Annotated in this window: 53 protein-coding genes (2 of these 53 cut by a window edge); 20 read left to right on the forward strand and 33 right to left on the reverse strand. The window is 73.3% G+C overall.

The window, feature by feature from the left end:
• Both ACGFI1_RS03235 and ACGFI1_RS03240 read right to left on the reverse strand, forming a co-directional pair.
• A protein-coding gene (locus tag ACGFI1_RS03235) for a TerD family protein (RefSeq protein ID WP_138634847.1) crosses the window boundary here: on the reverse strand, positions 1–564 show its 5' portion. Its footprint begins 15 nt before the window's first position; only the first 564 of its 579 coding nucleotides appear in the window; it begins with the start codon at positions 562–564; the stop codon falls past the left edge of the window.
• A 128-nt stretch (positions 565–692) separates the two neighbouring features.
• Complete coding sequence (locus ACGFI1_RS03240; RefSeq protein WP_138634850.1) at positions 693–1,268, reverse strand: TerD family protein; 576 nt, start codon at positions 1,266–1,268, stop codon at positions 693–695.
• Positions 1,269–1,464: 196 nt separating this feature from the next.
• Here ACGFI1_RS03240 and ACGFI1_RS03245 point away from each other — a divergent pair, with 196 nt between their 5' ends.
• Positions 1,465–2,715: a molecular chaperone DnaJ gene (locus ACGFI1_RS03245; RefSeq protein ID WP_392782424.1), complete on the forward strand. Its 1,251-nt coding sequence runs from the start codon at positions 1,465–1,467 to the stop codon at positions 2,713–2,715.
• Positions 2,716–2,739: 24 nt separating this feature from the next.
• Here ACGFI1_RS03245 and efeB read toward each other — a convergent pair whose 3' ends face one another.
• The 5 genes from efeB to dnaG all read right to left on the reverse strand — a co-directional run bounded on the left by efeB (position 2,740) and on the right by dnaG (position 8,965).
• Positions 2,740–3,972: an iron uptake transporter deferrochelatase/peroxidase subunit gene (efeB, locus tag ACGFI1_RS03250; protein ID WP_392782427.1), complete on the reverse strand. Its 1,233-nt coding sequence runs from the start codon at positions 3,970–3,972 to the stop codon at positions 2,740–2,742.
• A 25-nt stretch (positions 3,973–3,997) separates the two neighbouring features.
• Positions 3,998–5,140 (reverse strand): iron uptake system protein EfeO, encoded by a 1,143-nt coding sequence (gene efeO, locus ACGFI1_RS03255; RefSeq protein WP_392782430.1) that lies wholly within the window; start codon positions 5,138–5,140, stop codon positions 3,998–4,000.
• A 111-nt stretch (positions 5,141–5,251) separates the two neighbouring features.
• Entirely contained in the window at positions 5,252–5,719 is a 468-nt protein-coding gene (locus tag ACGFI1_RS03260; RefSeq protein WP_301175422.1) for a YbjQ family protein, read from the reverse strand.
• Positions 5,720–5,816: 97 nt separating this feature from the next.
• Entirely contained in the window at positions 5,817–6,962 is a 1,146-nt protein-coding gene (rpoD, locus tag ACGFI1_RS03265; protein WP_138634938.1) for an RNA polymerase sigma factor RpoD, read from the reverse strand.
• 71 nt (positions 6,963–7,033) lie between these two features.
• A complete protein-coding gene (dnaG, locus tag ACGFI1_RS03270; protein ID WP_392782433.1) occupies positions 7,034–8,965 on the reverse strand; it encodes a DNA primase in 1,932 nt (643 codons plus the stop codon).
• 253 nt (positions 8,966–9,218) lie between these two features.
• On the opposite strand from dnaG, the gene ACGFI1_RS03275 reads away from it, so the two are divergent.
• The gene (locus ACGFI1_RS03275; protein ID WP_392782436.1) at positions 9,219–10,493 is read left to right on the forward strand and encodes an ABC transporter ATP-binding protein; all 1,275 of its coding nucleotides are present in this window, start codon (positions 9,219–9,221) and stop codon (positions 10,491–10,493) included.
• Positions 10,494–10,521: 28 nt separating this feature from the next.
• Here the strand turns inward: ACGFI1_RS03275 and pdxR are convergent, their stop codons facing one another.
• The gene (pdxR, locus tag ACGFI1_RS03280) at positions 10,522–11,934 is read right to left on the reverse strand and encodes a MocR-like pyridoxine biosynthesis transcription factor PdxR (protein WP_392782438.1); all 1,413 of its coding nucleotides are present in this window, start codon (positions 11,932–11,934) and stop codon (positions 10,522–10,524) included.
• 83 nt (positions 11,935–12,017) lie between these two features.
• Here pdxR and ACGFI1_RS03285 point away from each other — a divergent pair, with 83 nt between their 5' ends.
• The gene (locus tag ACGFI1_RS03285) at positions 12,018–12,617 is read left to right on the forward strand and encodes a TIGR03086 family metal-binding protein (protein WP_392782441.1); all 600 of its coding nucleotides are present in this window, start codon (positions 12,018–12,020) and stop codon (positions 12,615–12,617) included.
• A complete protein-coding gene (locus ACGFI1_RS03290) occupies positions 12,608–13,069 on the forward strand; it encodes a hypothetical protein (protein WP_392782444.1) in 462 nt (153 codons plus the stop codon). Before ACGFI1_RS03285 ends, ACGFI1_RS03290 begins: the two co-directional genes overlap by 10 nt.
• On the opposite strand, the gene ACGFI1_RS03295 is transcribed toward ACGFI1_RS03290, so the two are convergent.
• The gene (locus tag ACGFI1_RS03295) at positions 13,027–13,410 is read right to left on the reverse strand and encodes a MerR family transcriptional regulator (RefSeq protein ID WP_138634906.1); all 384 of its coding nucleotides are present in this window, start codon (positions 13,408–13,410) and stop codon (positions 13,027–13,029) included. The two genes, ACGFI1_RS03290 and ACGFI1_RS03295, sit on opposite strands and share 43 nt — an antisense overlap.
• A gap of 126 nt (positions 13,411–13,536) precedes the next feature.
• Here ACGFI1_RS03295 and ACGFI1_RS03300 point away from each other — a divergent pair, with 126 nt between their 5' ends.
• A complete protein-coding gene (locus ACGFI1_RS03300; protein WP_138634909.1) occupies positions 13,537–14,406 on the forward strand; it encodes an LLM class F420-dependent oxidoreductase in 870 nt (289 codons plus the stop codon).
• On the opposite strand, the gene sigJ is transcribed toward ACGFI1_RS03300, so the two are convergent.
• The 8 genes from sigJ to ACGFI1_RS03340 all read right to left on the reverse strand — a co-directional run bounded on the left by sigJ (position 14,387) and on the right by ACGFI1_RS03340 (position 23,941).
• The gene (sigJ, locus tag ACGFI1_RS03305) at positions 14,387–15,280 is read right to left on the reverse strand and encodes an RNA polymerase sigma factor SigJ (RefSeq protein ID WP_138634912.1); all 894 of its coding nucleotides are present in this window, start codon (positions 15,278–15,280) and stop codon (positions 14,387–14,389) included. The two genes, ACGFI1_RS03300 and sigJ, sit on opposite strands and share 20 nt — an antisense overlap.
• 1 nt (position 15,281) lies before the next feature.
• Positions 15,282–15,743, reverse strand: a complete 462-nt coding sequence (locus ACGFI1_RS03310; protein WP_392782448.1) for a GtrA family protein — start codon at positions 15,741–15,743, stop codon at positions 15,282–15,284.
• A 72-nt stretch (positions 15,744–15,815) separates the two neighbouring features.
• Positions 15,816–16,016, reverse strand: a complete 201-nt coding sequence (locus ACGFI1_RS03315; protein ID WP_386866948.1) for a hypothetical protein — start codon at positions 16,014–16,016, stop codon at positions 15,816–15,818.
• Positions 16,017–16,040: 24 nt separating this feature from the next.
• Entirely contained in the window at positions 16,041–17,267 is a 1,227-nt protein-coding gene (locus tag ACGFI1_RS03320; RefSeq protein WP_387067500.1) for an NAD(P)/FAD-dependent oxidoreductase, read from the reverse strand.
• A 120-nt stretch (positions 17,268–17,387) separates the two neighbouring features.
• Positions 17,388–18,680, reverse strand: coding sequence for a deoxyguanosinetriphosphate triphosphohydrolase (locus tag ACGFI1_RS03325; RefSeq protein ID WP_138634921.1), 1,293 nt, complete (start codon positions 18,678–18,680; stop codon positions 17,388–17,390).
• Positions 18,681–18,712: 32 nt separating this feature from the next.
• Positions 18,713–19,537 carry a YdcF family protein gene (locus tag ACGFI1_RS03330; protein WP_392782452.1) on the reverse strand — a complete coding sequence of 275 codons (825 nt, stop codon included), beginning with the start codon at positions 19,535–19,537 and terminating at the stop codon, positions 18,713–18,715.
• Positions 19,538–19,666: 129 nt separating this feature from the next.
• A complete protein-coding gene (gene ppdK, locus ACGFI1_RS03335) occupies positions 19,667–22,375 on the reverse strand; it encodes a pyruvate, phosphate dikinase (RefSeq protein WP_392782456.1) in 2,709 nt (902 codons plus the stop codon).
• Positions 22,376–22,732: 357 nt separating this feature from the next.
• Entirely contained in the window at positions 22,733–23,941 is a 1,209-nt protein-coding gene (locus ACGFI1_RS03340) for an RNA-guided endonuclease InsQ/TnpB family protein (RefSeq protein ID WP_392782459.1), read from the reverse strand.
• Positions 23,942–24,102: 161 nt separating this feature from the next.
• Here ACGFI1_RS03340 and ACGFI1_RS03345 point away from each other — a divergent pair, with 161 nt between their 5' ends.
• The 4 genes from ACGFI1_RS03345 (at position 24,103) to ACGFI1_RS03360 (ending at position 29,435) form a co-directional block, all read left to right on the forward strand.
• Positions 24,103–25,989, forward strand: coding sequence for a glycoside hydrolase family 15 protein (locus ACGFI1_RS03345; RefSeq protein ID WP_138634932.1), 1,887 nt, complete (start codon positions 24,103–24,105; stop codon positions 25,987–25,989).
• A gap of 110 nt (positions 25,990–26,099) precedes the next feature.
• Positions 26,100–27,251, forward strand: a complete 1,152-nt coding sequence (locus tag ACGFI1_RS03350) for a DUF4190 domain-containing protein (protein WP_392782462.1) — start codon at positions 26,100–26,102, stop codon at positions 27,249–27,251.
• Between the two features lie 56 nt (positions 27,252–27,307).
• Positions 27,308–28,252 (forward strand): septum formation family protein, encoded by a 945-nt coding sequence (locus ACGFI1_RS03355; RefSeq protein ID WP_392782464.1) that lies wholly within the window; start codon positions 27,308–27,310, stop codon positions 28,250–28,252.
• Between the two features lie 55 nt (positions 28,253–28,307).
• The gene (locus ACGFI1_RS03360) at positions 28,308–29,435 is read left to right on the forward strand and encodes a DUF4190 domain-containing protein (protein ID WP_392782467.1); all 1,128 of its coding nucleotides are present in this window, start codon (positions 28,308–28,310) and stop codon (positions 29,433–29,435) included.
• A 49-nt stretch (positions 29,436–29,484) separates the two neighbouring features.
• Here ACGFI1_RS03360 and secD read toward each other — a convergent pair whose 3' ends face one another.
• Complete coding sequence (gene secD, locus ACGFI1_RS03365) at positions 29,485–31,752, reverse strand: protein translocase subunit SecD (RefSeq protein ID WP_386866964.1); 2,268 nt, start codon at positions 31,750–31,752, stop codon at positions 29,485–29,487.
• Between the two features lie 64 nt (positions 31,753–31,816).
• Positions 31,817–32,284: a hypothetical protein gene (locus ACGFI1_RS03370; RefSeq protein ID WP_392782472.1), complete on the reverse strand. Its 468-nt coding sequence runs from the start codon at positions 32,282–32,284 to the stop codon at positions 31,817–31,819.
• 315 nt (positions 32,285–32,599) lie between these two features.
• Between ACGFI1_RS03370 and ACGFI1_RS03375 the strand changes: the two genes are divergently transcribed.
• Positions 32,600–33,274: a hypothetical protein gene (locus tag ACGFI1_RS03375; RefSeq protein WP_392782475.1), complete on the forward strand. Its 675-nt coding sequence runs from the start codon at positions 32,600–32,602 to the stop codon at positions 33,272–33,274.
• 156 nt (positions 33,275–33,430) lie between these two features.
• Here ACGFI1_RS03375 and ACGFI1_RS03380 read toward each other — a convergent pair whose 3' ends face one another.
• The 3 genes from ACGFI1_RS03380 to ACGFI1_RS03390 form a co-directional block, all read right to left on the reverse strand.
• Complete coding sequence (locus tag ACGFI1_RS03380) at positions 33,431–34,819, reverse strand: glycine--tRNA ligase (RefSeq protein WP_387067520.1); 1,389 nt, start codon at positions 34,817–34,819, stop codon at positions 33,431–33,433.
• Positions 34,820–34,983: 164 nt separating this feature from the next.
• Positions 34,984–36,375 (reverse strand): DUF1906 domain-containing protein, encoded by a 1,392-nt coding sequence (locus ACGFI1_RS03385; RefSeq protein ID WP_392782478.1) that lies wholly within the window; start codon positions 36,373–36,375, stop codon positions 34,984–34,986.
• 136 nt (positions 36,376–36,511) lie between these two features.
• Positions 36,512–36,796 carry an antibiotic biosynthesis monooxygenase family protein gene (locus tag ACGFI1_RS03390; RefSeq protein WP_386866974.1) on the reverse strand — a complete coding sequence of 95 codons (285 nt, stop codon included), beginning with the start codon at positions 36,794–36,796 and terminating at the stop codon, positions 36,512–36,514.
• A gap of 29 nt (positions 36,797–36,825) precedes the next feature.
• Here ACGFI1_RS03390 and ACGFI1_RS03395 point away from each other — a divergent pair, with 29 nt between their 5' ends.
• From ACGFI1_RS03395 to ACGFI1_RS03425, 7 genes are all read left to right on the forward strand, one after another.
• Positions 36,826–37,134, forward strand: coding sequence for a DUF6703 family protein (locus tag ACGFI1_RS03395; protein ID WP_301174322.1), 309 nt, complete (start codon positions 36,826–36,828; stop codon positions 37,132–37,134).
• A gap of 31 nt (positions 37,135–37,165) precedes the next feature.
• Positions 37,166–38,116 carry a metal ABC transporter substrate-binding protein gene (locus tag ACGFI1_RS03400; RefSeq protein ID WP_392782481.1) on the forward strand — a complete coding sequence of 317 codons (951 nt, stop codon included), beginning with the start codon at positions 37,166–37,168 and terminating at the stop codon, positions 38,114–38,116.
• On the forward strand, positions 38,113–38,853 hold the full coding sequence (locus tag ACGFI1_RS03405) for a metal ABC transporter ATP-binding protein (RefSeq protein ID WP_387067531.1): 741 nt from the start codon (positions 38,113–38,115) through the stop codon (positions 38,851–38,853). Before ACGFI1_RS03400 ends, ACGFI1_RS03405 begins: the two co-directional genes overlap by 4 nt.
• Complete coding sequence (locus ACGFI1_RS03410; protein WP_392782486.1) at positions 38,850–39,749, forward strand: metal ABC transporter permease; 900 nt, start codon at positions 38,850–38,852, stop codon at positions 39,747–39,749. The genes ACGFI1_RS03405 and ACGFI1_RS03410 overlap by 4 nt, the downstream gene beginning before the upstream one ends.
• On the forward strand, positions 39,746–40,132 hold the full coding sequence (locus ACGFI1_RS03415; protein ID WP_138636919.1) for a Fur family transcriptional regulator: 387 nt from the start codon (positions 39,746–39,748) through the stop codon (positions 40,130–40,132). Before ACGFI1_RS03410 ends, ACGFI1_RS03415 begins: the two co-directional genes overlap by 4 nt.
• 182 nt (positions 40,133–40,314) lie before the next feature.
• Positions 40,315–41,928, forward strand: coding sequence for a M4 family metallopeptidase (locus ACGFI1_RS03420; RefSeq protein WP_301174325.1), 1,614 nt, complete (start codon positions 40,315–40,317; stop codon positions 41,926–41,928).
• Positions 41,929–42,058: 130 nt separating this feature from the next.
• Positions 42,059–42,484 carry an OsmC family protein gene (locus ACGFI1_RS03425; protein ID WP_138636921.1) on the forward strand — a complete coding sequence of 142 codons (426 nt, stop codon included), beginning with the start codon at positions 42,059–42,061 and terminating at the stop codon, positions 42,482–42,484.
• Positions 42,485–42,508: 24 nt separating this feature from the next.
• Here the strand turns inward: ACGFI1_RS03425 and ACGFI1_RS03430 are convergent, their stop codons facing one another.
• Both ACGFI1_RS03430 and recO read right to left on the reverse strand, forming a co-directional pair.
• Positions 42,509–43,309, reverse strand: a complete 801-nt coding sequence (locus ACGFI1_RS03430) for an isoprenyl transferase (protein WP_138636922.1) — start codon at positions 43,307–43,309, stop codon at positions 42,509–42,511.
• The gene (gene recO, locus ACGFI1_RS03435) at positions 43,306–44,091 is read right to left on the reverse strand and encodes a DNA repair protein RecO (protein ID WP_138636923.1); all 786 of its coding nucleotides are present in this window, start codon (positions 44,089–44,091) and stop codon (positions 43,306–43,308) included. The genes ACGFI1_RS03430 and recO overlap by 4 nt, the downstream gene beginning before the upstream one ends.
• A 185-nt stretch (positions 44,092–44,276) precedes the next feature.
• Between recO and ACGFI1_RS03440 the strand changes: the two genes are divergently transcribed.
• Positions 44,277–45,317: a M4 family metallopeptidase gene (locus ACGFI1_RS03440; protein WP_138636924.1), complete on the forward strand. Its 1,041-nt coding sequence runs from the start codon at positions 44,277–44,279 to the stop codon at positions 45,315–45,317.
• Positions 45,318–45,321: 4 nt separating this feature from the next.
• On the forward strand, positions 45,322–45,576 hold the full coding sequence (locus ACGFI1_RS03445; protein ID WP_240807659.1) for a protealysin inhibitor emfourin: 255 nt from the start codon (positions 45,322–45,324) through the stop codon (positions 45,574–45,576).
• A gap of 26 nt (positions 45,577–45,602) precedes the next feature.
• Here the strand turns inward: ACGFI1_RS03445 and ACGFI1_RS03450 are convergent, their stop codons facing one another.
• The 6 genes from ACGFI1_RS03450 to ACGFI1_RS03475 all read right to left on the reverse strand — a co-directional run bounded on the left by ACGFI1_RS03450 (position 45,603) and on the right by ACGFI1_RS03475 (position 50,686).
• Positions 45,603–45,821, reverse strand: a complete 219-nt coding sequence (locus ACGFI1_RS03450; protein WP_392783215.1) for a hypothetical protein — start codon at positions 45,819–45,821, stop codon at positions 45,603–45,605.
• The gene (locus tag ACGFI1_RS03455) at positions 45,736–46,179 is read right to left on the reverse strand and encodes a hypothetical protein (RefSeq protein WP_392782489.1); all 444 of its coding nucleotides are present in this window, start codon (positions 46,177–46,179) and stop codon (positions 45,736–45,738) included. Before ACGFI1_RS03455 ends, ACGFI1_RS03450 begins: the two co-directional genes overlap by 86 nt.
• Positions 46,180–46,312: 133 nt before the next feature.
• Complete coding sequence (locus ACGFI1_RS03460; RefSeq protein ID WP_387067543.1) at positions 46,313–47,323, reverse strand: LacI family DNA-binding transcriptional regulator; 1,011 nt, start codon at positions 47,321–47,323, stop codon at positions 46,313–46,315.
• 33 nt (positions 47,324–47,356) lie between these two features.
• Positions 47,357–49,069, reverse strand: coding sequence for a 2-isopropylmalate synthase (leuA, locus tag ACGFI1_RS03465; protein ID WP_392782493.1), 1,713 nt, complete (start codon positions 49,067–49,069; stop codon positions 47,357–47,359).
• Between the two features lie 245 nt (positions 49,070–49,314).
• The gene (gene ddaH / locus ACGFI1_RS03470) at positions 49,315–50,073 is read right to left on the reverse strand and encodes a dimethylargininase (protein ID WP_138636932.1); all 759 of its coding nucleotides are present in this window, start codon (positions 50,071–50,073) and stop codon (positions 49,315–49,317) included.
• Between the two features lies 1 nt (position 50,074).
• Complete coding sequence (locus ACGFI1_RS03475) at positions 50,075–50,686, reverse strand: hypothetical protein (RefSeq protein ID WP_301174333.1); 612 nt, start codon at positions 50,684–50,686, stop codon at positions 50,075–50,077.
• Between the two features lie 100 nt (positions 50,687–50,786).
• Here ACGFI1_RS03475 and ACGFI1_RS03480 point away from each other — a divergent pair, with 100 nt between their 5' ends.
• Complete coding sequence (locus ACGFI1_RS03480; protein WP_392782498.1) at positions 50,787–51,626, forward strand: hypothetical protein; 840 nt, start codon at positions 50,787–50,789, stop codon at positions 51,624–51,626.
• A 42-nt stretch (positions 51,627–51,668) separates the two neighbouring features.
• Here the strand turns inward: ACGFI1_RS03480 and era are convergent, their stop codons facing one another.
• The 3 genes in view from era to ACGFI1_RS03495 are tightly spaced (at most 52 nt apart) and all read right to left on the reverse strand, a layout consistent with a single transcriptional unit that may run on beyond the window.
• A complete protein-coding gene (gene era / locus ACGFI1_RS03485) occupies positions 51,669–52,589 on the reverse strand; it encodes a GTPase Era (RefSeq protein WP_301174335.1) in 921 nt (306 codons plus the stop codon).
• 43 nt (positions 52,590–52,632) lie between these two features.
• Positions 52,633–55,965 carry a BTAD domain-containing putative transcriptional regulator gene (locus ACGFI1_RS03490; protein ID WP_392782504.1) on the reverse strand — a complete coding sequence of 1,111 codons (3,333 nt, stop codon included), beginning with the start codon at positions 55,963–55,965 and terminating at the stop codon, positions 52,633–52,635.
• A 52-nt stretch (positions 55,966–56,017) separates the two neighbouring features.
• Positions 56,018–56,519, reverse strand: the final stretch of a protein-coding gene (locus ACGFI1_RS03495; RefSeq protein ID WP_392782513.1) for an MMPL family transporter. 1,631 nt of this gene lie beyond the right edge of the window; 502 of the gene's 2,133 nt are visible here — the last part of the coding sequence; its start codon lies off the right edge, out of view; its stop codon occupies positions 56,018–56,020.

The following is a 56,519-nucleotide window of genomic DNA, read 5'->3' on the forward strand; positions in this document are numbered from 1 at the left end:
GCCGAAGTCCATCGCGATGCCGGCCAGACCCGAGGCGTACCCCTGCCCGACGGCCCTGAACTTCCATTCGCCGTTGTGGCGGTAGAGCTCGCCGAAGACCATCGCCGTCTCGGTGGAGGCGTCCTCGGTGAGGTCGAACCGGGCGAGCTCGTTGCCGTCGGTCCGGTTGACGATCCGGATGAAGGCGTTGCGCACCTGGCCGAAGCTCTGGTGCCGGTTGTCGGCGTCGTAGATCGACACCGGGAACACGATGCGCTCGCACTCGGCCGGCACCCCGGTGAGGTCGACGTTGATCGACTCGTCGTCGCCCTCGCCCTCGCCGGTCAGGTTGTCGCCGGTGTGCTCGACCGAGCCGTCCGGGCTCCGCAGGTTGTTGAAGAACACGAAGTGCTGGTCGGAGATGACCTTGCCGGTGCCCGCCAGCATCAGCGCGGACGCGTCCAGGTCGAAGTCGGCGCCGGTGGTGGCGCGGACGTCCCAGCCGAGGCCGACGGTGACCGCGGTGAGGTTGGGCGCGGCCTTCGTCAGCGAGACGTTGCCGCCCTTGGCGAGTGAGACTCCCATGTTCGGGCCGTTCCCTTCCTGAAGTTCCTGGTGTGGTGTGCTGCGCCGGCCGGGGGCGCCGGCGCGGTTCGGACGGGGTGCCGACCGGACGGCGGTTCCGGTCGGCGGTTCCGGTCGGCGGGGGCGGGTCAGAGGTTGACGCCGAAGTCCATCGCGATGCCGGCCAGCCCCGACGCGTAGCCCTGGCCGACCGCGCGGAACTTCCACTCCGTGCCGTTGCGGTACAGCTCGCCGAAGACCATCGCGGTCTCCATCGAGGCGTCCTCGGACAGGTCGTAGCGGGCCATCTCGGCGCCGTCGGCCTGGTTCAGCACCCGGATGTAGGCGTTGCGGACCTGCCCGAAGTTCTGCCCGCGGCTGTCGGCGTCGTAGACCGAGACCGCGAACGCCACCCGCTCGGCGGCGGCCGGCATCGCGCCGAAGTTGACCTTCAGCTGCTCGTCGTCGCCCTCGCCGGCGCCGGTGGTGTTGTCGCCGCTGTGCTCGACCGCGCCGTCGGGGGTGCGCAGGTTGTTGAAGAACACGAAGTGCTGGTCGGTGATGATCTTGCCGGAGCCGTCCAGCACCATGGCGGAGGCGTCGAGGTCGAAGTCCGTGCCGGTGGTGGTCCGCAGGTCCCAGCCGAGACCGACGATCACCGCGGTCAGTCCGGGCGCCTGCTTGGTGAGCGAGACATTGCCGCCTTTGCTCAGGCTGACGGGCACGATGGGCCTCCAAGATCGCATGCCGTATGGGGACGCCGACCCGGCGCCCAGCATTATCGACGTAGCAGCGATGCTATCCGTTCCATCCGTTGTCGACCTGTGACGCGGAACGCCCCGGGCGGCGGCCGGACGCCCACCCGGGGCGCGAAACACGCGCGGTCTGGGCCAGACTGGGCAGGGACGAGAGGAGGCAGCGTTGCGGGGACCGGGCGACCAGCGCCGCCGGGGCGGCAGGGGCGCGCAGGCGGCCGCTGCGGCAGTCGAGGCCAAGGAGGCGGCGGCGGCCGCCTTCTACGACATGGACCAGGCGCAGAAGTACCTCGGCGGCCGCGTCACCGTCTTCGAGGACCTGGACGCGGCCGCGGCGGCGCCCGTCCGGCGGGAGTTCGACGGGCTGTCGGAGGCCGCCGACGCCGCGTCCATCGCCTACATCTCCGTGCTGGACGCGCACGACGTCGATGACCAGGACCGGTCACCGGCCGAGTACGACGCGGCCCGCCGCGCGTTCGTGGCCTCCACCGAGCGGCTCCAGCAGGTCACCGGCAACCTGAACGGCTTCGCCGAGCGGCTCGCGCCGCGGATGGCCCGGCTGGAGGCCGCCCTCGACCAGCTCCCGCCGCGGCTGGCCGCCGCCCGCGAGGCGGTCGCCGCCGCCGACGCCGCCGTCACCGCCGCGCGGGAGGCGGGGATGGACGCCGCCGACCCGGAGGCTGAGCTCGCCCGCGCCCGGCAGGTCCTCGCCCAGCTCGGCTCGAAGGGGCTCGGCGGGCTCGGGCTGGACGGCGCCCTCCGCAAGGCCGAGGAGGTCCGGGAGATCGCCGAGCGGGCCCGGGAGGCCGCCGCGGAGCTGCCGCAGCTGGCGCAGAAGGTCCGCAACTCGCTCGCCTCCGTCCGGACGCGGGCGGACGCCGCCGCGAACCGCGTCGGGCCCGTCCGGGAGGCGATGCGGGTGCTGCTGCGCGGCTACTCGCAGGCCTGCTGGCAGGACCTCAAGGGCGCGCCGGAGTCCATCGAGGCCGCCGTCACCCGGGCCCGGGAGCGGCTGAACGAGGCGTCCGCGCACGTCGCCCGCACCGAGTGGAAGCAGGCGCAGCGGGCGCTCACGGCCGCGCGCACCGAGCTGAACGCCGCCGACCGCCGCGCCGGGCAGGTCACCGGCCGGGTGGAGGAGCTGAAGGCGGTCGCCGCCGACCCGGCCAAGCCCGCCGAGAGCGCCCAGTTCGCCGTGCGGGACGCGCAGCGGCTCGCCATGGCCCAGCCGGGCGGTCCCGCGCCGCAGCACGTCCGGGTGCTGGACGGGCTGGTCGAGCGGCTGGAGAACGCGCCGAAGCGGCTCGGCGGCGCCCATCCGGACTACTGGGCCTACCTCCGCGAGCTGGAGTCGATCAAGACCGCCGCCGGGGACGTCGTGACCCGCATCCGCTCGGAGCGGGCCGGGCAGGGTTAGCGCCAAGGCCCGCTCCTGCGCGTCCTAAGTGAACAGGGTGTCGCCCCAGAAGCCGCCTTCGCGGACGCCCGGCGGGCACGCGTAGACACCCGATCCGACGTGCTGGATGTACTCGTTCAGCGCGTCGGTCGCCAGCGACTGCTGGATCGGGATGAACCCGGTGCGCGGGTCGCGCTGGAACGCGATGAAGAACAGGCCCGCGTCCAGCCGGCCGAGGCCGTCGGACCCGTCGGTGAAGGAGTAGCCCCGCCGCAGGATCCGCGCCCCGCGGTTGGAGTCGGGGTGCGCCAGTCGGACGTGCGCGTCCGGCTTCATCCGGGACAGCACGGGCTTGTCGCGCTCCTTCGCCTCCCCCACGGGCGCGCCCTCGCCCTTGTTCCGGCCGAAGATGTCCTCCTGCTCGCGCAGGGACGTCCGGTCCCAGGTCTCGATGTGCATCCGGATGCGGCGGGCGACGAGGTAGGAGCCGCCCGCCATCCACGCCGCGCCGTCGCCCTTCCCCGCCCAGACGTGCTCGTCGAGCAGCGCCGTGTCGGTGGAGCCGATGTTCTCGGTGCCGTCCTTGAACCCGAACAGGTTGCGCGGGGTCTGCGCGTCCGGCGTGGTCGAGGACGTCTTGCCGAACCCGAGCTGCGACCAGCGGACCGAGACGGTGCCGAACCCGATCCGCGCGAGGTTCCGGATCGCGTGCACGGCGACCTGCGGGTCGTCCGCGCACGCCTGGACGGCGATGTCGCCGCCGCTGCGGTCGGGGTCGAGACTGTCGCCGGGAAAGTGCGGCAGGTCGACGAGGGCGGCCGGGCGGCGCGCCTTGAGGCCGAACCGGTCCTTCCCGTCCTTCTCGAACAGCGTGGGCCCGAACCCGATCGTCAGCGTGAGCCGGGACGGGGGCAGGCCGAGCGCCTCGCCGGTGTCGTCGGGCGGCGCGACCGCCGGCCCGCCGACCGCGCCGTCCCCGACCGGCCTCCCGGCGGTCATGGCGGCCGCCGCCTCCGTCCACTCCTTCAGCATCCGGACGAGCCGGTCGCGGTCGCCGGTCGTCACGTCGAACGCGGCGAAGTGCAGCCGGTCCTGGACGGGCGTGGCGATGCCCGCCTGGTGCGGGCCGCGGAACGCGACGGCCGCGCCGGCGTCCGCGTCCCCGTCGGCGAACGCCATCCGGTCGATGCCCGCGCCGGCGGCCGCGCCGACGAGCAGGCTCGCGCCGGAGAACCCCAGCATCCGGCGCCGGGACAGTCCCGGCCGCGCCTCGGTCATCTCGCCGCCGCCTCTCCGGTCCCGGTCACTTCGCGACGGCTTCGGCGAGCTTGGACAGCGGCTCGCCGAGGGCGTTCACCGCGTCCGCCAGCTGCTTGCGGTCGTCCTTGCCGACCTTGTCGTAGGAGACGTAGCCGTCGCCCTCCTCGTGCTTCTCCAGCAGCCCCTCGACCTTGGCGAAGTTGTCGTCGAGGTCGCCCGCGAGCTGCGCGTCCCGCTCCTGGACGACCGGCTTGAGCAGGTCGTAGATCTTCTTGGCGCCGTCGACGTTGGCCTTGAAGTCGACCAGGTCGGTGTGGCTGAACGCCTCCTCCTCGCCGGTGACCTTGCCGGTGGCGACCTCGTCCAGCAGCTCCTTGGCGCCGCCCGCCATGTCGTTGACGGGGTCGAGGGTGAGGCCGGGCAGCCGCGACTTCAGCGTCCCGAGGTCGGCGAGCAACTGGTCGCCGTACTTCTCCTTGCCCTTGACCGAACCGTCCTCCCAGAGGGCCTTCTCCAGCAGGTGCCAGCCGGACCAGTCCTTCTTCTCCTCCGGCTTGAGGTCGGCCTCGCGGGCGTCGACCTTCGGGTCGATGTCGCCGAACTTCTCCGCGACGGGCTCGATCGTCTCCCAGCCGACGCGGGACGGGGCGTACAGTCCCTTGGCCTTCGCGACGTCGCCGGCCTTGACGGCGTCCACGAACTGGCGGGTCTTGGCGATCGTGTCGTCGAGCTGGACGATCACGAACGCCTTGTAGTCGGCGGCGGCCTTGGTGAGCCGCGCGTCGGCGCCGCCGGCGGCCGCGCCGGTGACCGTGACGTTCTGGGACGGGCCCTTGCCGGTCTGCCCGGCGCTGCACAGCAGCTTGAACTGCCCGGCGGGCAGGTTCACGACGAAGTCGACGCTGGTCCCCGGGCCGATGTTCTCCCGCTCGGCGAGGATCTTGCCGTCCGGCTTGAGCACCTCGAACTCGTTGACCTTGGAGCCCTTGTTGGTGACCTTGAAGGTGGTCTTGCCCGCGGTGAGGTCGGTCTTGGCCACCTCGCACGCGTCGTCGGTGGCCGTCACCGGGATGGCGCCCGCGGCGCCCGCGGCGTCCGCCTCGTCCCCGTCACCGCCGCACCCCGTGAGCAGGGACATCGACACGGCGGCGGCGCCGGCGATCGCGAGGACGGACACAGGGCGCATCAGGGACTCCAGGGGGCGAAGCAGATGGTTAGGCTCACCTAAATTAGCGAAGCCTGTCCTCAGCCCGTCAAGAGGCCCCCGGGCGACGGGGCCGTGCCCCGGCGGGGCGGTTCAGCGCGGCCGGTCCTGGATTCCCATCGTGAGGTTGCGCGCGGCCATCGGCGGGCCGCCCGGCTGCGGGTCCCCGTACGGCGGGAGCTGGCCCTGCTGCGGGGCCTGCCGCTGCTGGTACTGCGGCGCCTGGTCGCGCTGCCGGCCCGCGGGCTCGGCCCAGACGGCCGTCCCGTACGCGCAGACCTCGAACCCGCCGCCCACGGCCGCGGTGTCGAAGCGCATCCCGACCACGGTGTTGGCGCCCCGGCGGCGCGCCTCCTCGCCGAGCCGGTCCACCGCCTCGCGGCGCGCGGCCGCGAGGCCGGCCGCCGGCCGCTCCCCCGTCACCCGGAACGTCGCGCTGCTGCCGGGCTGCGGCGCGGCGCCCTGGTCGCCCTGGCCGGCCTGGAGGGCCGTCGCGAGGACCTCCCCGAGCACGCTCCTGATCTCGTGCCCCGGCACCCCGTCAGTCGTCACGATCAGCATGTCACCACGGTAGATCACCGCTCGGACGAAAAGCGACAAAATGCCGGGACAGGCCCCGGGAGGACGGCCCGGCGGGCCGCCCTCCCCGGGCCGGCCGTCACTCCAGATACTCGCGGAGCATCTGCGCGCGGGACGGGTGGCGCAGCTTCGCCAGCGTCTTGGACTCGATCTGGCGGATCCGCTCCCGGGTCACGCCGAACTCGCGGCCCACCTCCTCCAGGGTGCGCGGATGGCCGTCCGCCAGGCCGAACCGCAGCTGGATGATGCGCTGCTCGCGGTCCGACAGGGTGCCGAGGATGTCCTCCAGCTGGTCCTGGAGCAGGATGAACGCCGCGGCCTCGATCGGCACGACGGCGTCCGCGTCCTCGATGAAGTCGCCGAGGTCGGAGTCCTCCTCGCCGATCGGCGACTGCAGCGAGACCGGCTCCTGGGCGATCCGCTGGATCTCCACCACCCGGACGGGCGACAGCCCCATCTCCAGGCCGATCTCCTCGGGCGTCGGCTCCCGGCCGAGGTCCTGGTGCATCTGCCGCTGCACCCGGACCAGTTTGTTGATCGTCTCCACCATGTGGACCGGGATGCGGATCGTCCGGGCCTGGTCGGCGATCGCCCGGGTGATCGCCTGCCGGATCCACCAGGTGGCGTAGGTCGAGAACTTGAACCCCTTGGTGTAGTCGAACTTCTCGACCGCACGGATGAGTCCGAGATTTCCCTCCTGGATCAGGTCGAGGAAGAGCATTCCCCGGCCGACGTACCGTTTCGCGATCGAGACCACCAGCCGCAGGTTGGCCTCGATCAGCCGTTGCTTCGCCCGCACGCCCTCGCGGGAGAGCATTTCGAGGTCGATCAGCTCGCCGCGGGCGAGGACGGCGGTACGCGCCATCTTCTCCTCGGCGAACAGTCCCGCCTCGATCGATTTCGCCAGTTCTACTTCTTCTTCTGCCGTGAGCAGCGGTACGCGACCGATCTCTCTCAGGTAGATCCGAACCAGGTCGCTCGTCGGCGCCCGCTTGCCGAGGTCTCCCTCATCCGCTCGCGTGACGTCCTCGGTCTCCTGCTGGGATTCGAGGACCTCCACCCCCTGCTCTGCGAGCATCCGGACGACCCGCTCCAGCGAGTCGTCCGGCAAGTCCGAGCGATCGAGCGCGGCAGCGACGTCCTCGACGGTCACACCGCCGCGCTCTCTGCCGCGTGCGACGAGGTCCGCCACCTGATCAACCGATGGCGCCTCGCTAGGCAGCACCGAAGGGCCCACGCAGACAGTCTGCGTCAAAGGAGGGCTAGATCACAGGACCCATTTTGCGGTCCCTTGACTTACTGTGATCCAAGCCCTCGCTCGCGCAACACCCGTCGCTGCTGCTCAAGCGCGACAAGATCGCCGAAGAGCTTGTGGTATTCCTCCTGCGCCTCGGCCGGATTCAGCCGCCCGAGTTTAGACTTCGCGTCCGCGATCATCCGGGTGAGCTGGCGCTCCTGTATCCGGGCCAGCAATTCCCCGGCATAGCGGTCATCCGAATCGTGGGCGGACCGCACCGGCTCCACGCCGAGCTTGGTGAGCAGATCCCTGACCTGGTCGTTCGGCGCGCTCTCCAGCAGCAGGGCGACCCACTCGGCGACCCCGCCGGCCGCGCCCACCCCGCCCGCCACCGCGATCACCGCGCGCACCGCCGCGTGCGGCGGCGCGATGAACGCCTCGGCCGGGACCTCGTCGAACGCCGGCCCGAGCAGCGCCGGGCGCTGCACCGCGAGCTTCAGCAGCTCCCGCTCGCGCTGCACCTCCGGGTCCGAGGGGTCGAACGCGGGCCGCTGCGGCGGCCACGCCTCGGCGCCGTTCCCTTTCCGCTCGTCGGCGCCCGGCCGGCCGTTCCGGCCGTTTCCGGCCGGGGCGCGCCCCGCCTGGGCGCGGGCGTGCCGGCGGTTCGCCAGCTCGCGGACGCGGCGCAGCACGAACTGCTCGTCCATGATGCCGAGCCAGCGGTCGAGGTTGACGGCGTACATGTGCCGGCGCGACCGGTCCTTGATGGCGGCGACGACCGGGGCCGCCGCGTCCAGCGCGGCGAGCCGCCCCTCGACGGTGTCGAGGTCGTGCTGCTCGATCGCGCTGCGCACCGCGAACTCGAACAGCGGCAGCCGGGAGGCGACCAGGTCGCGCACCGCCGCGTCGCCGTGCCGGATCCGCAGGTCGCAGGGGTCGAGCCCGTCCGGCTGGACGGCCACGAAGGTCTGCGAGACGAACTTCTGCTCGTCGTCGAACGCGCGCAGCGCCGCCTTCCGGCCGGCCGCGTCGCCGTCGAAGGTGAAGATCACCTCGCCGCGGAACTCGTCCTGGTCCATCAGCAGCCGGCGCAGCACCTTGATGTGGTCGTCGCCGAACGCCGTCCCGCACGTCGCGATCGCGGTCGGGACGCCCGCGAGGTGGCAGGCCATCACGTCGGTGTAGCCCTCGACCACGACGGCCTGCCTGCGCCGCGCGATCTCCTTCTTCGCCAGGTCGGCGCCGTACAGCACCGAGCCCTTGTGGAAGAGCGGCGACTCGGGGGTGTTCAGGTACTTGGGGCCGTCGTCGTCCTCGTAGAGGCGGCGCGCGCCGAACCCGATGACGTCGCCGGACAGGTCGCGGATGGGCCACATCAGCCGGCCGCGGAAGCGGTCCATCGGGCCGCGCCGGCCCTCCTTGGCGAGGCCGCCGGCGACGATGTCGCGGTCGGCGAACCCGCGGGCGCGCAGGTGCCGGACGAGCCCCTCCCACTCGCGGGGCGCGAACCCGACGCCGAACCGGGCGGCGTCGGCGGCCTCGAAGCCCCGCTCGGACAGGAACTTGCGCCCGATCGCCCCCTCCGGGGACTCCAGCTGCCCGGTGTAGTACTCGGCGGCGGCCTTGTGGGCCTCGATCAGGCGGGCGCGCTGGCCGCCGTCCTGCCGGGGGCCGCGCCCGCCGCCCTCCTCGTAGCGGAGCTGGATGCCGGCCTGGGCGGCGAGCCGCTCGACGGCCTCGGAGAACGACAGGTGCTCGATCTCCTGGACGAACTTGATGACGTCGCCGCCCGCCTCGCAGCCGAAGCAGAAGTACAGGCCGCGGGAGGGGGTCACGTTGAACGACGGGGACTTCTCGTCGTGGAACGGGCAGAGGCCCTTGAGGTTGCCACCGCCCGCGCTGCGCAGCTGCAGGTACTCGCCGATCACGGCGTCGATGGACGCGCGCTCCCGGACGAGTGCGATGTCCTCATTGCGAATCCGGCCTGCCACGACGAAGGAGTCTACGGCGGGCCCGCGACATCCGGCGCTTCCCCGTCCGAACCGGCCGCGCACCCGCCCCGGGGAGTCCGTCCGGGGACGCCCTCCGGAAAGCCTGGAACGTCCTAGCTTGGGGCAAATGCCATGGTCCATGGCCGGACTCGGCCGGAACGACCACCGCCAAGTACGGATTTAGTCTGGACAACCCGGACTGTCGCGCGATGTGATGGCGAACCGAGATTTTGCTCACACCCAGGCGGACGCGATGACGGATGTTGTGCTCGACGGCGTCGACAAGGTGTATCCGGGCGGGCACGCCGCCGTCCGGAACGTCCGCCTGCGCATCAACGACGGCGAGCTGTTCGTCCTGCTCGGGCCGTCCGGCTGCGGCAAGTCGACCATCCTGCGGATGATCGCCGGGCTGGAGGAGATCACCGGCGGCGACCTGTGGCTGAACGGCACCGTCGCCAACGACCTGCCGCCGCGCGAGCGCAACGTCGCCATGGTGTTCCAGGAGGGCGCGCTCTACCCGCACCGCACCGTCAAGGGGAACATGATGTTCCCCCTGGAGGTCTCGGGCGACGACCGCGCCGAGGCGAGCGCGAAGGTCGTCGAGCTGGCCCGCGCCCTCGGCCTCAACACGATGATCGACCGGCTGCCGCGCACGCTGTCCGGCGGCCAGCGGCAGCGCGCCGCGATCGGCCGGGCGCTCATCCGCGAGCCGTCGCTGTTCCTGATGGACGAGCCGCTGTCCAGCCTGGACGCGGGGCTGCGCACCGAGCTGCGGGTCGAGATCGCCGCGCTGGTCCGCTCCACCGGCACCACCACCGTGTACGTCACCCACGACCAGGTCGAGGCCATGACGATGGCCGACCGCATGGCGGTGCTGCGCGACGGCGTCCTGGAGGACGTCGGCACCCCCGAGCAGATCTACGAGGACCCGGCGACGGTGTTCGTGGCCGCGTTCCTCAGCTCCCCGCCGATCAACCTGCTGCAGGCCACCCTGTGGGCCATCGAGGGCGAGGGCCTGCTGCTGGACTTCGGGCCGCAGCGGCTGACCGTGCCATGGGACGACCCGCGCGCGTCCTCGCTGATCAGCCACCACGGCCAGGCGGTGATCGTCGGGATCCGGCCGGACACCCTGATGCCGATCGCGCCGGGCGCCCCCGCGCCGCCCGGGTCGGTGCTGTCCGGGCAGGTCAGGGCGCTGGAGTTCCACGGGCACGAGTGGCTCGCCTACGCCGAGGCGGGCATCCCCACGATCGACGCGTCCGAGGTCGGGCGCCCGCCGCGCGCCCCGTCCCACGAGGCGGAGCCCGCCGGCTGGCGGGACCGGCTGCGCGAGATGCTCGGCAAGCCGGCCCCCGACGAGGGCCTCGCCGAGGAGCACGCCGGCCACCACCGGCGCTCCGACCTGGTGTTCCGCATCGCGCCCGGCGACCGTCCCGACCGCGGCGCCCACGTGGCGCTGACCGTCGACTTCGACCGCGTGCTGTTCTTCGGCGCCGACGGCCGCCGCGTCACCCCCGTCCACCGCTAGCCGCCCGCGGCTCTGGTCGCCGGCCGCCCTAGTCGCCGGCCGCGGCGCGCAGCCTGCGCAGGCCCGCCTCGATCGCGGGCAGCTCCACCGCGCCGTACCCGAAGACCAGTCCGGGGACCGCCGGCCCCGTGACCGCGAACTCCGACAGCGGAAACAGCCCGACGCCCGCGCCGAGCGCCCGCGCGGCGATCGCGGCGTCGTCGGTCCCGGCCGGCAGGACGGCGCTCAGGTGCAGCCCCGCCTCCGCCGGGACGACGGCGAGCCGGTCGCCGAACAGCTCCGGGAGCAGCCCGGCGATCCGCTCGTGCCGGGCCCGGTACGCGCGGCGCGACCTGCGGATGTGCCGGGCGAGCAGGCCCTCGTCGATGAACCGGGCGAGCGCCGCCTGCGCCGGCAGCTCGGCGTGCCAGGACGAGACGTACCGCGCCATCCGGAACGCGCGGTGCAGGGACGGCGGCGCCACCAGGAACCCGAGCCGCAGCACCGGCCGCATGATCTTGGAGAAGGTGCCGGTGTAGAGCACGCGGCCGTCCTCGTCCAGGCTCTGCAGCGGCTCGATCGGCCGTCCCCCGTACCGGTACTCGGTGTCGTAGTCGTCCTCGACGATCACCACGTCGCGGCGGCGCGCCCAGTCCAGCAGGGCCCGGCGGCGCGGCAGCGACATCGGCATGCCCAGCGGGAACTGGTGGGACGGCGTGACGTACACGGCCCGCGCGTCACCGGGCAGCGCGTCCACGCGCAGCCCCTCCGCGTCGACCGGCACGCCCCGGACCCGCATCCCGGCGGCGGCCAGCAGCATCCGGACGGGCGGGTACCCCGGGTCCTCGACGGCGACCGTGTCGCCGGGTTCCAGGAGCACCCGGACGATCAGGTCGAGCGCCTGCTGCGTCCCCGAGGTGACCACGATGTCGCGGCCGGCCGCCCGCACCGACCGGGAGACCCCGACGTGCCGGGCGATGGCCTCGCGCAGCGCGGGCAGCCCCGCCGGGTCGCCCGCCGCGCCGGGGTCGCCGAGCGCCGAGGGGTGCAGCAGGCCCGCCATGATCCGCCGCCACGCCTCGTAGGGGAACAGCGCCGCGTCGGGCAGCCCGGCGCGGAAGTCCCACCGGATCCCGGGCATCGGCCGGGGCCACACGGCCACCTCGTCCCAGCGCGCCCGGGGCCGCAGCGGCGACGCCGCCGGGGCGCCCCGCGCGGCGGACCCGGTCTCCCGGACGAACGTCCCGGCGCCCACCCTGCTCTCCAGGAAGCCCTCGGCGGCGAGCCGGTCGTAGGCGGCCGCGACCGTGTTGCGGGAGATCGCGAGCCGCCGCGCCAGCTCCCGGGTCGGGGGCACCGCCTCGCCGGCACGCAGCCGCCCGTCCAGGATCGCGGCGCGCAGCTGCGCGTAGATCTGCCCGGCGAGGTCGCGGCGGCCCACCAGGCTCACGTGCAGGTCCATGAGGGCCCACCTTAAATCGGCTCAGTCATTTCACGCGTTTTTGGCCCTTTACCTGGGCCTCTGGACCTTCCTAGCGTGGCCGCATGGATCTGATGACCGAACTATCGACCACCGACTTCCGCCCGCTGGACCGCAGAGCGGCGGACCTCTACCTGTCGGCCGTCGCGCAGGTGAAGCCGGACGCGCTCGCCCTGCCCACGCCGTGCCCGGACTGGACCCTGCACGGCCTGCTGCGCCACCAGGTCGGCCAGGACGAGGGCTTCGCCGCGTCGGCCCGGGGCGGCGGCGACCGCCTGTCCGACTGGCGCGGCGGCGACCTCGGGGACGATCCGTACGCCGCTGCGGCGGCCAGTGCGGACCTCGTGGCCCGCGCCTTCGCCGACGTCGCCCTCGACGCCGAACTGGCCCTCCCCGAGCTGGGCGGGCGCTTCCCGGCCGCCCTCGCGATCGCCTTCCACCTCGTCGACCTGGTCGTCCACGCGTGGGACGTCGCCGCCGCGATCGGCGTCCCGTGGGAGCCGGCGGACGACCTCGTCGCCGCGTCGCTCAAGGTCGCCGCCCTCGTCCCCGCCGAGGGCCGGGGCCCCGCCGACTCGTTCGCCGCGGCCCTGCCCTCCCCCGCCGGCGCGGCCCCGCGCCGGCGGCTGCTCGCCCTGCTGGGACGGGACCCCTCATGGCACTGAAGAGCAGGGCACTGAACAGCAGGACGCTGAAGAGCGGGTCACTGAGAAGCCCCTGGCAGGCCGGTCCGGCCGCCGCCGCGGGGCCGGTCCTGGTGAGCGTCACCGACTTCACCTGCGCGCACACGCGCGACCTGCCGTCCGTCTTCCGGGCGGGCATGGCGCTCCGCCGGTCCTGGCCGGACCTGGAAGGCGCCGTCGGCCTGTGGCTGTGGTCGCGGCCCCGGCAGCGGCGGTGCGGATCGGTCTCCGTCTGGACGGACGAGGCCGCGCTGCGCCGCTTCGTCGGCTGGCCGCCGCACGTCGCGATCATGCGCCGGTTCCGGGACCGCGGCATGATCCGCGCCCATGCCTGGCGGGCGGACGCGTTCGACCCGGTGGAGGTGTGGGCGCGGGCCGAGGGCGTGCTGGTTCAGGCGGAGGCGGGGGCGGGCTCGCAGACCGCGTCGCGGTAGAGGCCGATCTTCATCTTGATCTGCGCCTGCTGCTCGCGCAGGGCGGCGATCTGCTCCTCCACCCGGCGGTCGTGCTCTTCGAGCAGGTCGAGGCGCTCCTGGAACGTCCCGGTGCCGCCGCGGGCCAGTTCGGAGTAGCGCAGCATCTCCGCGATCGGCATCCCGGTCCCGCGCAGGCAGCGCAGCATGTGGAGCCAGGCGAGGTCGTCGTCGCTGAACACCCGCCGGCCGGCGGCGTTCCGGGCGATGCCCGGCAGCAGGCCGATTTTCTCGTAGTAGCGCAGGGTGTCGATGCTGAAGCCGCTCTTGTCGGCGGTCTCCGCCGGAGAGTAGGAGCTCACGTCCCCCAGGATTCCACCTGGAGTGCGCTCCAGGTCAATGCGCGCCCGGCGAGGCCGCTTGACCTGGAGCGCGCTCCAGGTCGCACAGTGGAGGAAAGAGCGGACACACGACCACCAGGGACTGCCATGCGCATCGGACTACAGGTTCCCAGCTTCACCTTTCCCGGCGGGCCGGAGCAGATCGCCCCGACGTTCGGCCGGATGGCCCGCGAGGCCGACCAGGGCGGGCTGAGCTCGTTCTGGGTGATGGACCACTTCTTCCAGATCACCGGGGTGGGCCCGGCGGAGGAGCCCATGCTGGAGGGCTACTCCGCGCTCGCCTACGCGGCGGCGCTGACCGAGCGGATCACCCTCGGGACGATGGTCACCGGCGTCACCTACCGGCACCCCGGGATCCTGGTCAAGACCGTGACGACGCTGGACGTGCTGTCCGGCGGGCGCGCGTGGCTCGGCATCGGCGCGGCCTGGAACGAGGAGGAGTCGCGCGGCCTCGGCGTCCGGTTCCCGCCGACCGCCGAGCGGTTCGAGCGGCTGGAGGAGACGCTGCGGCTCGCCCATCAGATGTGGCAAGGCGACGAGTCGGCGTTCGAGGGCGAGCACTACCGGCTGGAGCGCCCGCTGAACTCGCCGCCCGCGCTGCGCCGCCCGCACCCGCCGGTCCTGGTCGGCGGCGGCGGGGAGAAGAAGACGCTGCGGTTCGTCGCCAAGTACGCCGACGCGTGCAACCTCTTCGACGGCGACGAGCTGCCCCGCAAGCTGGAGGTGCTGCGGGAGCACTGCGAGCGCGAGGGGCGCGACTACGCCGAGATCGAGAAGACGTCGCTGGCCCTGCTCCCCGGCTCGCCGTCGGTGGACGAGGTCGTCGACGTCGTCGGCCGCGCCGCCGAGCGCGGCGTCGACCAGGTGATCTTCTCCCAGGCCACCGGGCAGGACCTGGCCGGCGTGCTGGCCGAGGCCGCGGCCCGGACCGAGAAGGTCATTCCGGCGGGCCGCTGAGCCGCGGTCCCGCCGCCGCGCGCCGGACGGCGGCGAGCTTGTCGGGGTTGAGGACGCGGCGGACGGCGGTGACGCGGCCGTCCGCGACCTCCACGATGTCCACGGCGAACAGCCGGCCGTCCCTGATCGCCAGCAGCTCGCGCCGGCCGTTGATCTCCGCGAACTCCAGCCGCAGCGCGTTGCGGGCGGCGACGCGCAGCAGCGCGGTGGCGACCCGGCCCGCCCCGGCGATGACCTTGCGGGCGGCGAAGACGCGGCCGCCGCCGTCGGTGGTGTAGGCGGCGTCCGGGTCGAGCAGCGCCAGCAGCGCCGCCTCGTCGCCGCGCTCGTAGGCGTCCCGGAACGCCGCCAGCACCGCCGCGCGCTCCTTCGGGGACGCCGGGCGGGACGGCAGCGCCGCGGCGACCTTGCGGCGCGCCCGCGAGGCGAGCTGCCGGCACGCGGCGGCCGACTTCCCGAGCACCCCGGCGATCTGGTCGTAGGGCACCCCGAACGCCTGGTGCAGGACGAACGCGACCCGCTCGGGCGGCGACAGCTCCTCCATCACGACGAGCATCGCGGTGCCGGCGGTCTCGTCCAGCAGCACCGGCTCGGCGGCGTCCGGCCCGGTCGGCAGCGGTTCGGGCAGCCACGGCCCGACGTAGTCGACGCGGCGCGCGCGGGCGGAGCCGAGCACGTCGTAGGCGCGGCGCGCGGCCGCCGTGATCAGCCAGGCGCGCAGGTCGCGGACGTCGTCCAGCGTCCCGCGCGCCGACGCGCGCAGCCACACGTCCTGGACGATGTCCTCGGCGTCGGCGACGCTGCCGGTGATGCGGTAGGCGGCGCCGAACACGGCGGGGCGGTGCTCCGCCCACTCGTCGTCGAGCCGGGCCATGTCAGGCCGCCGCCGGTGTGAACACCCACTTCTTGTACGACCAGTAGCGGAACGCCGCGCCGAGCCCGACGCCGGCGAGCAGGCCGAGGTTGTAGGCGATGCCGCCGTGCAGGCCGAGGGTGTAGTAGGTGAAGCCGGTGCACAGCACCTGGATGAGCAGGCCGACGCCGTTCAGCGCGAAGAAGATCGCGACTTCGCGGCCGGAGCCGTCGCTGTCCCGGTGCCGGAACGTCCAGTGCCGGTTGAGCAGGTAGGACGTCAGCGTCGACACCACGGTCGGGACGACCACGCTGATGACCGGGCTGCCGCCGAGCCAGGCGCGCATCAGGTTGGCACCGAAGATCATGATGAGCGTGCCGACGCACCCCACGAAGCCGAAACTCAGCAATTCGCGGAGGAATGTCCGGTATGCCGGGGCGGACGAGACCAAATCGACCGGTCTCGACCGCTGCAAGGTGCTCACTTGCCCAGACCTTACCTGAGTAGGACATATCCGAAAGTCGGAACCCCACTAAAAGATCAAGGGGGCGCGCCGTCAGCCCTCCGCCGTGGCCGCCGCCGGGGCCAGCAGCACGATCAGCCCGACCAGCGCGACCGGCACGGCGAGCGCCCACGCCGGCCCCACCCCCTGCGCGACGAACCCGATCACCGGCGGGCCGCCGAGCAGCCCGGCGTAGCCGACCGCGGTCACCGCGAGCCGCGCCCGGCCGAGCGCCGCGATCTCCTCCGTCGCCATCCGGCCGACCGTCCGCGGCCGGGATCAGGCAAGATCGGCCAGCGGCACCGCGGGGTCGGCGAGGCGGGCGGCGTCCACCGGGCGCCGCGAGCGGATCAGCGCCTGGACGTCCCCGGTGACGTCCCACACGTTGACGTTCATCCCGGCGACCACCCGCCCGCCCGACAGCCAGAACGCGATGAACTCGCGGGCCGCGCGGTCGCCCCGGTACACGACCTCGTCGTACTCCCCCGGCGCCGCGACGCCCGACATCTCCATGCCGAGGTCGTACTGGTCGGTGAAGAAGTACGGGATCCGGTCGTAGACGACGTCCTGGCCGAGCATGGCGCGGGCGGCGGCCGGCCCGCCGTTCAGCGCGTTCGCCCAGTGCTCCACCCGGATCCGCCGGCCGAGCAGCGGATGGTAGGCGTTCGCGACGTCGCCGGCGGCGAAGATGTCGGGATCGGAGGTGCGCAGCGACTGGTCGACGAGGATCCCGTCGGACACCTCCAGGCCCGCCTCTTCCGCGAGCCGGGTGTTGGGCCGCACGCCGATGCCGACGACCACGACGTCCGCGGGCACCTCGGCGCCGCCGGAGGTGACCACGGCCGACACCTGCCCGGCGCCCCAGAACCCCGCGACGCCCTGGTCCAGCCGCAGGTCGACGCCGTGCTCGCGGTGCAGGTCGGCGAACATCCCGCCGAGCTCGGGCCCCATCGCGGCGTGCAGCGGCGCCGGCTCCGGCTCGATCACCGTCACCTCGTTGCCGTAGGAGCGGGCGGCGGCGGCCGTCTCCAGCCCGATCCAGCCCGCGCCCGCCACCACGACGCGCCGGCCGCCGTGCGCGAACGCCTGCTTGAGCGCCGCCGAGTCGGCCATCGTGCGCAGGTAGTGGATGCCCTGCAGCTTGGACCCGGGCACCTCCAGCCGGCGCACGGACGAGCCCGTCGCCAGCAGCAGCCGGTCGTAGCCCACCGGCTCCTTGGTGGACAGCCGCACCTGGTGCGCGGCCCGGTCGATGGACGCGACGGAGGTGCCGAGCCGCAGCTCCACGTCGTGCTTGTCGTACCAGTCCGCCTCGTGGACGTGCGCCTTGTCGCGCGGTTCCTTGTCCAGCAGGAAGCCCTTGGACAGCGGCGGCCGCTCGTAGGGCCGCTCGATCTCGTCCCCGATCAGCAGGACCCTGCCCTCGAAGCCCTCCGCGCGGAGCGTCTCCGCCGCCTTGGCGCCGGCCAGGCTCGCTCCGGCGATGACGAACGTCTCCTCGGGCATGGCGACCTCCTGTAGTTGACCTGTAGCTATAGCTACAGCGGCGCCATTGGGGAAACAAGGGCCGAAGGCGCGCGTCGGCGCGCGGGCGCGGGGCGGCGGCGGCCCCGGCGGGCCCGCCGATCAGCGCGGACGGCCGCCCAGCATGCGGTGCCGGGCGATCGCGGACAGGTCGGTCAGCGAGGCGATCTGGTCGATGACGGCGCGCAGCCGGGCCGCGTCGTCGGCGGCCTCGGTGAACGCGGCGCGGAACCCGGGGTCGAGCGTTTCGGGCGCGCCGGCCAGCATCAGCTCGGCCAGCTCGGTGATCAGCGTCCGCTGCCGGGCCCGGACCTCCTCGTGGCTGATCCACACGTAGTGCGCCGTGATCCCCTTGAGCAGGGCGTTCTCCAGCCGCTGCGCGCGCGGGACGATCAGCTCCGCCGCGTACCGGGTGAGCGGCCGGTCCCCGTAGGCGGCGCGGGTCGCCGACTCGGCGGCCAGGCAGAACCGGCCGATCAGCGTGCTGGTCAGGTTCTTCAGGGCGGCGAGGCTGCGCGGCGTCCCGTCGTAGCGGTCCGGCCAGTAGGGCTCGGCGAGCAGCGCGGTGAAGCGCTCCTCCAGCTCGGCGAGGTCGGCGTCCGGGCAGTACAGCTTGGCGGCGGTGGCGGCGACGAGGCGGCGCTCGGCCGGGTCGGCGAGCCGGGCGAAGTCGATGTGCCCGGCGACCAGCGCGTCCTCCAGATCGTGGACGGAGTAGGCGACGTCGTCGCTCCAGTCCATCACCTGGGCCTCGAAGCACGTCCGGCCCTCCGGCGCGCCCTCCCGGACCCAGGCGGCGACGTCCAGGTCGTCGGGGTAGACGCCGAACTTGCCGTTGACCGCCTCGGCCTGCGTCCACGGGTACTTCATCGCGGCGTCCAGCGCGGCGCGGGTCAGGTTCAGCCCGACGCTGCGGCCGTGCAGGGGCGGGCCGTCCGGCGCGAACGACTTCGGCTCCAGCCGGGTCAGCACGCGCAGGCTCTGCGCGTTGCCCTCGAAGCCGCCGCAGTCGCGGGCGACGACGTCGAGGGCGCTCTCGCCGTTGTGGCCGAACGGCGGGTGCCCGATGTCGTGCGACAGGCACGCCGCCTCGACCAGGTCGGGGTCGCAGCCGAGGGACTTGCCGAGCTCCCGGCCGACCTGCGCGCACTCCAGCGAGTGCGTCAGCCGGGTGCGCAGGCTCTGCACCGTGTCGGCCACCGCGTCGGCGCCGGGCGAGGCGACCTGGGTCTTGGCGGCCAGCCGCCGCAGCGCGGCGCTGTGCAGGACGCGGGCGCGGTCGCGCTCGAAGGCCGTCCGGTCGCGGCGCTTGGCCGGCTCCGGCGCCCAGCGCCGCCGGTCGCGGGCGCCGTAGCCCGCCGTGTCGCGGTAGCCCGCGGTGTCGTTGCTCGTCATGGCCCTATCCAGGGTAAGCGGGCGCGGCCGGTTCAGCGGCTCGGCGGCGCCGAGGACGGCGCGCCCGGCGTCCCGGAGGACGACGCCCCGGGCGTCGCGGAGGACGACGGGCCCGGCGTCCCGGACGGGTCGATGCGGATGCGCTTGATGGTCTCGTCCGGCACCTGGACGCTCTTGCCCAGCAGCACGTACGACAGGTAGCCGCCGGTCTCCCGGACGATGTAGTTGAACTGCGTGTCGCGGGTCTGCACGCTGGGGCCGCTCCGCGTCGGCGACGCGGCGGCCTCGATGCCCTGGTCCTCCGCCATCTTCTTGGACCGCAGCCCGTGCCAGGGGTCGGTGACGATCACGGCGGACGACCAGTGGTGCCGGTCGAACTCGGCGCCGACGGCCTTGAGGCTCTCCAGCGTGTCCCGGCCGACCGGCACCGAGAAGACCTTGGTCGCGGGCACCCCGCCCTGCTCGATCAGCCAGGCGCGCCCGGCGCCCGCCTCGGTGTAGTTGTCGCCGGGGGCCTTGCCGCCGACGGTGACGATGGCGGGCGCGACGCCGTCGCGGTAGAGCTCCAGGGCGTGCTGCAGCCGCCACTTCAGCGTCTCGGACGGCCGCCCGTTGTACTGCGCGGCGCCCAGCACGATGATCGCGTCGGAGCGGGGGCGCTCGTCCTGCCGGGCCTGGTACCAGATCCGGGTGCCGACGGTCAGCGGCGTCAGCACGGCGATCGCGAGCAGCCCGAGGACGATGCTCACCGGAACCGTGAACCAGGGCGAGCGGCGGCGGCGCCGGCGCGGGCCGTCCGGGGTCTCGGCGGCGGGCTCTTCGGGCTGGGGCTCCGGCAATTCCACTTCCAACGTCATCGCATCGGACACACTAGGTGAGATGGTCCGGCGCGCGCCCGAAGTTCGGGGGTACCGCGTGTTACCGACCCCACACGGCCTTCGGCGGCCGGTTCCCCGCCGGAGGGAACCGGCCGCCCGCCGGGTGCGTCAGCGGCTGTCGCTGCCGCCCTTCGCGCCGCCCGCGGCGTCCGCCGCCGCGATCGCCGCGCGGCCGGCCTCCAGCCGGGCGACGGGGACGCGGAACGGCGAGCAGGACACGTAGTCCAGCCCGACCTCGTGGCAGAAGTGCACCGAGTCGGGGTCGCCGCCGTGCTCGCCGCAGATGCCGAGCTTGAGGCCCGGACGGGCCCGGCGGCCCTCCTCGGCGGCGATCCGGACGAGCCGCCCGACGCCCTCCCGGTCGAGGGTCTCGAACGGCGACGCCCCGAAGATGCCGAGCTCCAGGTAGCGGGAGAAGAACGCCGCCTCGACGTCGTCGCGGGAGAAGCCCCACGTCGTCTGGGTGAGGTCGTTGGTGCCGAAGGAGAAGAACTCGGCGGCCTCGGCGATCTGCCCGGCGGTCAGCGCCGCCCGCGGCAGCTCGATCATGGTGCCGACCAGCGCCGGGACGTCCACGCCGGTGGCCTCCCGTACCTGCGCGAGGATGCCGCGGGCCTCGTCGCGGACGGCCTCCAGCTCCTGCACCGCGCCGACGAGCGGGATCATGATCTCCGGGCGCGGGTCGCCGCCCGCGCGGCGGCGCGCCGCCGCGGCCTCGGCGATCGCGCGCACCTGCATGGCGAACAGGCCGGGAATCACCAAACCGAGCCGCACGCCGCGCAGTCCGAGCATAGGGTTCTGCTCGTGCAGTCGGTTGACCGCCTCGAGCAGTCTCCGGTCCTTGGGGTCCGCGTCCTCGCCCGCGAGCGCGACCCTGACCGACAGCTCGGTGATGTCGGGGAGGAACTCGTGCAGGGGCGGGTCGATGAGGCGGATCGTGACGGGCAGCCCGTCCATGGCCGCGAAGATGCCCTCGAAGTCGCCGCGCTGCAGCGGCTCCAGGGCGTCCAGCGCGGCCTGCCGCTCGGCGTCGTCCGCGGCGAGCACGAGCTCCTCGATCAGCTGCCGCCGGTCGCCGAGGAACATGTGCTCGGTGCGGCACAGCCCGATGCCGGCGGCGCCGAACCGGCGGGCCCGCGCCGAGTCCTCGGGGTTGTCGGAGTTCGCGCGGACCTTCAGCGCGGCGCGCGCGTCGGCGTGCTTCATCACGCGGTCGACGGCCGTGACGAGGTCGTCGCCGTCGGGCGCCAGCTCGCCCTCGAAGTACCGGACGACGGGCGAGTCCTCCACGGGCACCTCGCCGAGGTAGACGTCGCCGGACGACCCGTCGATCGAGATGACGTCGCCCTCGGACACGGTCACGCCGCCGGGGGCGGTGAAGTGGCCGTTCTTGACGTCGACGTCCAGCTCCTCGGCGCCGCACACGCAGGTCTTGCCCATGCCGCGGGCGACGACGGCGGCGTGCGAGGTCTTGCCGCCGCGCGAGGTCAGCACGCCTTTCGCGGCGACCATGCCGGCGAGGTCGTCGGGGTTGGTCTCGCGGCGCACGAGGATCACGTCCTCGCCCCGGTCGGCCAGCTCCACGGCGCGGGCGGAGCTGAACACGGCCTTGCCGACGGCCGCGCCCGGCGAGGCGTTCATGCCCTTGGTCAGCTTCTGGACGCCGTCCACCCGGCTCGCGAACCGGGGGAACATCAGCTGCGCGAGCTGGTCGCCGGTGACGCGGCGGGCGGCCTCGTCCACGTCGATGAGCCCCTGGTCGAGCAGCTGGCAGGCGATGCGGAACGCCGCGGCGGCGGTCCGCTTGCCGACCCGGGTCTGCAGCATCCACAGCTTCCCGCGCTCGATCGTGAACTCGATGTCGCACATGTCGCGGTAGTGGTTCTCCAGCGTCTCCATGATCTGCAGAAGCCGGTCGTAGGACGCTTTGTCGATGCGCTCCAGCTCGGTCAGCGGCACCGTGTTGCGGATGCCGGCGACGACGTCCTCGCCCTGCGCGTTCTGCAGGTAGTCGCCGTAGATGCCCTGCTGGCCGGACGCGGGGTCGCGGGTGAACGCCACACCCGTACCGGAGTCCAGGCCCATGTTGCCGAAGACCATCGAGCAGATGTTCACGGCGGTGCCGAGGTCGACGGGGATGCGCTCCTGCCGCCGGTACAGGATCGCGCGGTCGGCGTTCCAGGAGTCGAACACCGCCTTGACGGCGAGGTCCATCTGCTCGCGCGGGTCGGTCGGGAAGTCCCGCCCGGCCTGCTCGCGCACGATCGCCTTGAACCGGCCGACGAGCGCCTCGAAGTCCGCGGCGGTGAGGTCGGCGTCGTTGTCGCTGCCGCGCTCGCGCTTGGCGTCCTCGATGGCCTCCTCGAACAGGTCGCCGTCGATGTCCAGCACGGTCTTGCCGAACATCTGGATCAGCCGCCGGTAGGAGTCCCACGCGAACCGCTCGTCGCCCGCCTGGGCGGCGAGCCCGTGCACGGACTCGTCGTTCAGCCCCACGTTGAGGACGGTCTCCATCATTCCCGGCATGCTGAACTTGGCGCCCGACCGCACGCTGACCAGCAGCGGGTCGTCGCTCTGGCCGAGCTTCTTGCCCATCGCGGACTCAAGGCCGGCGAGGTGCGCGTTCACCTCGTCCGCCAGTCCCTCGGGCAGGTTCCCGTGCTCGAGGTAGTGCCGGCAGGCCTCGGTGGTGATCGTGAACCCGGGGGGCACGGGCAGTCCGAGGTTGGTCATCTCGGCCAGGTTGGCGCCCTTGCCGCCCAGCAGATCCTTGAGGTCCTTGTTGCCCTCAGTGAAGTCGTACACGAACTTCGGCACGGGGAGCTCCTTCTCGCTCCGGTTCCACCCAGTGGCAGGTCCGGGCCCGCCGCGCCGGGGGTGCGCGCCGTCGCGTTCCCCCAGGCAGAAGCGGGTCCGCTGCCCTGTTTGCGGGGACTGTACCCGCGCCCGCCGCGGTTCCTCGGCGCCCGGTGCGGCGGAGGGAGTTTTCGCAGCTCAGACCGCAGATAATGGTCTATTCCAATGGCGAGACCAGCGCCACACCCCGACTCCCGGCCCGGCCGGGGAGAGGGTCGCGCGGCCTTGGGCGCCCATCGCTCGGAAGCGGGAATGATGGATCAAGGAGGTGAGGTTTTGACTAGTCCCCAAGCCGAAGCCGGGGGACCCCCGTGCGGCCTACGGCCGTCCGCCGCCTGCGCGACCCGGATCGCTCCGGGGGGCTTCCTGCTTCGCCGCCGACCGCGTCCGGGATGTCCCGGCCCGTCTCACATCAGCTCCACAGGCCGACACCGAAAGTCCTTCGGCCAGAATGTTCTTGGCGGCGTTGGCGTCCCGGTCATGCCGGGTGCCGCAATCGGGGCACGTCCAGTGCCGAGTGGAAAGGCTCAACCGGGCGAGCAGGTGCCCGCATTGAGAGCACATCTTGGAACTGGGGAACCAGCGGTCGATGACCACGAGCCGACGTCCCCACCGAGCTGTCTTGTACTCGAGCAGAGCGCGGAAGGTGCCCCAGCCGCAGTCGGAGATGCGGTTGGCGAGTCGATGGTTACGGACCATACCGGCGACATGGAGGTCTTCGACCACGATCACGTCGTAGCGACGTGCGAGTTCGGTGGTGGTCTTGTGCAGGAAGTCCTCTCGCGCGCGCTGGACCTTGCCGTGGCCTGCAGCGACCTTTCGCGCGGCCTTCTTGCGGTTGGCGCTGCCCCTGCGCTTGCGGGCCGCGCGCCGCTGGTACCGGGCCAGGTTCCGCTGCTTGCGCTCCAGGTGACGAGGGTTGGCGATGCGTTCCCCGTCACTCGTCACGGCGAAGTCGTTGATGCCCAGGTCGAGCCCGACTCGGGTACCGGCCGTCTTCAGCGGTTCGGGGGCGCCGCCGGCGACGGCGAACGACGCGTGCCACATGCCGTCCGGGTCACGAGACACCGTTACCGTGGTCGGATCAATCGTGGCGGGGTCGATGTCGTCCCAGGACCATACGAACCGCAGTGGCCCGGACATCTTCGCGAGGCGCAACTCGCCGTCCTGGTACCGGAACGCCGACCGAGTGTAGGCCGCCGATTGGCGGCCTACACGAGACTTGAACCTCGGATGGCGGGCCCGTCCGGCCAAGAAGTTCACGAACGCCGTGTACTGATGCCGCAGCGTCTGCTGGAGCGGGACCGAGGAGACCTCGCACAGGAACACGAACTCGGGGTCGCGTTTCAGCTCTGTCAGGTACCGGTCGGTCTGAGCGTAGGAGGTTGTGGTCTGCTCGGCCCAGTAGCGTTTGGTGCGCCATTCCAGGACCTCGTTCCAAACCTTGCGCACGCACCCGAACGTGCGGTTCAGCACCGCCGCTTGTTCAGGTGTGGGGTAGACCCGCACCTTGTATGCCGTACGCATGTTCGAACCGTATTGCAGGGGCCCATGATCGATAAGCGTTTTCGGAAGGAGCGGTTCATGAACCCCGTCCACTCGGGGCCGTCCCGGTTCCATCGGGGCAGCCCTGAAGGAGGCCAGGTCCCTCCCCGGGCCAAAGTCCAAGGATTTGGCGGGAGGTCCAGGTGAGGCCGAAGGTCGCCGGCGGCCGGGCGGGAGATCCGTTCGCCCCCATCGCCGATTTCGGGTTCCTGTCGGACTGCGAGACGACCGCACTGGTGGCGCCGAGCGGGAACATCGAGTGGATGTGCCTGCCGAAGATGGACTCGCCGAGCGTGTTCGGGTCGATCCTGGACCGCGACGCCGGGTACTTCCGGGTCGGCCCGGCGGGCGTCGAGGTGCCCGCCGCGCAGCGGTACATCCCCGGCACCATGGTGATGGAGACCACCTGGTGGGTGCACGGGGGCTGGCTGGTGGTGACGGACGCCCTGCTGATGGGCCCGTGGCACCACGAGACGGAGCGGTCCCACACGCACCGCAGGGCCCCCACCGACTACGACGCCGACCACGTCCTGCTGCGGATGGTGCGGTGCGTGAACGGGCAGGTCCAGGTACGGCTCGACTGCATGCCGGTGTTCGACTACGGGCAGACGCCCGCGCGCTGGGAGCACACCGGCGCCGGGTACCACGAGGCGGTCGCGCGCGGCAACGGGATCGGGCTGCGGCTCACCACCGACATGAACGTCGGGTTCGAGGGGTCGCTCGCCACGTCCCGGACGCTGCTGAAGCAGGGCGAGTCCCGCTTCGTGGCGCTGTCGTGGAGCGAGCACGCGGCGCCGTCGTCGTGGGAGGAGGCGCAGGAGCGGCTCGTCTGGACCGTCCACCACTGGCAGCACTGGCTGGACCGGGGCCGCTTCCCCGACCACCCGTGGCGCAGCCACCTGCAGCGCAGCGCGCTGACGCTGAAGGGCCTGACGTTCGCGCCGTCGGGCGCGGTCGCGGCGGCGGCGACGACGTCGCTGCCGGAGACGCCGGGCGGCGACCGGAACTGGGACTACCGCTACACCTGGATCCGCGACTCCACGATGGCGCTGTGGGCGTTCTACACGCTCGGCTACGACTGGGAGGCCAACGACTTCTTCTACTTCATCACCGACGTCGCCGAGGCGGCCGAGGGCAAGCTGCAGATCATGTACGGCCTGGACGGGCGGGAGGAGCTGCCGGAGTCCACGCTGGAGCACCTCACCGGGTACGGCAACGCCCGTCCCGTGCGCATCGGCAACGAGGCGTACATGCAGGCGCAGCACGACGTGTGGGGCGCGATCATCGGCTCCATCTACCTGTTCGTGCGCAAGCGGGACCGGCTCGACGACCGGCTCTGGAAGATCATCATCAAGCAGGTGGAGGACGCGCTCGCCAACTGGCGCACCCCCGACTGCGGGATGTGGGAGGTGCGCGGCGAGCCGCAGCACTTCACCTCCTCGAAGGTCTTCTGCTGGGTGGCGGCCGAGCGCGGTGCCCGGCTCGCCCGGATCCGCGGCGACCAGGACCGGGCGCGCCGCTGGCAGGCCGCCGCCGACGAGATCCACGCGGACGTGCTCGCGAACGCGCTGGACGAGCGCGGCGTGTTCACCGCGCACTACGGCGCGACGGCGCTGGACGCCTCGGCGCTGCTGATCCCGCTGCTCGGGTTCCTGCCCGCCGACGACAAGCGGGTCCGCGAGACCGTGCTCGCCATCGCCGACGAGCTGTCGGAGGACGACCTCGTCCTGCGCTACCGGGCCGGGGAGACCGACGACGGGTTCGAGTCCGATGAGGGCACGTTCACGATCTGCTCGTTCTGGCTGGTCAGCACGCTGGTGATGATCGGCGAGCTGGAGCGGGCCCGCGCGCTGTGCGAGAAGCTGCTGTCGTACGCGAGCCCGCTGCAGCTGTACGCCGAGGAGATCGACCCGCACACGGGCCGGCACCTCGGCAACTTCCCGCAGGCGTTCACCCATCTGGCGCTGATCAACGCGGTCATGCAGGTGATCAGCGCGGAGAACGACGAGCCGCAGCCGCCGCTCGCCTGACCGGACGGATGGCCGGGGCGGCGTCCCGGCCATCCGGAGGCTTGATCACAAGTTGATCGACATACGCCGGAAATGACGCTTTTGTCGGAGGCCCCGGCTACCGTTCCGCCGTGACCACGCCACCGTCCGCTGACGACCTCCCGGAGGACCCCGCCCCCGCCTGGGCTCCGCCCGACGCCCCCGCCGACCCGGCGCCCTCCCCTGCACCACCGTCCACCCCCGCACCCTCATCCACCCCCGCACCTCCGCTCGGTGCAGCACCCCCGCCCGGCGCCTTACCGCCGCCGGGCCTCCCGCCACGGACCGGTCCCGCTCGGACGAACCGGCTGGCGATCGCCGCCCTGATCACCGGCGTCCTCGCGCTGGTCCCGTTCGCGGTCGGCTTCGGCATCGCCGCGCTCGTCCAGGCCGGACGCCGCGGCGAGAAGGGCAGGGGCCTCGCCGCCGGCGGCCTGGCGGCCTCGGCCGTCTGGGTCGCCGTCGCCGCGGTCGCCGCCGCCGCGGCCGTCGGCTCCCTGCTCACCGTCGACCGCGACGAGTCCGGGCACGTCACCGGGAAGGACAGGGTGCTGCCCTCCCTCCTGCGCGTCGGCGACTGCTTCACCGGCTTCGACGGGAACGTCCAGGCACTGGTGACGGCGCTGCCCTGCACCCGGCCGCACCAGGGCGAGGTCAGTGCCAGCCTGCGCCTGCCCGGCACCGACTACCCCGGCGACCATGAGGTCTTCCAGCAGGCGGAGGACGCGTGCTTCCTGCGCCTCGCCCGCCTGCAGAAGAGCAGGTACGCCGAGGACCTGCAGCTCTACGTCATCACGCCGACCCGGCCGACCTGGCGGAGCGGGGACCGCGAGGCGGTCTGCCTGATGCTCTACGAGGGCACCGGGAAGATCAGCGCACCGCTCGCCGAGACGCTTGACCCCAACCGCAAGCTCTGGCACGAGCTCGCCCGCGGCGACTGCCTCGGCAAGTGGAGCGAGGACCTGCCGGCCCAGCGCGTCCTCGCGTGCACCGATGAGCACTGGATGGAGGTCTTCGCCGTCTTCCGGCTCGAGGACGGGCCGTACCCGGGCGCGAAGGCGACCGAGCGGCGGGCGGAGGCCGGCTGCGACAAGCGCTACGAGAAGGTGTTCAGCGGGCGCCGCACACCGGACATCCTCACCTGGATGATGCCGGAGGAGGACGAGTGGACGTCCGGCCTCCGCACCGTCGTCTGCCTGGGCGAAAGCGAGAAGCGCCCCATGACGAAGCCGCTGCTGCCATGACCGCGCCCGAACCAGCGGACCCGAGCGGCCCCGCCGCACCGCGACGGACGAACGGGTTGGCGGTCGCCGCGCTCGTCACGGGCCTGCTCGGCCTGGTCCTGTTCGCGGTCGGCTTCGGCATCGCCGCGCTCGTCCAGGCCGGACGCCGCGGCGAGAAAGGCAGGGGCCTCGCCGCCGCCGGGCTGGTGGCGGCGGCCGTCTGGACCGCCGTCTTCGGCGTCGCGGCGGTCATGGCCGCCCACCGCGTGGAGGACACGGCCCGCCGGATCGACACGCACGGCAAGACGTGGGCCTCCGACCTGCGCAGCGGCGACTGCTTCAACGCACTCGAAGAGCGGTCGACACGGGTGCTCCTCTTGCCCTCGCCCTGCGACCGGCCGCACGAGGGGGAGATCGGCGCCGAGGTGACCCTGACCGCCTCGGCGTTCCCCGGCGACCGGGCCGTCGCGGAGATGGCCCGGAAGGAGTGCCGCGAACGCACCGGGTTCCTGAGGCAGAGCGCCTACGGGAACCGGCTCGAACTGTACGCCGACCGTCCCGACGAGAAGGCGTGGAAGGACGGCGACCGCGACGTGGTGTGCCTCCTGCGCTACCCCGGCCCGAAGCGGCTCACCGCACCGCTCCTCGACGCCAAGGAGACGGTACTGACACCGCTGGCGCGGCTCGTCCCCGGCGACTGCCTCACCACGTGGCAGATCAGCGGCTTCCTGCCGGCCATCGACTGCCGCCTGGAGCACAAGTTCGAGGTGTACGCCCTCTTCACGCTGCGGGACGGCGAGTGGCCGGGCGAGGACGCGGTGGCACGCGACGCGGACGCGGGGTGCCGGAACCGCTGGGAGAAGATGTTCGGCCCCGCCGGGCCGCGCGTCCCGGCCGGCCAGAAAGCGGGCCGGCACGTCGAGGCGCCGGTCCTGGACAACTGGAAGAAGAGAAACCGGCAGGTCACCTGCCTCGTCACCGGAACCACCGGCCTGCTGAGGGGATCAGTGGTGCCCAAGTGAGCCCGCTCGAACGACCGCTCCGCACGAACTGCCCTCCCCCGCCTCCGGAGACGCCATGACCACCCCCGACGACGACCCGCCGAACGAGACCCCGCCCGCCTGGGTGCCGCCGGACGCGCCGGCCGCGCCCCCGCCCCCGCCCGCGACCGCACCGGCGGCGCCGGGCCCGCCCCTCGCCGAACCCCTCACCGAGCCCCTCACTGGGCCCCTCGCCGCGCCGCCCACCGCGGCCCGGCCGCGAACGAACCGGTGGGCGATCGTCGCGCTCGTCGCGGGCCTGCTCGGCATGGTCCTGCTCGCGGTCGGTTTCGCCGTCGCCGCCTTCGTCCAGACCGGGCGCCGGGGCGAGAAGGGCACCGGCCTGGCCGTCGGCGGGCTCGCCGCCTCCCTGGCCTGGGTCGCCGCCATCGCCGTCGTCGTGACCGTCGGGCCGCTGTCCCCGGACACCTCCGTGCCCGCCGCCCGCGCGGACGGCAAGGTCGCCGTCACCTCGATGCGGCCGGGCGACTGCTTCAGCGAGTTCGAGGAGAGCCCCGCCGGCATGTTCGTGCGGCCGCTGCCGTGCACCACGCCGCACCAGGGCGAGGTCGGCGCCGAGGCGGAGCTGCCGGACGTGCCGTTCCCGGGCCGGGAGGAGGTCGGCAACCGGGCGTGGACGGTGTGCCGCGAGCGGACGCAGTTCCTGGAGAAGAGCCGCTACGGCAAGGACCTCCGGCTCCACGTCGCGCCGCCGGACGAGGCGGCGTGGAAGGACGGCGACCACGCCGCCACCTGCGTCATGCGCTACACCGGCTCCGGCCTGCTCCCGGCGTCCCTCGACCAGACCATGGAGACCAAGGAGCGGTACACGCCGGAGCTCCAGCCGGGAGACTGCGTCAAGAAGTGGGACGACGAGGGCTACCAGCCCCTCGTCCCCTGCACCGAGAAGCACGAGTACGAGGTGCTCGCCTTCTACACGATGCCCGGCGGCAAGTACCCGGGGGCCGCGAAGATGGATCGGAAGGCGCTGGAGGGCTGCGCCAAGCGCGCGGTCGAGGTGTGGCGGTCGGACCCGCCGTTCGACATCGCCGACATGGCGTGGGCGGGTCCCGACAAGCTGGGCTGGGAGGCCGGCAACCGGCTGGTCATCTGCCTGGTGACGGGCCGGAACGGCTTCCTCGACCGCTCCGTCGTCCCGCACTGACCGCGCGGGCGTGCCGCCGGTGCCGGGTGGCACCGGCGGCACGCGGGCGCTACACGACGGCGCCGGAGCTGTCCGCGGTGCGGCGGACGGGCTTCTTCGCCTTGCCCTGCGGCGGCGGGGCCTTCGCGAAGCGCTCCAGCACGACGGCGATCGGCGTCGCGGTGAAGACGCTGGAGTACGTCCCGACGACGATGCCGATCAGCAGGGCGATCGCGAAGTCGGTCAGCGAGTCGCCGCCGAGGATCGCGAGGGCCGCGAGGATGAACAGCGCGCCCATGCCGGTGTTGATCGTGCGCGGGACGGTCTGCAGCGTGCCCCGGTTCGCGATGTCGGCGAACCGGCCCTTGGGGTTGTTCCCCCACAGCTCCCGGATCCGGTCGAACACGACCACGGAGTCGTTCACCGAGTACCCGATGACGGTGAGCAGCGCGGCGAGGAAGACCCCGTCGATCGGTTTGCCGAGCCAGGCGAAGACGCCCGTGACGATCGTGATGTCGTGGAACATCGCGAGGACCGAGCCGCTCGCGAACGTCCAGCGGAATCTGATCGTCAGGTAGGCCAGCTGCGCGAGCAGCGCGATGCCGAGGGCGATCAGCGCGTTCTTGCGCAGCTCGTCGCCGAGGCTCGGCCCGATCAGCTCGTCGCGCTGCTTGGTCGCGCCGCCGCCCTCCTTCGCGAGCGCCTCCTGGATCCGCTTCTCCTCCTCGTTGGTCAGGTCGGAGGTGCGGACGGAGATGTCGTCCTGGCCGGAGGTCTGGACGACGGCGCGCGGGAACCCGGCGTCGGCGACGGCCGCGCGGGCCTTGTCGATGTCGAGGTGCTGGCTGGTGGAGTACTCGACGAGGCGTCCGCCGGTGAATTCCACGCCGAAGTTCAGCCCGCGGGCGAAGATCCCGGTCAGCGCGACGGCGACCGCGACCACGGAGATCCCGATCCACATCCGGCTGCGCTTCATGATGTCGGGGCCGCTGCTCTCCAGCCAGTTGCGGATCCGCCCGGGGCCGGCCAGCCCGCCGGCCCTGCCCTTCATGATCTTGGGCATCCGGGCGGCGGCGGCGTCGGTGAGCACGCGGCTGAGCAGCATCGCCGAGACGAGGGAGGCGAGCACACCGATGGTCAGCGTGACACCGAAGCCCCGGACGGGCCCGGAGGCCAGCCAGAACAGCAGGCCGCCCGCGAGCAGCGTGGTGACGGCGGAGTCGGCGATCGCCGACCACGCCTTGTTGAAGCCGATGGCGAGCGCGTTGCGCGCGCTGCGGCCCGGTGCCGCCGCCCGTTCCTCTCTCGCTCGTTCGAAGGCCAGCACGTTGGCGTCGATCGCCATGCCGATGGCCAGGACGAAACCGGCGAGGCCCGGCAAGGTGAGCGTCGCCCCGATCGCGACGAGCGCCGCGTAGGAGATCAGCGCGTAGCCGGCGAGGGCGAGCGTGGCGAGGAAGCCGACGATGCGGTAGACGGCCACGATGAACAGGCCGGTCAGGATGATGCCGATGATCGCGGCCTTGGCGCTGGCGTCGATGGCCTCGTCGCCGAGGGTCGGGCCGACCACCCGCTGCTCGATGATCTTCACGGGGACGGGCAGCGAGCCGCCCTGGATGAGGGCCGCGAGGTCCTTGGCCTCACCGGCGGTGAAGTCGCCGGTGATCTGGGTGGAGCCGCCGGTGATGCCGACGCCGCAGGGCACGCTCTGGGTGACCTGCGGGGAGGAGATGACCTTGCCGTCCAGCACGATCGCGACGCGCCGCTCGTCGCCGACGGCGCAGGCGGCCTTGGCGGTCAGCTTCTCCCAGGTCTTGCCGCCGCTGCCTTTGAAGTCGACGTTGACGGCCCAGCCGCCGAGGTTCTGCGCGTCGTAGGAGGCGCTCGCCTCGCCGATGCCGGCGCCGGTGAGCGCGGCGGGGCCGATGAGGATCTGCTGCCCGCTCTCGTCCGGGATCAGCTGCTGCCCCTTCTCGGCCTTGCCGGTGTTGGGCAGCACGGGGTGCGCGGTGAGCTGCGCGGTCTTGCCGATCGCCTCGGTGGCGCGGGTCGGGTCCTGGACGTCGGGCAGCTCGACGATCAGCCGCTTGTCGCCGGACCGGGTGATGGACGACTCGGCGACGCCGAGCGCGTCGATGCGGCGGTGCAGGACCTCGCGGGCGCGGTCGGTGGACTCGCGGTTGGCCTTGGTGGTCTGCGAGTCCTGCGTCTCGAGGACGATCTGGGTGCCGCCGCGCAGGTCGAGGCCGAGGCGGGCCGGTTTCGACCAGGCGAAGTAGAAGGATGTGGCGAGCACGGCGAACGCCAGTACCGCCCGCACCATGTTGGCGCGCGTCAAGAGGGAACCTCCACACGGGGGTGTCGGCGCCGCGCCTCAGCGCGCGGCACCGCGGACAGATGGCTCAGATCCGTGCGGTGGAGGGCGGTGCGCGGCCGCGGGGGGCGGCGGGGGGTGCGAGGTCGGGCGAGACGGGGGCGGCGGCGGGCCGGTACGGGCGCCCCGCCGGGGGCGGCACGTCGGCGCCGGCCGCCGGGAGCGCGGCGGGCACCGGCTGCGCGCCCGGCGCGGCGGCACCGGCCGCGTGCTGGGCCGCGGCGGCGACGACCGCCTGCGCGCGGGGGCCGACCTGCGCGTGCCGGACCGTCCGCAGCTTGGTGGACGTCCTGCCGCGGGTGGGCGCCTTGGCCACCGGCGCGGGCCGGAGGCCGGAGACCGTCCCGGTGGCGGACGTGCCGCCGTGGGTGCCGGCGCCGACCGGCCCGACGACGAAGCCGAGCAGGCCGAGCACGACGACGAGCAGCCGGGCGGCGGGCGTGCCCGCGAAGGGCCGGCGCGCAGGGGGCAGGGCGGGGTGCCGCGCGTCGCGCATGCCGCCCTCTCCCTTCCCGCCGTTCCGCTCGCCGCGGGTCCGGCCGTCCGCCGGTCCGCTCAGGCCAACCTAGCCCAGGTTCTCCGGGCCGGAGACGACCTTCGTTTCCCGGCGGCTGAAACACGGGCGCAAATCCCCGTCAAGTGACCCGGCGTGACACTGTCGTCACCCACCCCGCCTCCGCCGTCCCCACCAGCAGACACTGGCCGGTGTCCCAATCCGGCCAGGCCGCAATCGGCCGCCATCCATTGCCCGGTCCGACAACGCGAATTACTTTCGCGTATGCCCACCCCGAACCGGACAGAGGAGTCTCCGGTGGCACGAATCAGACAGACCGCGATCGTCGGGACCGCCGCACTGGCCGTCCTCGCCGCGGGGGTCGCCCCCGCGTACGCCGCGGGCACGACCATCCGCAAGGGCTCGGCCTCGGCCGCCGCCTACTCCGGCAACGTCCAGGCGTCCCTGCTCGGCACCGCGACGGTCTCCACGTCGATCGGCAGCGGGTCCTGCAGCCAGTCGACGATGACCGGGTCCATCAACTCCGACGGCAGCGGCCTCACCATCAGGAGCGCCAGCTTCAGCGGCGACAACGGCGGACCCTGCTCCGGCAGCAGCAGCTCGACCATCGAGACCCTGAACCTGCCGTGGACCGGCGGCAACGTCACCTACGACGCCGGGCACACCGGCGGCCGCGACGCCACGGTCACGATCAGCAACTTCAGCGTCAAGGCCACCGTGGACATCTTCGGCGGCATCAGCTGCCAGTACGGCGGCACGCTCACCGCCAACGGCTACAACGGCGACAACGCCTCGCGGCCCGTCGCCGGCAGCTCCGAGGCGCAGGTCGGCGTCCAGAACGCCCAGGTCAGCAAGACCGGCGGCAGCTTCCTCTGCCCGGGCACCGCCACCGTCAGCGCCACGTACGCGCTGAAGGGCGAGGCCACCGCCGGATCCGGCACCTACAACCAGTCCCTGTACGTCACGGGCTGACCGAAGCCCCCGTAACACCACGCTCCCGGTAAAGGACACGCTCCCCAGGACGTGCTCCCATGAGAAGCGGGCCGCCCCCATCACGCGGGGGCGGCCCGTAGTGGTCTTACGGCCCGGTACGGCCGGCCGATCGGCGGCCTGCCGGACGGCGGCGGGTCAGCAGCCGACGAGCTGCGCCGCGAGGAACGACTCGACCTGGCCGATCGAGATGCGCTCCTGGCTCATCGAGTCGCGCTCCCGGACGGTCACCGCGTCGTCCTCCAGGGTGTCGAAGTCGACGGTGACGCAGAACGGGGTGCCGATCTCGTCCTGGCGGCGGTAGCGGCGGCCGATGGCCCCCGCGTCGTCGAACTCGACGTTCCAGTGCTTGCGGAGCCGCGCGGCGAGGTCGCGGGCCTTCGGGGACAGGTCGGCGTTGCGCGACAGCGGCAGCACCGCGACCTTGACCGGGGCGAGCCGGCGGTCGAGCCGCATGACGGCGCGCTTCTCCATCTTCCCCTTGGCGTTGGGCGCCTCGTCCTCGGCGTAGGCGTCCATCATGAACGTGAGCGTGCAGCGGTCGACGCCCGCCGCGGGCTCGATCACGTACGGGGTGAACCGGTCGCCGGACTCCTGGTCGAAGAACGACAGGTCGGCGCCGGACGCCTTGGAGTGCGTCGTCAGGTCGTAGTCGGTGCGGTTGGCGATGCCCTCCAGCTCGCCCCACTCGCTGCCGACGAAGTCGAACCGGTACTCCACGTCGACGGTGCGCTTGGAGTAGTGCGACAGCTTCTCCTGCGGGTGCTCGAAGAGCCGCAGGTTCTCCTTGCGGATGCCGAGGTCGACGTACCACTGCATGCGCTCGTCGATCCAGTACTGGTGCCATTCCTCGTCGCTGCCGGGCTTGACGAAGAACTCCATCTCCATCTGCTCGAACTCGCGGGTCCGGAAGATGAAGTTGCCGGGCGTGATCTCGTTGCGGAACGACTTGCCGATCTGCCCGATGCCGAACGGCACCTTGCGGCGCGCGGACTGCTGGACGTTCAGGTAGTTGATGAAGATGCCCTGCGCGGTCTCGGGCCGCAGGTAGGCGAGGCCGGACTCGTCCTCGACGGGGCCGAGGTAGGTCTTGAGCAGGCCGTTGAACATCTTCGGCTCGGTGAAGGAGCCCTTGACGCCGCAGTTCGGGCAGGTGACGTCGGCGAGCCCGCCCGCCGGCGGGCGGCCGTGCTTCTCCTCGTAGGCCTCTTCCAGGTGGTCGGCCCGGAAGCGCTTGTGGCAGGACTGGCACTCGGTGAGCGGGTCGACGAACGCCTGGACGTGGCCGCTGGCCTCCCAGACCTCGCGCGCCAGGATGACGCACGAGTCGAGGCCGACGATGTCGTCGCGGCCCTGCACCATGGACTTCCACCACTGGCGCTTGACGTTGTTCTTCAGCTCGACGCCGAGCGGCCCGTAGTCCCAGGAGGCGCGGAGCCCGCCGTAGATCTCGCTCGACGGGTAGACCAGGCCCCGCCGCTTGGCGAGGTTGACGATCGTGTCCAGCACATCGGAACGGCGTGCCATGAGTTCTTCTCCATCCGGCTGGCGGTCGGCGGGACAGTGAGTGCGCCCCGGTCCGCGCACGGCGGGCGGCGGCGAGTGTGATCCCCGGTGAGTGCTCCGGCGCGGTCATCGCCCGCCGCCGGAGAGCATCCCCAGCTTAGGGCACCCGGCGAGCCGCCAAGGCGCTAGTAGACGCGCCCGTCGACGATGTTGCTGTCGATGTTGAGCGTGACGCCGCCGTGCTTCTCCTTGTGGCCGCCGCGGTACTGCTTGATGCGGCGGTGCGGGGACCACCAGCTGTCCGGCAGGTGCGGGTCGTTGTAGACCGAGGCGCGGCCGTTCCAGTTGGCGAACCAGATGGCGGCGGGCTTGCTGATCCCGGCCGCCCGGCCCACGTCGCGGATGCCGGACTTGGCGCTGCTGTAGAGGCACGGGACGTAACCCTCGGCCTCCAGCTTCCGCACCCAGCGGTCGATGAACCGCAGGACGGCCGCCTTGCACCCGCTCTTCTTGCTGTTGTACGCCTCCATGTCGTAGTAGATCGGCTCGCCCTCGGGGATGCCCAGCGCCCGCGCCTTGCGCGCCGCGTTCACAGCCGCCTTGGCGCCCTGCTTGGCGGCGTTCTTGGCGGTGAAGCGCTGCGGGCGGCTCCCGCACGGCGCCTGAAGGCCGACATAGGTGGGCGTGATGCGGTACCCCATCTCGCGGACCTGCCGGACCCAGGACGCGGTGAGGTTCGGCTGGGCGCAGCCGCGCGCCGCGCCGCCGATGTAGATGTTGGTGACCTTGAACGAGGGCTTCCAGGCCCTCATCGTCGCGAGCGAGGGCGCCGTGCACGTGTCGAAGCCCTTGCCGCGCACCCACGGGCGGTCGAGCCCGGCGTCCCCGCGCGGCACGGCGGGCGCCGGCTCGGCGGGCGCCGGCTCGGCGGGCGCCGGTTCGGGGGGCACCGGTTCGGGGGGCACCGGTTCGGTGGACGCCGACGCGGCGGGGTCCGGGGGCGGGGCGTCCCGGCGGACGGCGGGCCGGGCCGACGAGGCGGGCGCCGCCGTCCACTTCGCCGACAGCCGGGTGCCGCGCAGCATCCGCTGCAGCCGTCCCGGGTCCGCGCCGTACACGCCGGTGATCGCGACCCCCGCCTCCGGGAGGGTGAGCCGCGTCTCGTGGTCGAGGTTCGGCGTGATGGTGAGCGAGGCCATCTTGTCGGCGTGCACGACCGTCCGCGCGGAGCGGCCGTTGCCGGCGGGCTCGATGTGGACGGCCTCGGTGCGGCCGACGACGCGGGCCGGGCAGTCCTGCTGCGGACCGGGGCGGCCGAGGTAGACGGCGTGCCGGTCGTAGCGGACGCACCGGGTCGGGTCCGTGTCGAGCCGGTGCACCGCCCAGCCCGCCGGGACGGGCACGCGCAGGCCCCGGTACTCCACGACGCGCGGCCCGGCGGCGCTCGGCGCGCCGGCGTGCGCGGCCAGCCCGGCGGGCCGGGCCGCGAGCCGGGCGGGAGCCGCCTCTAGGACGGCGAGGAGGGGGGCGGCCACCGCCGCCCCGGAAAGCACGCTGAACAGGACGGCGTGGCGCATCACATCTCCCCCGGGACCCGCGCGGTGATCATGTAGGGGCAGAGATGACCATGGCGGCGGCGCCCGAAACCGGCCCCGGGCGCTTCTTGCCCGGCGGTTGCCCCGCTCGTGACCCGGCGGGGCGCGGGGGCCGTCCTCAGGCCGTGCTGACGATCTCGTACGCGCCGGGCTCGTCCACCGCCAGCGCGGCGAGCGGCATGAACTGCATCCGGATGTCGTGGCCGCCGAGCGCCCGCCGGTAGTGCCCGGCGCCGTCCCACTCGGTGACGAGGGCCCACAGGCCGGGGTCGTCGACGGTCCGGGCGAGGCGGCCGGAGCGGAAGCCGGGGCTGGCCGACAGCGCGGTCAGCACCGCCGTCATCCGCTCGGCGAAGCCGGCCGACTGCGCGTCCGGCACCCGGTAGCGGGTTATCGCGATCATCCGTCCATCCTGGCAGTACGTTGGGGCGTGTGGAGACGAGAGGTGAGCGCGGGGGCGGCCTGCGGGCCGCCGTCGAGCGGCACAGCGCGGCGCCCGTGGTGTTCCTGCACCGGCTGCCGCGGTGGGTGCTGCTCGTCGCGGTGTTCCTGCTGCTGGTGGTCGGCATGGTCGGGACGGGCTGGGTCGCCGCGGCCGGGCTGCTGGTCCTGGCCGCCGCGCTGGGCTGGTTCGCCTATCTGAACTGGCCGGCGCTGGACGGTTCGGGAAGGATCCTGCGCGTCGTGGCGCTGGCGGTCCTCGTGGGGTTCGCCCTGGGGCGCGGCATCGGGCGGTTTTGACAACCGTTTTCACTTTGTCCATAATCGGCAGGTGCTCCGCTTCCCCGACTCCCTGCGCGCCCTCCCGGCGGCCGCCCTGGCCCTGGCCGGGCTCGCCGCGGGGCTCGCGGCCTGCGCCGACGCGGACGCCGGCGTCCCGCCCGGCAAGACCGCGGTGGTGGCGTCCTTCTACCCGGTGGCGTGGCTGGCGGAGCGGGTCGGCGGCGACGACGTGTTCGTCCGGACGCTCACCAAGCCCGGCACCGAGCCGCACGACCTGGAGCTGACCGCCCGGCAGGTCGCCCGCATCGAGGACGCCGCCCTCGCCGTCTACGTGCGGGGCGTCCAGCCCGCCGTGGACGACGCCGTCGGCCGGCACGCCAAGGGCAGGTCGCTGGACGCGGCCGCCCTGGTGAAGACGCTGTCCCCGGCCGGCGAGACCGACGACGAGGAGGCGCACGACGGCGTCCGCCACCGGGAGGCCGACTACGACCCGCACCTGTGGCTCGACCCGAGCCGCATGGCCGCCGTCGCCACCGCGCTCGGCGAGCGGCTCGCCGCCGCCGACCCCGGCGGCGCGGCCGGCTACCGGGGCCGCGCCGCCGCCACCGCCGCCGAGCTGACCCGGCTGGACCGCGCGTTCCAGGACGGCCTGCGCACCTGCGCCCGCCGCGACATCGTCACCGCGCACGCCGCGTTCGGCTACCTCGCCGACCGCTACGGCCTGCGGCAGATCCCGGTGTCCGGGGTCGACCCGTCCGGCGGGCCGTCCCCGAAGCGGCTCGCCGAGCTGACCCGGCTGATCTCGGCCACCGGCGCGACGACGGTCTTCACCGAGACGCTGGTCAGCCCGAAGGTCGCCGAGGCGCTGGCCCGGGAGGCGGGGGCGCGGACGGCGGTGCTGGACCCGGTCGAGGGCATCGAGGACGGCTCGCCCGACGACTACATGACGATCATGCAACGGAACCTGCGGACGCTGCGTCCGGCCCTGGAGTGCTCATGAGCGAGGAGACGGCGCCGCCGCTGGCGATGGCGGGCGGGCTCGTCCGGCGGGACGGCCGCGAGGTCCTCGCCGGCATCGACCTGAGGGTCGCGGCCGGCGACGTGCTGGCGGTCCTCGGGCCGAACGGCGCGGGCAAGTCCACGCTGGTCAAGGCACTGCTCGGGCTGGTCCCGCTGGCCGCCGGACGCACCGAGATCTACGGCGCGGCGCCCGCCCGGTTCCGCGACTGGCGGCGGATCGGGTACGTCCCGCAGCGGCTGCCGATGGGCGGCGGGGTGCCGGCGACCGTCCGGGAGGTCGTGGCGTCCGGGCGGGTGGCCCGGCGGTCGCGCTGGCTGCCCGCGGCGTTCACCGACCGGACGGCCGACCGCGCCGCGGTGGACCGCGCGCTGCGCACCGTCGGGCTCGCCGACCGGGCCCGCGACTCGGCGCACCTGCTGTCGGGCGGCCAGCAGCAGCGGGTGCTGATCGCCCGCGCGCTCGCCGGGGAGCCCGACCTGTTCGTGCTGGACGAGCCGACCGCCGGGGTGGACGCGCGCAGCCAGGCGGCGCTCGCCGCCACCCTGCACGAGCTGGCCGGGGACGGCCGCACGGTCGTCCTCGTCGCGCACGAACTGGGCCCGCTGGAGCCGCTCGTCACCCGCACGGTCGAGCTCGGCCACGGCCGCATCGTGCACGAGACGACCACCCACGCGACGACGGTCGGCAGGACCGCGACCACGGGAAGGCCCGCGTGAGCGAGATGCTGCAGTACGACTTCATGCGCGTCGCCCTGGTGATGGCGGTGCTGATCGGGCTGACCGCCCCCGCCGTGGGCACGTTCATCGTCCAGCGCCGGCTGTCGCTGCTCGGCGACGGCATCGGCCACATCGCGCTGACCGGCATCGGGCTCGGGCTGCTCACCAGCACCTCCCCCGTGCTCGGCGCGCTGGTGGTGTCGGTGCTCGGCGCGGTGGCGATCGAGGTGGTGCGGGCCCGCAGCCGCAGCGGCGGGGACGTCGCGCTCGCCCTGCTGTTCTACGGCGGGCTCGCGGGCGGCGTGATCCTGACGAACGCCAACGGCGCCGGCTCGGCGAGCCTGCAGTCGTACCTGTTCGGCTCGATCAGCAGCGTGACGGTGACCGACCTGTACGTGGTCGCGGGGCTCGCCGCCGCCGTCCTCGCGATCGTGGCGGTGTTCGGCCGGGAGCTGTTCCTGCTGTGCCAGGACGAGGAGGTGGCGCGGGCGGCGGGCCTGCCCGTCCGGTTCCTCAGCGTGCTGATCGCCGCGACCGCCGCGGTGACCGTGGTGATCTCGATGCGCGCGATCGGGCTGCTGCTGGTCAGCGCGCTGATGGTCGTCCCGGTGGCGGCGGCGCAGCAGCTCACCCGGGGCTTCTGGCAGACGATGCTGGCCGCGATGGGGATCGGTGTGGTCTCGGCCGTTTCGGGTCTCGCGGGGTCCTTCGAGTACGATCTGCCTCCAGGCCCCTCGATCGTGCTGCTGGCGCTCGCGGCGTTCGTGGTCGCGGTCGCCGGGGGCCCGGTGGTGCGCCGCAGGCGCGCCCGCGCCCGCGCGGCGGACGGCGCCGTTCCCGCCGGGTCCGGCGTGGAGGCGCGCGTGGATGCCGAGGCGGAGGTGCTTGGGGGATGACGACGGCCCGCCGGGACGCGGTGCGGCAGGTGCTGGCCGGCTGCGAGGGGTTCCGCAGCGCGCAGGACATCTACGCCGACCTGCGCGCCGACGGCTCCAAGATCGGCCTGACCACCGTGTACCGGGCGCTGCAGGCGCTCAGCGACGCGGGCGAGGTCGACGTGCTGCGCACCGACGAGGGCGAGGCCGTCTACCGCGCCTGCCGCACCGAGCAGCACCACCACCACCTGGTCTGCCGCGACTGCGGCCGCACGGTCGAGGTCGAGGGCCCGGCCGTGGAGCGGTGGGCGGACGCGATCGCCGCCGAGCACGGGTTCACCGACATAACGCACACCGTCGAGGTGTTCGGCACCTGCGCCGCCTGCTCCGCCGCCCGGCGCTGAGCTGCGGAGCGGCACTCTACTGATCGGTAGCAAGACGCGTAGTCCACACGCGCCGCCGGGATTTCTTGGCGAATTGTCACATCTACAACAGTCCTGCCCTATGTCATAAATGTCGCATCGCCACGGCGGGCCCGACGGCGGGCCTCTCGGGGGGTGCGTGGCGCCCGCACGAGAGGGCGTTCATGACAAGACGGGCGTTCACCAGCCGACGTACCGCGCTCCTGGCGTCGGCGACCCTGCTCGCGACGGCCGGCACCGCGCTGCCCGCCTCCGCGCGGCAGGCGCCGTCCCCTCCCACCCCCCAGCAGGCCGCCGAGCGCGCGCTCCACGCGCTCGCCGACCGCGGCGCGGCGGTCCGCGCCGGGGACGGGCAGTCCTTCAAGGTCGTCCGGGTCGGCATCGACCGGGACGGCACCTCGCACACCCGGATGACCCGCACCTACAACGGGCTGCCGGTGTTGGGCGGCGACATCGTCGTCCACCAGTCCGCGGCAGGCGCCTGGCGCGGCAGCAGCGGAACGCTCGCGCAGGCGCCCGCCGACTCCACCCCGGAGGTCAGCGCCGCGACCGCCAAGAAGCGCGCCGTCACCAAGCAGCGCAAGGCGGACGGCTCCCCCGCCCTGGTCGTGGAGGCGCGCACCGCCGACCACGCGCCCCGGCTCGCCTGGCGCGTCCAGACCGTCGGCACGCAGGCCGACGGCACGCCCAGCCGGGTCTTCACCTCCGTGGACGCCGCGACCGGCAAGGTCCTGCTGCGCGAGGAGATGATCCGCACCGAGGCGGGCGACGGCAAGTCGCTCTACACCGGGACGGTCCCGCTGGAGACCACCAAGTCGGGCACCACCTACCAGCTGAAGGACCCGACCCGCGGCAACACCTACACCGGCGACGCCGAGAACCAGACCGACCTCTGCTTCCTCATCTGGTGCTTCCGGCGCGCCCCCGCCACCCTGTTCACCGACGCCGACAACCACTGGGGCAGCGGCACCACGTCCGACCGCGCCACCGTCGCCGTCGACGCCCAGTTCGGCACCGACATGACCTGGGACTTCTACAAGAACGTCTTCGGCCGCAGCGGCATCGCCGGCGACGGCAAGGGGTCGTTCAACCGCGTCCACTACGGCAGCGGCTACGCCAACGCGTTCTGGGACGACTCGTGCTTCTGCATGACCTACGGCGACGGTGACGGCTCCCAGCTCGGCCCGCTCACGTCCCTGGACGTCGCCGCGCACGAGATGAGCCACGGCGTCACCAGCGCCACCGCGAACCTCACCTACTCCGGCGAATCGGGCGGGCTGAACGAGGCGACGTCCGACATCATGGCCGCCGCCGTCGAGTTCTACGCCAACAACCCCAACGACGTCGGCGACTACCTGGTCGGCGAGGAGGTCGTCCTGCCCGGCTTCGGCAAGGCCGCGCTGCGGTTCATGGACAAGCCGAGCCGCGACGGCAACTCCCCCGACGCCTGGTCGTCCAACACCAAGAACCTCGACGTCCACTACTCCTCGGGAGTCGCCAACCACTTCTACTACCTGCTGTCCGAGGGCAGCGGCGCCAAGACGATCAACGGCGTCTCCTACAACAGCCCCACGTCCAACGGCTCCACGATCACCGGCATCGGCCGGGACGCCGCCACGAAGATCTGGTACCGGGCGCTGACCACGTACATGACGTCCTCGACCGACTACAAGGGCGCGCGGACCGCGACCCTGAGCGCGGCGGCGGACCTCTACGGCGCGGGCAGCACGCAGTACAGCACCGTGGCCGCGGCCTGGTCCGCGGTGAACGTCACCTAGGACCCCCGTTCCGGGGAAGGAAGCCCCGTGCCCGTGGAGGCACGGGGCTTTCCCGGGTCCGCGCCGACACGGGCACGGGCATTCCCGGGTTGATGATCCCCCGGCGGGGGCCATGGTGGAGAATCGGGGCATGGCTACGACACGTACCGCAAACGCGCACTGGGAAGGCTCGCTCCTGGAGGGCCAGGGCACCGTCTCGCTGGACTCCTCGAAGCTCGGCACCTACGACGTGACCTGGGCGTCGCGGAGCGAGGAGCCGGGCGGGCGGACGAGCCCGGAGGAGCTCATCGCCGCCGCGCACTCCACCTGCTACTCGATGGCGCTCTCGCACGCCCTCGCCGGCGCCGGGACGCCCCCGGAGAAGGTGGACACCAAGGCCGAGGTCACCTTCCAGCCGGGCGAGGGCATCACCGGCATCCACCTGACCGTCCGGGCGAGCGTGCCCGGCCTCTCCCCGGCCGACTTCGAGAAGGCCGCGCAGAACGCCAAGGAGAACTGCCCGGTCAGCCAGGCGCTCAAGGGCACCAAGATCACCCTGGACGCCGCCCTCGGCTGAGGCGCCGGCCGGTCGATCGAGGCGTCAGCCGGTCGCGGCGGCGGGTTCCACCGAGTTGGGGACCGCGCCGCCGTACCGGCGGTCGCGGGAGGCGTACAGCTGGCACGCGTGCCACAGGTGGCGGCGGTCGAAGTCGGGCCACAGCGTGTCGAGGAACACCATCTCCGCGTACGCCGACTGCCAGAGCAGGAAGTTGGACGTGCGCTGCTCCCCCGACGAGCGCAGGAACAGGTCGACGTCGGGGATGCCCGGCTCGTCCAGGTAGCGGGCGAACACCTTCTCGTTGATCTTGTCGGGGCTGAGCCGGCCGTCCCGCACGTCGCGGGCGATCGCCGCCGCCGCGTCCGCGATCTCGGCCCGGCCGCCGTAGTTCACGCAGAACTGCAGGGTGAGGACGTCGTTGCCGCGGGTCATCTCCTCGGCGGTCTCCAGCTCCTTGATGACGCTGCGCCACAGCCGCGGCCGGCGGCCCGCCCAGCGCACCCGCACGCCCATCGCGTTGAGCTGGTCGCGGCGGCGGCGGATCACGTCCCGGTTGAAGCCCATGAGGAAGCGGACCTCGTCCGGGGAGCGCTTCCAGTTCTCGGTGGAGAACGCGTAGGCCGACAGGTAGGGGACGCCCAGCTCGATCGCGCCCATGATGACGTCGAAGAGCGAGTCCTCGCCGCGCTTGTGCCCCTCGGTGCGCGGCAGCCCGCGCTCCTTCGCCCAGCGGCCGTTGCCGTCCATGACGATGGCGACGTGCCGCGGCACCAGCTCCGCGGGGATCGCGGGCGGGACGGCGCCGTCCCGGTGCGGCTCCGGTGGCGATACGGGCCTGCTCAAACTCGCTCCCTGTCGGTGTCGTCGTGTGACTCGTCGTGCGTTCGGGGGGTCGCGTCCCGCTCCACGTGGCGGAGCGAGCGGATCCCGTGCTCCAGATGCCACTGCAGGTAGGCGGCCACCAGGCCGCTGGTCTCCGCCCGGTGCCGCTGCTCGCTGGCGTCGGCGTACTCCCAGTCGCCGCGCAGCAGCGCCAGCATCAGCGCGAACGTCGGCGGCGCCGGGGTCGCGGCGCCCGGCTGCCGGCAGTTCGCGCAGACCGCGCCGCCCGCCGCGATGGCGAACCCGCGCAGCCCGCCGCGGGTGCCGCAGCGGCAGCACTCGTCCAGCGCGGGCGCCCAGCCGGCGACCGACAGCGAGCGCAGCAGGAAGGCGTCGAGCACGAGCCGGGGGTCGTGGCTGCGCTCGGCGAGGGTGCGCAGCCCGCCGACCAGGAGCAGGAACTGCCGCAGCGCGGGCTCCCCCTCGTCGCCGGCCAGCTTCTCCGCCGTCTCCAGCATCGCCGTCCCCGCCGTGTAGCGGGGGTAGTCGGCGACGAGCGCCTCCCCGTACGGGCGCAGCGTCTCGGCCTGCGTGATGAGGTCGAGGGAGCGCCGCTCGTACAGCTGGAGGTCCACGTGCGTGAACGGCTCCAGCCGCGCGCCGAACCGGGACTTGGTCTTGCGGACCCCCTTCGCCGCGGCGCGGATCCGGCCGGTCCGCCGGGTCAGCACCGTCACGATGCGATCGGCCTCGCCCAGCTTCTGGGTGCGCAGGACGATGCCTTCGTCGCGGTAGAGGGTCACCCGTTCATTCTGACGCACGCCGCGCGATGCCTCGGCGCGGCGTGCGGACATCTCCCCAGGAACTTCTCAAGGCGCTCGGGTGGTACCGCTGCGCTTCATAACAATCACATACCGTGACCGGATTCGGCCGTGACGTCCCGCCGAAAGTTGTGGCTCGAACCACCCGGAGCTGGCAGCGTTGTGGCATGAGATGCCACATCGTGCCACCGCACATGCTGGAGCGCATCGCCCGCGACGCCGACGATCCGGCCCTCCGCGCCCGCGCCCGCCGTACGCTGGCGCTCACGTCGGCGCAGTTCGCCGAACGCAAGCTGGCCGCGGCCGGCGCCCCCGGCCCCTCGGAGGACTTCGTCCCCGACCGGACCATCGGCGACGCGGGCCACCGCGAGGAGCTGCCCGGCCGCACCGTCCGCTCCGAGGGCGGCCCCGCCACCGGCGACCGGGCCGCCGACCAGGCCTACGACTGGCTCGGCGCGACGTTCGACTTCTTCGAGGCCGCGTACCGGCGCAACTCGATCGACGGCGCCGGGCTGCGGATGGTCTCGACCGTCCACTACGGCGACGACTACGACAACGCCTTCTGGAACGGCGAGCAGATGGTGTACGGCGACGGCGACGGCGTCCTGTTCACCGGCTTCACCGGTCCCCTCGACGTCACCGGGCACGAGCTCACCCACGGGATCACCCAGTACACCGCCAACCTGGAGTACTACGGCCAGGCCGGCGCCCTCAACGAGTCCATGTCGGACGTGTTCGGCTCGCTCATCAAGCAGTGGCATCTCGGGCAGACCGCCGACCGGGCCGACTGGCTCATCGGGCAGGGGCTGCTGGCCGAGGGCGTCAACGGCGTCGCGCTGCGCTCGATGAAGGAGCCCGGCACCGCCTATGACGACCCCCGCCTCGGCAAGGACCCGCAGCCCGCCCACATGGACCACTACGTGGAGACCTACCGCGACAACGGCGGCGTCCACATCAACTCGGGCATTCCCAACCACGCGTTCTACCTCGCGGCGACCGCGCTCGGCGGCAACGCCTGGGAGAAGGCCGGCCGCGTCTGGTACGACACGCTCACCGGAGGCACCCTCGCCGCCGACGCCGACTTCGCGGCCTTCGCCGCCGCGACCGCCGCGACCGCGGGCCGGCTGTTCGGCGCCGGCTCCGCCGAGGCGAAGGCGGTGAACCGCGCCTGGACCGGGGTAGGAGTCTCCATGGAGGCGAACGGATAGCGCAGTGAAAGTGACAGTCGTCCGCAGCGGAGGATTCGCGGGGATCGAGCGGCGCGCCGAGTCCGACAGCGCCAGCGACCCCATGCTGACGCGGCTCGTCCACCGGGTGGATCTGGCGTCGGTCCCCCCGCCGGGCCGGATCCCCGACCAGTTCCTGTACGAGATCGACATCGACGGCGACCGCACCACCGTCGGCGAGGCGCAACTGCACGGTCCGCTCCGCGAACTGGTCCACCACGTCCTCGGCCGCGCCCGCTGACCCGCGGGCGCGACCGGGGGCCCGGCCTACCGGAGACCGCGGGCGCCTCCCAACACCCGCGGCCCCGGCCCCCTCTCAGGGGTTGCGGTTGATCGTGAACGTGGTCGTCGTGTTCTTGACGTCAGCGTCCCGATGGTGATGCCGGAGTAGACGAGCGTGTCAGCGATGTGGATGTTGCGGAAGGTGTTGCCTCCTCCGCCGTAGACGGCGAGGCCGGCGGCGCGCCAGGTGAGGAGGGAGGTCAGGTCCTCGTAGGCGTTGCCGGTCTCCTGCTCGTTGCGGTTGTCGAATGCGGGAGTTCTTGATCGTGGAATTGTCGACGTTGGTGCCCCAGAAGAGGCAGACGACGTGCTCGGCCCAGATGTCGTCGATGGTCATGTCGCTGACGTTGGAGAAATCGAACACCTTTCCCGGTCCGTCGATCCGCGAGGTGTAGTTGCCGAAGAACCCGAACCCGGAGAACGCCGAGCCGTTGGCGGACGCCTCCGTCCGGAACCCGGCACCGGTGTTCTGCTGGTTCGGCGGCGTGCGGTGGCGAGAATCCGGGATCTCATGGGGGTTCCTCCTGGGCCGTCGGGTCGGCCAATTGCGAGGAACATACATAGACCAACAACTCAATGCAATAGCTGAATGAACATGCGCAAAAAGCCGACAGTGAGAACGGTCCAGCGGCGTAAACGGGTGCAGAACGACGAAAGCCGCCCTGCGGGAGGGCGGCTTTCGGACGGTCCGGAGATCAGGCGGCGCGCACGGGCGCGGTGGAGGCGCGGACGACCAGCTCCGGCTCGTAGAGCAGCTCCTCGGCGGACACCGAGGCGCCCTCCACCTGGTTCACCAGCAGCGTGACCGCCGCGCGGCCGATGGCCTCGATCGGCTGCCGGACGGTGGTGAGCGGCGGGTTCACGCAATTCATGAACGCCGAGTCGTCGTAACCGACGACCGAAACGTCGCCCGGCACCGACATGCCGAGGCGCCGGACGGCGCGGATCACGCCGAGCGCGAGCGGGTCGCTGGCGCAGATGATGCCGGTGACGCCGTCGCGGATCAGCCGCCCGGTGACGGCCTGGCCGCCCTCCAGGGAGAACATGCTGCGCCGGATCCAGGCGTCCGGCAGCTCGACGCCCGCGCGCTCGGCGGCGGCGCGGACGGCGGCGAGCTTGCGGCTGGACGGCACGTGGTCGGCCGGGCCGAGGACGGCGCCGATCCGCTCGTGCCCGAGCGACAGCAGGTGCGCGAACGCCTGCTCGGCGGCCACCGCGTCGTCGGTCGAGACCTGCGGGAAGCTGAGCTCGTCGGCGGCCGCGTTGACCAGCACGACGGGCAGCCGCACGTCGAGCAGCCGGTGGTAGTGCTCGTGCGGCGCGTCGGCCTCGGCGTACAGGCCGCCGGCGAACACCACCCCGGACGCCTGCTGCTGCAGGAGCATCTCGACGTAGTCGGCCTCCGACAGGCCGCCCGGGGTGAGCGTGCACAGCACCGGCGTGAACCCGCGCTGGGCGAGGGCGCCGCCGACGACCTCCGCCAGCGCGGGGAAGATCGGGTTGCCGAGCTCGGGCAGCACGAGGCCGACCAGCCGGGCCCGCTCGCCCCGCAGCTGGGTGGGGCGCTCGTAGCCGAGCACGTCGAGGGCGGTGAGGACGGCCGCGCGGGTCGCGTCCGACACGCCGGGCTTGCCGTTCAGGACCCGGCTGACGGTGGCCTCGCTGACCCCGACCTTCTTGGCGACCTCGGCCAGGCGACGTGTCATGCCGAAACTATACGACGCGATCGCGCAAGCCCCTTACGCTTCTTGCGCGCGGGCCACCCGGTTCACGGCGGACAGGATCGCCTTGAGGGACGCGGTCACGATGTTGCCGTCGATGCCGACGCCCCACACCGTCGTGCCGTTCACGTCGCACTCGACGTAGGCGGCGGCGCGCGCGTCGCCGCCCGCGCTCATCGCGTGCTCGGCGTAGTCCAGCACCCGCACGTTGACCCCGATCGTGGCGAGCGCGTCCTCGAACGCCGAGACCGGGCCGTTGCCGACGCCCTCGATCTCGCGGATCTCGCCGTCGACGCGGACGTCGCAGCTGAGCGCGTCCTTCTCGTCCACCCGGGACGTGGCGCGGTGCGCCAGCAGCCCGGCGCGCGGCCCGTTGCCGAGGAACTCGGCCTCGAAGATCTCCCACATCCGCTCCGGCGTGACCTCGCCGCCGGCGCTGTCGGTGTGCTCCTGCACCACCCGGGAGAACTCGATCTGCAGCCGGCGCGGCAGCTCCAGGGAGTGCTCGGTCTTCATGATGTAGGCGACGCCGCCCTTGCCGGACTGGCTGTTCACCCGGATCACGGCCTCGTACGTCCGGCCGACGTCGTGCGGGTCGATCGGCAGGTACGGGACCTCCCAGCGGTACGCCTCCACCGGGGTCCCGGCGGCCTCGGCGTCGCGCCGCAGGTGGTCGAAGCCCTTGTTGATGGCGTCCTGGTGGGAGCCGGAGAAGGCGGTGTAGACCAGGTCGCCGCCGTAGGGGTGCCGCTCGTGGACGGGCAGCTGGTTGCAGTACTCGACGGTCCGCCGGATCTCGTCGATGTCGGAGAAGTCGATCTGCGGGTCGACGCCCTGGGTGAACAGGTTCAGGCCGAGGGTGACCAGGCAGACGTTGCCGGTGCGCTCGCCGTTGCCGAACAGGCAGCCCTCGATGCGGTCGGCGCCCGCCATGTAGCCGAGCTCGGCGGCGGCGACGGCCGTCCCGCGGTCGTTGTGCGGGTGCAGCGACAGGACGACCGAGTCCCGGTAGGCCAGGTTCCGGTTCATCCACTCGATCTGGTCGGCGTACACGTTCGGCGTCGCCATCTCGACGGTCGCCGGCAGGTTGACGATGACCTTGCGGTCCGGGGTCGGCTTCCACACGTCGTTGACGGCGTTGCAGACCTCGACGGCGTACTCCAGCTCGGTACCGGTGAACGACTCCGGCGAGTACTGGAAGTAGATCTCGGTGTCGCCCATGTCCTCGGCGAGCTTGGCGCACAGCTTGGCGCCCTCGACGGCGATCGCGGTGATGCCGTCCGTGTCCTGCCCGAACACGACGCGGCGCTGCAGCGTGCTGGTCGAGTTGTACAGGTGCACGATGGCCTGCTTGGCGCCGCGCACCGACTCGAAGGTCCGCTCGATCAGTTCCGGGCGGGCCTGGGTCAGCACCTGGATGACGACGTCGTCGGGGATCCGGCCCTCGTCGATGATCTGCCGGACGAAGTCGAAGTCGGTCTGGCTCGCCGCCGGGAAGCCGACCTCGATCTCCTTGTAGCCCATCCGTACCAGCAGCTCGAACATCTTGAGCTTGCGGTGGGCGTCCATCGGGTCGATCAGCGCCTGGTTGCCGTCCCGCAGGTCGACCGCGCACCAGCGCGGCGCCTCGGTGATGACGGCGTCCGGCCAGGTGCGGTCGGACAGCTTGACCGGGGCGAAGGGGCGGTAGCGCTGGAAGGGCATACCGGAGGACTGCTGTTGCGGATACATCCGTTGAGATCTCTCTGCTCGAACCTCGCGGCCGACGTCCACGTCAAAGTCCCGCAGCGAGGGAGCCGACCTGTCTTACAGGCCCCCGCTGCGGCCGCTAAGGAGGAGCAGCTCACGCAACACGTCCGCCAACGTAACAGATGCCATCCGGGTTGCGGAAACCCAGGTCCGCATGTTGAGACAACAGCGGCCTCCTCCGTCTCATCGCAACGCCTCCCGGCGCGCGGGTCATTCCCCCGGGACGGTCAGGGGACGAGGACGGAGAGGCAGGTCACGCAACCGTCGAGGGCCTCGAACTCGCTGATGTCCACGCTGGTGACGCGCAGCCCGTCCGCCGCCAGCCGCGCCGCCGTGCGCGGCGCCGAGGCCGCCATCAGGACGTGGTCGGGCCCGAGCGGCACCACGTGGGCGCCCGCCGGCTCGGGCGCGACGCGCAGGCTCGGCAGCGCGGAGGTGTCCACCAGTTCGGGCCGGCCGATCAGGCCGCCGTCCGGCAGCGCGGTCACCGCCGACTTCAGGTGCAGGCAGCCGCGGGTGTCCACCGGCACGACCCGCCGCCCGCCCAGCAGCCGCGCCAGCGCGCAGATGCCCTCCTCGTTGGTGCGGGCGCCGCGGCCCGCGTAGACGGTGCCGCCGACGCTCAGCACGTCGCCGCCGTCCAGGGTGCCGGGCGGCTCGATCCGCTCGATCCGCAGGCCCAGCTCGCGCGCCGCCCGCTCGGCGCCCGGCAGCTCGCCCCGGCGGCGCTCCTCCCCCGACCGGCACACGATCGCCAGGTCGCCGGCGACGACCAGGGCGTCCTCGACGAACACGGCGTCGGGCAGGTCGTCGGCGGGCGGCACGGCGCGCACCGACCAGCCCGCCGAGCGCAGCGCCGCGACGTAGGCGGCGTGCTGGCGCGCCGCGAGCGCGGCGTCCACCGGGCGGCGGGTCGCGTGGGTGACGATGCCCTCGGCGATCCGCGGGCCGGGAGCCCGGACGAGCGCCGTTCCGGCGGCGGGCATGTCAGCGCGCCGCGCCCTCGGTGGTCACGATCACGCCCAGCGCGTACGCCGGGGACATGCCGAGCAGGTCGGCGATGCCGTGCAGGGCCTGCCGCTCGCCGTCGCCGAGCGGCCCGTCCGCCAGCCCGATCCGGACGGCCTGCGCGAGGAACCACTCCTTGGCCTCCACCGCGAGCTGCGCGCCGGCGTGCACGACCTCCCGCTGCAGGAACGTGCGGCGCAGCGCGAGGTCGGCGTCGATCGCGGCGGCGTCGTAGTCCGGCTCGCCGTACCCGCTGACGGTGGCGATCGCGCGGGCGCGGGCCGCGGGGGCGGCCGGGTCGCCGGCCCGCAGCACCAGGGCGGCGGCCGCCCGCATGCCCGCGGCCAGGGTCTCCCCCAGCTGCCGCGCGGTCGGCGTGCGCAGCGCCGCGACCGGGAACCGGCCCTTGCAGGTGCGGCATTCCACCGCGTGGGAGAGCCGCCACAGCGGCACCATCGGGACGAAGAACACCGAGAGCCAGCGGCGCCCGGCGCGCCTGCGGTAGGCGCGGTCGCCGCCGCACTGCGGGCAGTGGAACGTCCCCTCGCTGACGGTACGGAACACCGCCGTCAGCCCGAAAACGAGCAACACCGGGGATCTCCTCCCATAACGGACTCTGTCCAAAGTACCGACCCGGCGCCGCCGCCGTGGCCGTCCCGGTCCAGGCGCGTCCTGCCTTTACGCTGGGTTCATGACCGGTGACCTGGGTTCCGACGCGGGCCGCGCGCAGCCGCGCCCGTCCTTCCTGCCGCCCGTCGACGGCTACCCGCCGCCCGCCGGCGAGCCCGCCCCGGACGCGTACGCCGCACCGGAGCCGGCCCCGGCGCGCGGCGGCGCCCTGTGGATCCTCGCGCTGATCGCCGCCGCGTCGGCGCTGCTGGTGTCGGCGTTCCTGCCGTGGGCGCACGCCGCGGTCGCCGTCGAGCTGTTCGGCCGCACGCTCAGCCGCGACCTCGGCAGCGTCGCCGGCATCGACGCCGACGACATGGTCCTCGCCGTCCCGGTGCTGGCGGTCATCGCGATCGCGCTCGCCTGCTGGGACCTGATCGGCCGGGACGCGCGGATCGGCGGGCTCGCCGCCGTCCCCGGCACGCTGGCCCTGCTGGTGTGCGGCATCTTCGTGCTGCGGCTCGGGGACGTCCGCGACGACCTCCCCGAGACCGGCCTTGACCTCGGCTACCAGATCACCGTCCGCTACGGCTGGTACCTCGCGGTCGTGGCGTCCCTGTTCGTGGTCGGCTTCAGCCTCGCCCGCCCCATCGGCGCGCGCGCGGCGCGCTCCCAGAGCCCGGACCAGTACGCGTACCAGTACCAGCCGCAGGAGCAGTACCAGCCGCAGTTCGCCTACCCCGACCAGCCGGCCGATGGCGCCGCCTGGCCCGACGAGAACCAGGCATGGGGCCGCCGCCAGGACGTGCCGGAAGATCCCTCGGAACCGGAGCCCGCGCCGGAACCGAAACCGGAGGCGAACCCGGATCAGTACCACTCTGGGGGGACGACCCCCCAGACCCCCCGGCAGGAGCAGGACTGACCGCCGCCCTCCGCTCCGCCGGAGCTCCGCCACGGGCGGCGGTCAGTCGTAGAAGCCGAGCCTGCGGAGCTGCTTGGGGTCGCGCTGCCAGTCCTTCAGGACGCTGACGCGCAGGTCGAGGAAGACCTTGGTGCCGAGCAGCGCCTCGATCTGCCGGCGCGCCGCCGCGCCGACCTCGCGGAGCCGGGCGCCCTTGTGGCCGATGATGATGCCCTTCTGGCTGGACCGCTCGACGTACAGGTGCGCGTAGACGTCCACGAGGTCGCGGCCCTCGCGCGGCGCCATCTCGTCCACCACCACGGCGATCGAGTGGGGCAGCTCGTCGCGGACGCCCTCCAGCGCCGCCTCCCGGATCAGCTCGCTGATCAGGACCTGCTCGGGCTCGTCGGTGAGGTCGCCCTCCGGGTAGAGCGGCATGCCCTCCGGCAGGTGGGAGATCAGCAGGTCGCCCACGAGGCCGACTTGGAAGCCGTCCGCGGCCGAGCACGGCACGATGTCGGCGAACTCGCCGAGGCGGCCGACGGCGAGGAGCTGCTCGGCGACCTGCTCGGGCGTCGCCAGGTCCGTCTTCGTGACGATCGCCACCACGGGCGTCTTCTTCACGCCCGCCAGCTCGCGCGCGATGTACTTGTCGCCGGGCCCGACGGGCTGGTCGGCGGGGACGCAGAACCCGATCGCGTCCACCTCGGTCAGCGTGGACCGGACGAGGCTGTCCAGCCGCTCCCCGAGCAGCGTCCGCGGCTTGTGCAGGCCGGGCGTGTCGACGATGACCAGCTGCGCGCCGGGCCGGTGCACGATCCCGCGGATGGCCCGCCGCGTCGTCTGCGGGCGGCTGCTGGTGATCGCGACCTTGGTCCCGACGAGGGCGTTCATCAGGGTCGACTTGCCCACGTTCGGCCGCCCGATGAAGCACGCGAACCCCGCCCGGTGCCCCTCGGGCGCCCCGTTTCCCACACTGGTCATCCCCCAATTGTCGCCCACCCGGCGGGGCGGACGGCACGTCCGGTCAGGCGGCGGGGGTACCGAGGCGGCCGAGGGACGCACGGGCCTTGTCGGTCCACTGGACGGCGCCGAGGCGGTCGGCGACCTCGGCGGCCTTGCGGTAGTGGGCGGCGGCCGTCTCGGCGGGGCGCTCCAGGAACAGCGCGAGGTCGCCGAGGATCTGCGCGACGGGGCCGATCGTGGCGGCGGCGGTGGCGCCGCCGCTGACGTGGTCCTCATAGGGCCGGAGCACCGCGTAGGCCCGTTCCGCCAGGTCGCGGTCGCCGAGCGCCATCGCGCGCAGCGCCCGGATCGACATGGTGAGGTCGAAGAAGTAGTCGAGCCGGACGGGCCCCGCGCCGGCGGCGGCCCGCCGCGCCTCCGCGGTGCGGCCGGCGGCGGCCAGGGCGAGGGCGTACACGTCGGCGGTTGCCTCGACGTGGCTCCACTGCCGGTGCAGCCAGGCGGCGCCGTCCACCAGCTCGCCCTCGCGGCCCTGGCCGAGCCGCATGCAGAACAGCCCGACGAAGACCATGCCGCGCTCGCTGAACCAGATGCCGGTCCGGCCGATGGCGCCGCCGACCTCCTCGTAGGTGCGCTCGGCCGCGTCGAACCGGGCGGCGAAGGCGTGCACGAGCCCGGCGTACCAGCCGGCGATCTTCGCGAGCAGCGGCAGCCCGAACTGGTCGGCGAGCCGCCGCCCCTCCGCCAGGTGCCGGTGCGCGGTGGGCAGGTCGAGGGCGGCGACGGCGCACTGCTGGAGCTGCAGATGCGCGAGGACGCGGTAGGTGCCGAGGTCGTGCGCGGCGGCGAGGTCGAGCAGCTCGGCGGCGATCCGGGTACGGCGGGCGAGGCCGTCGGCGGTGCGGTAGCCGTTGACGTAGCCGCCGTTGAGCGCCGCGGCGAGCAGCTCCGGGACGCCGAGCCCGCGGGCCGTGGCGATGGCCTCCTCGGACGCGGTGAGCCCGCGGTCGTCCTGCTCGCCCTCCAGCTCCATCGCGAGCGTGGTCAGCAGCCGGACCCGCAGTTCCGGCTCGTCGGCGGGGAGCCGGTCGAGGGCCTCGCCCGTCGCCTCGACCACGGCGCGGTCGACGGTCCCGTACTCGCGGCTCGTCCACAGGGTCGGGACGTCGAAGCTCGTGATGATCCGGGCGAGCAGCCGGACGTCGCCGAACGCGCGGGCGTCGGCGATGGCGGCCAGCCGCCGCTCCCGCGCGGCGACGACCTGCCCGGACAGCGCGCCCGCGCGGATCGCGGCGGCCTCCGCCGCCAGCCGCTCGCCGGTCGCGGCGGGCCCCTGCGCGCGCAGCGCGCCGACGGCGCGGGCCCACAGGTCGGCGGCGGCGCCGTGGGCGAAGCGGGCCTCGGCCGCCGCCGCGGCGCGGCGCGCGTACCGGACGGCCTTCGCCGGGTCGGCGCCCGACTCCAGGTAGTGGTGCGCGATCGCGGCGGCCTCGTCGGGCGTGTGCCGTTCGAGGGCGGCGGCGACGCGGCCGTGCAGCCGGACGCGGCGGGCCTGCGACAGCCCGGCGTAGAGGGTGTCGCGGACGAGCGCGTGCGCGAACCGCATCCGGCCGGGCGCCGGCTCGACGACCAGGCCGCTGTCCAGGCCCGCCTCGACGGCGTCGACCACCGTGTCGTCGTCGCCGGCGAGGTCGGACAGGACGCGCAGGTCGGCGTCCCGGCCGATGACGGCGGCGTCCCGCAGCACGGCCTGCGCCGGTTCCGGCAGCCGCGCGATCCGGCGGCGCAGCACGTCGCCGACCCCGGCGGGCACCCGGCGGGTGGCGGCGGGCAGGCCCTCGGCGTCCAGGAGCCGGGCGGTCTCGCGGGTGAAGAACGGGTTGCCGCCGGTCCGCTCGGCGATCGCGGCGACCTCCGCGTCGTCCAGGCGGGCGGCGCAGGCGCCGCGGACGAGGGCGGCGGTCTCGTCCGGCGACAGGCCGGCGAGGTCGATCCGCGCCGGCTCGTGCCGGGCGAGGGCGGCCAGCGCGCCGGCGAGCCCGTCGCCGACCTCCGTCCGCCGGAACGTGGCCACCAGCAGGACGGGCCGGTCCCGCAGCCGCTCGGCGAGCCGGACGAGCAGTGCGAGAGTCTCCTCGTCCGCCCAGTGGAGGTCGTCCAGGACGAGCAGCAGCGGCGCCGCGCCGGCGAGCCCGGCGAGGTAGTCGCCGACGGCGAGGTGGAGCCGGAACCGGCCCATGCTGACGTCGGCGTCGCCGCGCCCGGTGGCGGCGTCGTCCAGCAGCGGGCCGAGCCGGGCGGCCAGGCCGGCCTCGGGCGGCGCGGCGGCGGCGAGGCCGCGCAGCAGCTCGGCCCAGGGCCAGGCCGCCGGGGCGCCGCCGGTCTCGGGCGCCCGGCCCCACGCGCACGTCCAGCCCCGCTCGGCGAGGCCGCCCGCGAACCGCTCGGCGAGCGCGGTCTTGCCCATGCCGGCGTCGCCGCCGACGAGGACGACGCCGCCCCGGCCGGCCGCGGCGGCGTCGGCCGCGCCTTCCAGCCTCGCGAGTTCCCGCACGCGCCCGACGAAGGCCGGGTGCTCCGCCGGGGGCGCGGGCGCGATCCGCAGCACCGGGCGCGCGGGCGCCGGCTCCCCCAGCGCGGGGGCCTGCGCCAGGATGTCGGCTTCGAGGCGGCGCAGCGCGGGGCCGGGGTCGACGCCGAGCTCCTCGGTCAGGGCGGCGCGGGCGCGGCGGAGGGCGGCGAGGGCGTCGCCCTGGCGCCCGGCGCGGTAGAGGGCGAGGGCGAGCAGCCGCCACGCCTCCTCGCGCAGCGGGTCGGCGGCGGCGTGCGCCTCCAGGTCCGGGACGGCCTCGGCGGCGGCCCCGAGCCGGAGCGCGGCCTCGGCGCGGCGCTCCACGGCGATGCGGCGGCGCTCCTCCAGCCGCGCGGCCTCGGCGGCGGCCCACGGCAGCCCGGCGAACTCGGCGTAGGCGGGGCCGCGCCACTCGGCGAGGGCCGCCTCGGCGCTGCGCCGCGCCTCCGCCGGGTCGGTGTCCAGCAGCGCCGCGGACGCGTCGATCAGCGCGTCGAACCGCCACGCGTCGACGGCGCCGTCCGGCAGCCGCAGCGCGTACCCGGGCGGCTCGGTGGTGAGGATCCGCGCGGGGGTGCGGGGCGGCCGGTCCGGTTCCAGGGCGCGGCGCAGGTGCGACACGAACGACTGGAGGCCGGCGGCGGCGCGGGGCGGGGGCGCGGCGGCCCACAGATCCTCGACGAGCCGGTCCGCGGGCACCATCCGGCCGCGCGCGGCGACGAGCCGGGCGAGCACGGAGCGCTGCCGGGGCCCGCCGAGGTCGGCGGGCGCTCCCGCCACCTCCGCGCCGAAGGCCCCGAGCACGCGTACGACAGGCGACATGTCCCGATCAGCCTAACCGGGACATGTCCGCCCATCGTGATCACTCCCCCGGTTACGCGCGGCTGGGTTCGGGCTCCCGTTCGGCCGCCCCGGCGGGCGCGGCGCCGCCGTGCACGTCGATGCGCGGCAGGACCCGGCCGAGCGGCCCCGGCAGCCACCAGTTCGCCCGGCCGAGCAGCGACATCGCGGCGGGCACCAGCACCAGCCGGACGACGGTCGCGTCCAGCGCCACCGCGACCGCGAGCCCCACCCCCATCTGCTTGACGATCAGTCCGGGGTCGGCGGCGAAGCCGAGGAACACCGCCACCATGATGAGCGCCGCGCTGGTGATGACCCGGCCGGTCGCGGCGAGCCCGGTGGTCACCGAGCCGCGGGCGTCGCCGTGCGCCAGCCACTCCTCCCGGATCCGGGACAGCAGGAAGACCTCGTAGTCCATCGACACGCCGAACAGGACCGCGAACATCAGCAGCACGATGAACGACGACACCGGGACGCTGTGCGGCAGCCCGAGCAGGCTCGTGCCCCAGCCCCACTGGAACACCGCCGTCAGCACC

Source organism: Actinomadura geliboluensis, from assembly GCF_043197915.1.
Taxonomy (GTDB): Bacteria; Actinomycetota; Actinomycetes; order Streptosporangiales; family Streptosporangiaceae; genus Spirillospora; species Spirillospora geliboluensis.

Coding starts and splice junctions, on each gene's coding strand:
- efeB (WP_392782427.1), bottom strand. CDS start 3,972: ATGACCGAGGCGCGGCCGGGACTGTCCCGGCGCCGGATGCTGGGGTTC.
- efeO (WP_392782430.1), bottom strand. CDS start 5,140: ATGCGCCCTGTGTCCGTCCTCGCGATCGCCGGCGCCGCCGCCGTGTCG.
- ACGFI1_RS03260 (WP_301175422.1), bottom strand. CDS start 5,719: ATGCTGATCGTGACGACTGACGGGGTGCCGGGGCACGAGATCAGGAGC.
- ACGFI1_RS03275 (WP_392782436.1), top strand. CDS start 9,219: ATGACGGATGTTGTGCTCGACGGCGTCGACAAGGTGTATCCGGGCGGG.
- pdxR (WP_392782438.1), bottom strand. CDS start 11,934: ATGGACCTGCACGTGAGCCTGGTGGGCCGCCGCGACCTCGCCGGGCAG.
- ACGFI1_RS03285 (WP_392782441.1), top strand. CDS start 12,018: ATGGATCTGATGACCGAACTATCGACCACCGACTTCCGCCCGCTGGAC.
- ACGFI1_RS03290 (WP_392782444.1), top strand. CDS start 12,608: ATGGCACTGAAGAGCAGGGCACTGAACAGCAGGACGCTGAAGAGCGGG.
- ACGFI1_RS03300 (WP_138634909.1), top strand. CDS start 13,537: ATGCGCATCGGACTACAGGTTCCCAGCTTCACCTTTCCCGGCGGGCCG.
- sigJ (WP_138634912.1), bottom strand. CDS start 15,280: ATGGCCCGGCTCGACGACGAGTGGGCGGAGCACCGCCCCGCCGTGTTC.
- ACGFI1_RS03315 (WP_386866948.1), bottom strand. CDS start 16,016: ATGGCGACGGAGGAGATCGCGGCGCTCGGCCGGGCGCGGCTCGCGGTG.
- ACGFI1_RS03320 (WP_387067500.1), bottom strand. CDS start 17,267: ATGCCCGAGGAGACGTTCGTCATCGCCGGAGCGAGCCTGGCCGGCGCC.
- ACGFI1_RS03325 (WP_138634921.1), bottom strand. CDS start 18,680: ATGACGAGCAACGACACCGCGGGCTACCGCGACACGGCGGGCTACGGC.
- ACGFI1_RS03330 (WP_392782452.1), bottom strand. CDS start 19,537: ATGACGTTGGAAGTGGAATTGCCGGAGCCCCAGCCCGAAGAGCCCGCC.
- ACGFI1_RS03340 (WP_392782459.1), bottom strand. CDS start 23,941: ATGCGTACGGCATACAAGGTGCGGGTCTACCCCACACCTGAACAAGCG.
- ACGFI1_RS03360 (WP_392782467.1), top strand. CDS start 28,308: ATGACCACCCCCGACGACGACCCGCCGAACGAGACCCCGCCCGCCTGG.
- ACGFI1_RS03370 (WP_392782472.1), bottom strand. CDS start 32,284: ATGCGCGACGCGCGGCACCCCGCCCTGCCCCCTGCGCGCCGGCCCTTC.
- ACGFI1_RS03380 (WP_387067520.1), bottom strand. CDS start 34,819: ATGGCACGCCGTTCCGATGTGCTGGACACGATCGTCAACCTCGCCAAG.
- ACGFI1_RS03385 (WP_392782478.1), bottom strand. CDS start 36,375: ATGCGCCACGCCGTCCTGTTCAGCGTGCTTTCCGGGGCGGCGGTGGCC.
- ACGFI1_RS03390 (WP_386866974.1), bottom strand. CDS start 36,796: ATGATCGCGATAACCCGCTACCGGGTGCCGGACGCGCAGTCGGCCGGC.
- ACGFI1_RS03405 (WP_387067531.1), top strand. CDS start 38,113: ATGAGCGAGGAGACGGCGCCGCCGCTGGCGATGGCGGGCGGGCTCGTC.
- ACGFI1_RS03415 (WP_138636919.1), top strand. CDS start 39,746: ATGACGACGGCCCGCCGGGACGCGGTGCGGCAGGTGCTGGCCGGCTGC.
- ACGFI1_RS03420 (WP_301174325.1), top strand. CDS start 40,315: ATGACAAGACGGGCGTTCACCAGCCGACGTACCGCGCTCCTGGCGTCG.
- ACGFI1_RS03425 (WP_138636921.1), top strand. CDS start 42,059: ATGGCTACGACACGTACCGCAAACGCGCACTGGGAAGGCTCGCTCCTG.
- ACGFI1_RS03440 (WP_138636924.1), top strand. CDS start 44,277: ATGAGATGCCACATCGTGCCACCGCACATGCTGGAGCGCATCGCCCGC.
- ACGFI1_RS03455 (WP_392782489.1), bottom strand. CDS start 46,179: ATGTATGTTCCTCGCAATTGGCCGACCCGACGGCCCAGGAGGAACCCC.
- ACGFI1_RS03460 (WP_387067543.1), bottom strand. CDS start 47,323: ATGACACGTCGCCTGGCCGAGGTCGCCAAGAAGGTCGGGGTCAGCGAG.
- leuA (WP_392782493.1), bottom strand. CDS start 49,069: ATGTATCCGCAACAGCAGTCCTCCGGTATGCCCTTCCAGCGCTACCGC.
- ddaH (WP_138636932.1), bottom strand. CDS start 50,073: ATGCCCGCCGCCGGAACGGCGCTCGTCCGGGCTCCCGGCCCGCGGATC.
- ACGFI1_RS03480 (WP_392782498.1), top strand. CDS start 50,787: ATGACCGGTGACCTGGGTTCCGACGCGGGCCGCGCGCAGCCGCGCCCG.
- era (WP_301174335.1), bottom strand. CDS start 52,589: ATGACCAGTGTGGGAAACGGGGCGCCCGAGGGGCACCGGGCGGGGTTC.
- ACGFI1_RS03490 (WP_392782504.1), bottom strand. CDS start 55,965: ATGTCGCCTGTCGTACGCGTGCTCGGGGCCTTCGGCGCGGAGGTGGCG.